We start from the raw sequence: 57,671 nt of genomic DNA on the forward strand, positions 1-57,671 counted from the left end.
TCTCAATTTGTTAAGTCGACTAAACATCAAAAAAACAAGTATTCCTCCAAATCGGAAAAACACTTGTCAGTTCTAACATTAATTATTTTATCCTGGCACTTATTAAGCCGCTTCACCTAGGTGCCGCTTTTTAGGTGCAACTTTAACCGCATTCACGTCTTCATCCTTAAACCCAAACATCCAAGTTAAAGCGAAAGATACAACGATCGTTGCCGCAGATGCAATTAAGAAACCGTAAAAACTAAAGTCCAGTCCCTTCGGATTAACGAAGGATGTGAAACCAATTAGTGACCCCGTAAAGCCCCACATGTTAACGTTCAGTAAGCCGGTTAAGAAACCCCCGACTGCCGCCCCAATACTAGCAGTCACAAAGGCCCGACCATACTTCAAGTTGATCCCGTACATAGCTGGTTCGGTAACACCACAGAAGGCTGAAATCGTTGCTGGCCAGGCAAGTTCTTGGATATTGGCAAGCTTCGACTTTAAGGCAATCGCTAATACCGCACCCCCCTGGGCAACCATCGTTGCTGAAATAATCGCATTCAAGTAACTATGACCCGTTGTTGCAATATCATTGGCAACAATCGGAATAACCGCCCAGTGCAACCCGAAGATCACCAATACTTGATAGAAGCCACCAATGATTAAGCCAGAAATCGCAGGGCTCAAATTGTAGACCCACACAATAATATTTGCCAATCCCGTTGAAAGCACGGTAATAATTGGACCAAGGAATAATAGAATCGCACCGGAAACAATCACAACTTCAAATAATGGCACAAAAATCATTCGTAATACCGTTGGAATCACTCGTTTTAACCATGGTTCCAACTTACTTGCTAACCAGGCCCCCGCAATCATCGGAAAAATTGAATACGTATACGAGGCAACGTGTACCGGCAAGCCAAAGAAGTTTGCGTTGATACCCATTCCTAAAAGCGTACTCGTCGCTTTACCACTGGCCATCGTTACAATAGCTGGATAAGTCAGTACCCCACCGATGATTCCCATGATCACCGGATCTGCCCCTAACTTTTTACCAGCCGTAAAGCCGACGAAGATTGGTAAGAAATAAAATACCGAGTCGCCCATCGCATTAATAATCACGTACGTTGGTGCGGTCGGGCTAACTAACTTGAATGTGGTCAATAACGCAAGAATTCCCTTTAAAATACCAGAGGCTGCTAATAATCCAATGACGGGAATCATTGAACCCGTGATAACACCAATTAAATTACTGATACCCCATTTAACTTTGCCCCACGGCGTCGTTGGCCGCTGAGCTGCTGCGGCAGTCTCAGCAACAGCTTTAGCCGTCTCCGAATCATTTGAAAATTCCGGTCCTATTTGCTTGATGACTGCATCATAGACATCCGTGACAGCGGGACCAATCACAACTTGATATTGGCCACCCGCTTTAGCTACGTCAATGACCCCTTTTAAGTCCCGCACAACGTCATCATTAGCCTTACTTTCATCTTTCAAATAAAAACGTAACCGGGTAATACAGTGAATCAAACTACTAATGTTCTCGACACCACCAACATTAGCCACAATATCCGCGGCCAACTGATCATATTTACCCGCTTTTGGTAATCGATTCTGCCGCTTAGCATTAAATGTGTTAGCGTTCAGACGACCCGTAGCTGTCACGTCACCGGCAGCTTTTGGCCCCGTAACGACATCTAGTGATTCTAATTTATCACTAGTATTGGTTACCGCTAAAATCACCGTAGTTTGTCGATTAGCGGCTTGAACAGCAGCTAAATCCATAGTAGCAATCACATCACCCGCTTGAACATCATCGCCCGCGGCCACTTTGACCGTGAACGGAGCGCCCTTTAAATCGACCGTGTCGATTCCGAGATGCACTAATACTTCCAAATGATCATCAGGCGTTGTGAACCCAATCGCGTGTTTCGTCTCAGCCACCATCGTGACCTGACCACTGACTGGTGCAACAACTTCTCCACTTGAAGGTTGAACGCCAAAGCCCAGTCCCATCATACCGGCTGAAAAAACCGGGTCTTTAACCTTATTTAACACAATAACGTCCCCATTGACCGGCGACAAAATTGTTACTGTTTGTGCCTTTGCCATACCCATTCCTCCATTCTTAACCTAACAACAGTGCAACTGCTTGATAGGGTTGCATCGTCAATTGTGCTGTGACATTAACATCTTGATAATTGGAAAGTAACACCTGTGCACCGACCATTTCTTCCGGAAGTGTCACCGTTGTCGACTTGCCATAGAAATTATTAAGCACTAATAGCTTTTGCTGGTGGTACGTCCGCCAATAGCCGAAGACTTGCGGGTCATCTAAGCGCCACGATTGATAACCACCATCCGCGACGATCGGCATCGTTTTTCTTAGCTTAATGAGCCGTTGATAATAGTCAAAAATCTCGCCACTAGCCAATTCATGGGCCACGTTAATCGTCGCCTGATTAGTCGGTGTCAACCACGGTTTACCAGTAGTGAAACCAGCCTTGGCGCTATCATCCCATTGCATCGGCGTCCGCGAGTTATCGCGCGCCTTAGTCTTAACAATCGTAAACGCATCGTGATGACTGTACCCACTACGAATTAAAGCCCGATAAGCATTTAATGCCTCAATGTCCACGTAATCAGCCATGTTATCATAGTCCGGATCAGTCATACCGAGTTCCTCACCCATATAGATAAACGGTGTCCCACGCAAGAGGTGAATGACCGTCGCCAGCATTTCAGCGGACTTGACACGATAACGACCGGCGTCACCAAAGCGATTCAGCGCTCGTGGCTGATCATGATTATTCCAAAACAAAGCCTGCCAGCCACCACCAGCTGCCATTCCACTGGCCCAACTATCTAATAATTGTTTCAATCGTGGGAAATCGAAGGCCATTCGGGACCACTTCCGTCCATCAACATAATCCGTCTTCAAATGATGGAAATTAAAGACCATCGAGAGTTCGTGATTAGCCGGATTAGTATAACCAACACTGTTCGCAACGGTTGTTGAAGACATCTCCCCCACTGTGACGCTATCTACATCCTGGCCGAAGCTTGCCGCGTTCAATTCCTTTAAATAATCATGAACAACGGGGGTGTCAGTATACAACGTCTTGCTAGGGACCCCCTTAGGTGCGTCCACCAACTTCTCAGCTTTACCGGTAACGTTGATGACATCGAAACGAAAACCCTGCACGCCCTTTTGCCGCCAGAAATTGACAACGGCGGCACACGCTTGTCGTACGGCCGGATTATGCCAATCCAAATCGGCCTGAGTCGGATCATATAAATGTAAATAGTGCAAACCAGTATCACCAAACGGCGCCCAGGCCGGACCACCAAATTTAGATTCCCAATTGGTCGGTAGATTACCATCAGCCTTGGGAGGACGGAGATAGTAAAACTTCTGATACTTCTCATCACCCGCCAAAGCCTTTTGAAACCACTCGTGTTCAGTTGAAGTATGATTAAGAACCATATCCAACATGACTCCAATACCATTTGCTTTCAGCTTTGCAACGAGTTCTTCAAAATCAGCCATCGTGCCAAACATGGGGTCAATATGGTAGTAATCTGCAATATCGTAACCGTTATCATTTTGTGGTGAGACAAAAAACGGATTAAACCAAATCATGTCAATATTCAACTTTTTGAGGTAGTCGATCTTTTCAATAACACCCCGTAAATCACCGACGCCATCGCCATTGCTGTCGTAAAACGACTTCGGATAAATCTGATAAATCACTTGTTCTGATAATTTCATGCGCTATCCCTCTCATGCCACATCTTATTTCTTAGTTCGCCGAGCAAAATCGCGGAAACTAAAGCGATCCGCCCGGTGTCGTGATTCCGTATACTGGAACGCTCGCGCATCCGTGAGGCTCGTCACGCTTCGAACAACTGCCACATAGGCGCCCTTACTAATAGCGAGGTGTTCGCGGTCCTCATCAGTTGCCGGCGCCATCGTAATTTCCTTCGTCGCGTAACCGATCGTCAACCCAAGTTGATTTTCAAAATACGCGTACAGTGAGTCTTCCGCCGCTTGTTTGGGAACTTCCGGAACAACCGATTTCAAAATATAATCCTTATCAATAATCGCTGGTTCGCCATCGATCACTCGGACCCGTTTGATGGCCGTCACTGGCGCTTCCGTCAATTCAATACCAAGTGACGTAAAGTCAGCAACCGGTAACGTGGCATCCGGTTGATAGTCATAAACAATATTTTGCGTCTTAATGTGTAACTTTTCGGCTAACTCTTTATAACTCACAATGCCAGAAACTGGAAATTCATACTGTCGATGCTCAATCACAATGGACCCTTTACCACGAATTTTTTGAATATAGCCATCCTCAGCCAACGTTGCTAACGCCTTGCGTCCAGTCTCACGTGAAATGCCATATAGCTCACAAAGCTGATGTTCACTCGGTAAATAACTCCCAATCGGGTAAACTTCCGCATCAATCTTCTGGAGCAAATCTTGATAAACTAAGGCCGCTTTATTCACGGCAACCACCCCTTTGTTATCGTTTTCATTTACGAATATATACTTGTTTAGACAAGTTGTCAACATTTAAGTAATAACCCAATTAAATTTGTAGATTATACCAGCCGGATCAAGTCTAGACATGTCTAGGGTTCACAAAATTCGAGCTTATATTTCAGTATTCAATAACTGCTTCATAATAAGTGCCAGCACCTATACAGTATTGGTTGAACTAGCAGGATAGTCCGCACCATAATAAAAAATCGACATTCGCAGAGCGCTAACAGCAATCTCCAACCAATGTCGATTCTATATCTGATGAATTTCATTAATATTACTATTTTCGCAATAAATCTTTCGCTTTCATTGTTGCTACTTCTTTTTTCATTGTTCTCTTTCGGTTCGCAAGTGCATCTATCCAGATACCATTCAGCACGGCTTCGCCAACTAACAATACGGTTACTATTGATAATAAAGAAACCTCTTTTGTAAAAGCAATGTAAATAATAAAGCCTAAAAATCCAGCTCCCGGAATCGCACCAAACCACCTTGGTAAGTATCGATCTAACATATAGAGCACTGCAACGACCAACATACCAAGCAGAATTCCTTTAAAATCACTCATGTTGTTCCTCCCTAAAGTCAGTAATAATCTGTTTTGCTACCTCTAACGATAATTTCTCATCGATTACCAATTTCATAACCTTCGTTTCAAACGTATTTCCACCGTTGTCCTCAATAAAGTTAATTTTTTGAATAATCGTGTTTAGCCGCATTCGCACAGTTGGATAACTTACTTGATAAATCTTGGCGAGTTGTTTTAGAGAGCCTGAGGCAATAACCAATTGTTTAACAAATTCCTGATCCTCACGTTCTAAATTCATAAACCAGTCCATAGCATTCCTCTTTTTAATATTATTTATTAAACTTTAACATTATTTATAACAATGTCAATTAAAAGACATATATTTGATAGTTGTTGTAATACTCGGCTATTCAAATAAAGACGAGCACCCTAATCCAAAAGAATTACAGTACTCGCCTTATTTAGAATATTAACGCTACTAGTCTCAGTAGATTTATTAGCTGACCTTTAGTGATTCAACCTAAATGCCTGATTATCACTAGCATCCGCACTTGCTGCTTGTTCTTCAGCCATCAACCGCGCGCGTTCATGTTTGTTATACCAAGGTGAAACAGTGAAAGCCAAGACATCGTTCATCAGATAAACGGAACTATTAATGAACATTGCTAGTGTCGCCGAACCTTGACGGAACGAGATGAACCAGAGAACCATTTGTGCTAAACCAGAGGCAATCCACCAGAAATACTGATTGTTGTAACGGAGGAAACAAATAACGCCAGCCGTTAAACAAATCGCAAAACTAATGGCATCAATCCATGGCCGCGGATCATCGGTCAAGGCACCAATGAGATAGCCCGAAATCGCATAGACAACTAGGGTTGCAACAATTGCAATCACCCATGTCTTACCCGTAAATTTCCGAATTTTCGAAACCATGTTAACGTTCCAATTAGCACTTAGTAGCACCGGAATATCTAGTGTCACAACATAGGCCAATTGTTCTCCGATACTTAAATAGTTCTTAGCTGAAAAACCAACTACGATGAAACAAGCCGCGGAGATGACCCCTAATAACCCATTAACTGACTTAGCTGCATTAATGGCTAACACACAAAGAACCCCCAATGTCGTCCCAATAAATGTTAGAATAGACAATGCTGTGATTGGGGCGCTCACTAACGTCATTACTTGACATCCTAAGCTAAAATAGAATAAATAGTAGTTTTGTTGTGGCCAACCCTTTAGTTGGTGGGATAAAAATTTAAAATAATTACTCAAAATAATGCTCCTCTTTCCGTTTTCAGATGCGGTTGTAGGTGTCTAGTTGGCCAACCAGTCACGTCACACTACTACATGTAGTGTTTCCGTTTAAAACAACACAATATATTGTATCATTATCTTGGCCGATGAACAGAGTAAAATTCCAAATTTATATTGAGTTGTCCACAATCAATCCAACTGCGCCCCGGCAATTTGGTATTTTTGGCATGCTGATTTTTTTATATTTTTTGGGTTTCGGCCCACTGATAGCGTTGTCAATATCAGGTCAAAACAATGCGTTTTGTCGCAATACAATGCTTGCAGTATACTGGAGAGGAACAAACTTTTAGCATCACAATATAATTATTTTTTTGGAGGAACCTCATGATTACGCTTAAATCAGATCGTGAAATCCAAGGGATGCAAGCTGCCGGTAATATTATGGTTGGCTTGTTCCACGCCCTTGAAGATTACATCAAGCCAGGAATTACAACTTGGGATGTTGATCACTTCGCCTACGAATACATCATCGCGCACGATGCCACCCCTGGCGAACTTAACTTTGAAGGTTACAAATACTCAACTTGTGTCAGTGTCAATGACATGATTTGCCACGGTTGTCCTAGCAAGGATATCTTAGTTAAAGACGGTGACTTATTAAAAGTCGACACAGTCATTAATTACCACGGCTACCTCAGTGATTCTTGCCACGCCTTTGTTGCCGGGACCCCTGCACCAGAAGTTAAGAAATTAATGGAAGTAACCCACAAAGCGCTATACCTCGGCATCGACCAAGCCGTTGTCGGCAACCGTATCGGTGATATTGGTTGGGCGATTCAAAACTACGCTGAAAACGAAATGGGTTACGGTGTCGTTCGCGAATACATCGGCCATGGCATTGGACCCACAATGCACGAAAAGCCTGACGTTCCACATTATGGCGAAGCTGGGCACGGCACCCGTCTAAAAGCTGGTATGACCATTACTATTGAACCAATGGTCAACATTGGTGACTGGCGTTCTGGCGAAACTGCCGATGATGGTTGGACAGTTCGCACTTTAGACGGCAGCCTCAGCTGTCAGTACGAACACACCCTCGTTGTCACCAATGACGGTCCTAAGATTTTATCATCATTCGATAATGATTTTGATGCTAAATACTTATGGAATAAGTAATATCATTTTAATTATAATATTAAACAGCACCACCCTAATTCAGTTAGGGTAATGCTGTTTTTATTTTTAGCGGGAATTAATCTATGCTAATTTAATGCGACTATTGGAACAGGCTTAATTCTGATTAGTTTAAAAACCCACTCGTAGCAAACTTTGCTCAGCTTATTGTCAATTTATGACAAGCTAATTCATCACCAATAAAATAATTATTTTAATAATAACGACAAATTAACACCAAAGCTCGTCTCATAACAGCCTTAGCAAATCCCGAGTAACACGTCACACCAAAATTAGTTACTCACTGCTTGACGACCGCAAAGATATCTTGTATAGTTAGTGCCAATTAATCAGAGGAGGATCAGACATGACTCAATTAACAAGTAATGCTTTGAATAACTGTTGTTGTCGAACTGCGCGCTTATTGCGATGTTCGGCCTGTTAAGCATTGACTTTTTGAGGAGTGTCATCCTAAAATCAATGTCCAGCATGGCTGGATATTGTACTGGGCGCGAGGAATTCATTCGAATTCTCGCGCCCTTTTTGTCGTTTTTGGCACCCCACCACATCTATTTGGAGGAATTTATATGCTCATTCAGCACGTACAAGAGCTTATCGGTCACACACCTTTGATGGCATTACCAATCGACGTTCCAAATCACAGTCACATTTATGCCAAGCTCGAAATGTCCAATCCCGGTGGCAGTATCAAAGACCGACTCGGGGCCTATCTGATTCAAGACGGCTTGCAACGAGGCCAAATCAATTCAACAACAACGATTATCGAACCAACTGCTGGTAACACCGGAATCGGTTTAGCCTTAGCAACCCAAACGCATCACTTGCGGACCATCTTGGTAGTCCCAGAAAAGTTCAGTATGGAAAAACAAGTTTTAATGCAAGCATTGGGTGCTGAAATCGTTCATACACCTAGCGAGGAAGGAATCAAAGGCGCCATTCGCAAAGCTGAGGCACTAGCCGCAACGATCTCAAACAGTTACGTCCCCATGCAATTCAAGAATCCTGCGAATCCGGCCGCTTATTACCACACACTGGCACCAGAAATTCTGGCGGACATGCCTGCTCCCATAACTGCCTTCGTTGCCGGCGCCGGTAGTGGCGGAACTTTTGCCGGCGTTGCGGCTTATCTCCAAGCTCAAGATTCAGCAACCCAAGCCGTGGTCGTTGAACCAGAGGGCTCCATTTTAAATGGTGGACCGACCCATCCTCACCGAACTGAGGGCATCGGCGTTGAATTTATCCCACCATTTTTCGATCAGGTGCGCATCGATCAGACGCTGACCATTACTGACGCCGACGCCTTCTCACAAGTGCGACAGTTAGCCCGTCAACACGGCTTGTTAGTCGGTAGTTCTAGCGGCGCTGCCCTTGCCGCTAGTTTACAAATTGCCGCCAAGCTGCCTGCCAACAGTCATATCGTGACCATCTTTCCCGATAGTAGTGAGCGTTATCTGAGTCAAAAAATTTATACGAAATGAGGACTTTAACAATGAAATTCGAAACTCAATTAATTCACGGTGGCATTAGCGAGGACGCAACTACTGGTGCGACTTCTGTACCCATCTACATGGCCTCGACCTTCCGACAAACCAAAATCGGTCAAAATCAATACGAATATTCGCGGACGGGTAATCCAACCCGGACGGCCGTTGAAGCACTAATTGCGACCTTGGAACATGGCACCGCTGGCTTCGCTTTTGCTTCTGGCTCCGCTGCCATCAATACCGTCTTCTCACTATTTTCAACAGGTGATCACATCATTGTAGGCAACGATGTTTACGGTGGCACATTCCGCTTAATTGACGCAGTCTTAAAACACTTCGGCATGACTTTTACGGCTGTTGACACACGTGATTTGACCGCCGTTGAAGCTGCAATTACACCCGCCACTAAGGCAATTTACTTGGAAACGCCAACCAATCCGTTGCTCCGAATTACAGATATTGCCGCCATTGCTACGCTTGCTCAGGCGCATAATTTACTAAGTATCATCGACAACACTTTCGCCTCCCCATACGTTCAAAAACCATTAGATCTAGGTGTTGACATTGTTTTACACAGTGCTTCAAAATATCTCGGTGGTCACAGTGATGTTATCGGTGGCCTAGTTGTCACTAAAACACCAGCGCTTGGTGAAAAAGTCGGCTACTTGCAAAACGCCATCGGTAGCATCTTGGCACCACAGGAAAGCTGGCTGTTACAACGCGGCATGAAAACGTTAGCCCTACGGATGCAAGCACACCTAGCCAACGCTGAAAAAATTTTCACTTATTTAAAAGCGCACCCGGCCGTTGCTAAAATTTACTACCCAGGTGATGTTGACAACCCAGATTACCCAATTGCTAAACAACAAATGAATGGTTTCGGCGCAATGATCTCATTTGAATTACAACCAGGGATGAATCCTCAAACCTTCGTTGAGCATTTACAAGTTATTACACTTGCAGAAAGCCTTGGGGCATTGGAAAGCTTAATTGAAATTCCCGCCTTAATGACCCACGGTGCTATTCCCCGTCCACTTCGCTTACAGAACGGCATCAAAGACGAGTTGATTCGCTTGTCGGTAGGCGTTGAGGCTAGTGACGACTTGTTAGCAGACCTTGAGCGCGGGTTTGCTAGCGTCCAGACCAATTAAGCTGATGTGGCAGACAGCCCGTGCTATCCTAGATCGTGATCCCGCCGCTACCAATTTGTGGACAATTGTTCTAACCTATCCCGGCATCCACGTGCTCGCCTGGTACCGAGTTGCCCACTATTTTGAAACGCACCACTTACCATTAATAGCCGCCTTGCTGAGTCAACATGCTGCACGGCGTACCGGTATTCTGATTCATCCGGCTGCGCAAATTGGTCACCGGGTCTTCTTAGATCATGGCATCGGTACTGTTATTGGTGCAACGGCAGTTATCGAAGACGATGTCACGATTTTACATGGCGTCACTTTGGGCGCGCGCAAAGTCACCCAAACTGGTCGTCGACATCCCTGTATCGGTCACGGTGCTTTCATTGGGGCCCACGCCCAAATCTTGGGTTCTATCACGATTGGCGCCTACAGTAAAATTGGTGCCGGGGCAATTGTTTTAGATAGCGTTCCAGCCCACGTAACTGCAGTCGGCAATCCGGCCCATCTGGTCACAGCGCAGTTACACGCTTATCATGAGGTGGCAAGCAATCGGGCTTGATTCTAAGTCGTTGCTCAAAATAACGAGCTACTTGTCTCGATAATAAAACGGACGTATAAAATCAAAATTGATTTTATACGTCCGTTTTTTGCGTTAACTTAAAGTATATTAATGACTCAAGATTATTTGACAAACTTTGCAGCAAATTCACTAAATTGCTTACCAGCACCGGCTAAAAATGTTTGCGTGCCTTCATTAGTGATGCGCCCATTTTCATCAGCTAACTTATCAGTATTGCCAATGTACAATTCTGGTTGTTGCATTGTTGGCATATCTAAAAAGACCAATGATTGACGTAAAACATGGTGGGCCAAGACGCCAGCAATCCCAGAAATCGATTGTGATGCAACTAAAGCAGGTTTGCCACCCCAAACACTTTGACCCCAAGGACGAGAAGCAACGTCCAAGGCATTCTTCAAGGCCGCTGGGATGCTCCGATTATGTTCGGGCGTTACGAAGATAAAAGCATCTTGGGCTGCAACGGCCTGACGAAATTCCTTGTATTCTACGGGAGAATCGGCATCATAGTCTTGGTTATATAATGGCAACTTAGCGATATTTAGGTACGTTACTTCAGCATCATCTGGTAACCCAGCCACAATGGCATCGGCAACCCCTTTAGAATAAGAATTTTTACGAATAGAACCTACAATTACACCATATTTTGTCATGTCAAACAATCCTTTCAAAACTAAATTATTCGTTTCACTTACTAATAGTAAGTATATCAAGTTGTTGAAAAAGTGCAACCATTTTAGCCTATCAATTTTTAAAATCACTTATCTGATCGATGAAAATCACCGACAAATCAGCATTTACACTTTTTAAAAACATTTTAGTATATGACTAGTTAACGGCAAAAAAGCCATCGGAATGACGCTAATTCCGATGGCCCCGTACTATGCTAACGACTCCTTTCAACACCAGTATGGCTGTAACTTGTTGCAACCTCACATTTGCTCGAAGCTTTGTTCAAAAAACATTATTCATCCAAGAAATCTTGATAATCATTATCAACTTGTTCAACGTACGCCATGGCCCACTTAGCCATAGCTTCATCAAACTTGCCCGAATTACCAACATAGCCCCGAATCATGGCCGCCGTCGGGCTTTGCGCGTGGGCCTTTGCTAGAATCATTGCGCAAGTATTCGCATATGCTTGGAATTGACCCCAATCTAAGGTTGGAATGTCGATAGATTCCTTCATATCCCGAAATTGGCGAACATAGAAACTCTTATTTTTCATTTGGAAATAGCCTAAGAACGCATCCGAGGTCGCTTGTAAAATTCGTTGTGAGCTGACGATTCGTTGCCCTTCCGTTAATTCCATCGCAGCCGTTAAAGCTGGCCGCGACTGACTCCCGACTTTCCGTGTCGGTAGCGCCTCCTTAATTTGTAACACCATGTGACTGCCATCCGTACTTGTCAAAAGCACCAAGTAACATAATGACCCGAAACTGCCAACACCCACACTATGGCGAATGATATCAGTGACTTCATATTGCGACAGTAACAAAGCAACATCGGTCCGAACATTTAATAAATATTCGTGAATTCCTGCTTTCAGTCCTTGATAAGTCTGTCGGTCAATATGAACTGAACGGGGCGCATTATCTTTAAATTGCCGTTCGCCCTGACTATTAGTGACCGTAAACTTACGTACCACTTGTTCTGAATTACGTTTTTGAGCCTTTTTAACTAAGGATGCAATCAGATCGACCGTATCTTCCGGCGCACCACCAAAATTCAAAACAGCTTGAACCTCATTATCACGATAAAAGCGGTCCAGCGTAGTCTGGTCAAACATCCCCTTGAGCGCTTCACGATAACTCGCACTCGCGACTTGCACTAATTTTTCAACTTTCTTAGGTTTAAAATTAGAATCGCGCGCAGCCAGTAGTACACTGACTAATAATCGTCGTAGGTCCCATTCCCACGGGTGAACACCGGCTTCGTCAAAATCATTTAGATCAAACACAAGCCGCCGTTCTGGTGATGCATAGAACCCAAAGTTACCAATGTGGGCGTCGCCACAAACAACGGCCGGAATTTTAGTTGATGCCTGATAGTCTAAGTCATAATCCATTAATTCAACCGATCCACGAAAGAATGCAAAAGCTGAAGCAGCCATCCGCTCACGACGTAATGGCAACAATTCTGGAACCAGCATCTCCCGAACATGCTTCAGATAGTCACTGGCATTTCGTTTCACCGGTGTAAATGTCCCTAACTTTTCAAATGAGGTGACTTGGCGCCGCGCTTTTCCTAGCGCAATTAATTCAGCAACCGTATGATGTTGTCGAATATGAGTTAAATCAAGTGGTGGCATGAGTATCAAATCCTTTTATGGTTTACTAGTTTTATTATAGCGATTTATTCCAATGATATAAAATAATCAAGCAAGTTAAATCAGCGTCTCGCGTCCCAATTATTGACCAGCTGACCTTAATTTACAAGCAATTTTCATGATAAAATAGTGATTCTAGTTGACGTGTCACCTAAAGTCACCTACAATTTAAGTTATAAATGATACCGCTTTCAAAAGCGAGGAGGTCACGTCTTATGGCAAATTCTGAAAAAACATTGGTCCTAGTTAAACCCGATGGTGTCAGTGAAGGACACATTGGTGAGATTATCACCCGGTTAGAACGCAAGGGTTATCAAATTGCCGCCTTAAAGGTTATTAAAGCAACCGCGGAACAACTTCAACAACATTATAGTGAGAAGGTTGGCAAACCTTACTTTAAAGAAATCGAGACCTACATGATGGAAGGCCCACTCGTTGCCATTATCGTGAGTGGTACTGGTGTCGTCAAAGCCGTGCATCGTTTGGCTGGTAGCACCCGACCTGCCGAAGCTCAACCTGGCACTATCCGGGGTGATTTCTCCCATGAATATCCAGATGGTATTTTACGCAATGTTATCCATACCTCAGACAGTCGTGAAAATGCGCATCACGAAATTGCCATTTGGTTTCCTGAATTGGCTGTCAAAGCGCGAAAAGCAGACAGCAAGGTAAAAGCATAGCGCCATTTTTATCATCCAGATAATAAAATTCGCAATTACTGATAAGTGGTTTGAACACCATTATTACCAGTAATTGCGAATTTATATTAACTGGGCTTTAATCTTCATTGCACCACACCAACGTTAGTAAAACTTCCAAAGCTAACCCGTAAACTGGACCAACTAACTGTCACCACGTGCCAAAATTTTCGCACTATTCGTTCTTACTAGTTATGATTAAACCAATCAACCAAATGGTTTGGGGGAATCATTATGAACTTAGTCGTTAGACCATATATACAGCGGTCAAGGGCGGTCAAAGCGGATACGATCAACACCAGTAAATTTTCGATGTTTAATTCATTACGGCGTATCGATGAATGTCTATTCCTAATCAAACATACTGGCACACCAGGATTAACTGATTCGACTGCCACTTTAGGTCTGAATCTAACGCATTTAATGGGGCTAAACGTTATCGTAACCAGTCATGGACGATCCTTCACTATTATTGTTCAAAGTCGCCAGCGTACATTTACTTTAACTGGTTGTATCATTGAGGATACTTTCTATAATATCGTTCATCCATCACAACCAGATTACCTAATCTCACTAAATCGTCAGCTCATTACAAATAGTGATGACTTAATTGAGCAACTCTATAGTCACTATTAGCCAATCAATATCGCACCAATAGGCTAACCACAACTGTCATGGTTAGCCTATTAGTGCGTTTAAATAATGAGTTGAACCACTCTGAGTAACGTTGCAGATGGCTTCGCCGACAGAGTTATTTCTTGCGTCTGAAGTAATGGCTGTATTACCCGCTCGTCATGAGTGTTTGACTCTCCTTGTGCCAGTTGTGTTGAACGATTTGGTATGACTATGACAGTATTATTAGCCGTGCGTTTATACGTGACACTATTGGTTGCATCTTGCAAATCATCACTATAAATCTGAGTCAGCTGATAATCATAGACGGCGCTCGCCGGATCATCTGGCCGAATTCGTTGACCGGCCGCAATCTTACGAATATGTAACGGAGTCGCTTCGTCAATGACCCGGGTTCCCTTAAAATATAACCAAACCTTGGCGGCCTCCACCTTGGTAGCCGAAAAATCACTAAGTTGTGGCTGCTGAATTACCTTACCCCTCCTCGCCGTACCATGATGTATTCGTCTTTGTTGTCTAGTCCGTTGATAGCCCTTTTCTTGCCGATCAATCTGTACTTGTTCCCAGACTAAACAGCCACCCAAGAATATAATTCCAACTCGCAACGCCCAAATCATTTTTTTCAATAATTAGCCTCCACTTGATCATAATTACGCTACTTAATTTAACATGGTCTTAGCAATTGTATTAGCGAAACCAGTAATAATTTAATTATTAATAGGGGCAATAGCATCAATTCGCCATTATTAGTTACCCTTCCCTTTAAACTATTAACGATTTCTAACTTGACAGCTAAACTGATTTATTATAAAAATCACGATTTCAATATCGTGTTTTGCAATGACACTACAAGCATTTTAATTATCACGATATACTTAGTTTAGTATTAGATTTTTAACAAGGAGGTACCTATGAACTTATTGAAGAATCCAATTATTACCGTACCCTATCTACTAGCCATAATTGCCACACTGACGATGCTAGCCAATCGATTTGTGACGGGTGTTATTTCAGTACTGATATGGTTGTTGGGAATCGCGCTGATGTGGTTACATCGCCAGCAGTGGTCACTCCGCTACTTCTACACCCCCGTATTTTTGTACACCTTTCTACTAGAACAATGGTATTTCTCTCCGTCAACGCAGCCGCTGACAGAGACGATGCTCATTAACCTCGCGATTCTCGGCGTTGCCATTTTCAGCGCGTGGGCCGCTTATCAATTACGTCATGACGCTTAAACTGCTAGCCTAAAAAAATAAGCCACTCAAGAATCAGTAACAGATTCTTGAGTGACTTATTCATCACTTCAATAACTACCGTTAGTGGTATCGCCCGTTAAGCAGTCGTCACTTCGGCTAGTTTTTGATCTAAATATTTTTTCAGCGCCGCTTGTGGGTGAAAACCAACCACTTTTTCAGCAGGCTGGCCATTCTTGAATATCACTAGCGCCGGAATACTCATAATCTCAAATTTTTGAGCAATTTCTTGATGTTGGTCAACATCAAGGGAAGCAAATTTCACTTGACCGTCATACAGCTCATCTAACGCTTCAAGTACCGGTTCCTGCATCTTGCAAGGGCCACACCAAGCAGCCCAAAAATCAACCACGGTTAACGCAGTATCGTCAGCAACCGTCGCAAAAGTTGTTTTATCGACTGGTTCGATCATGTCTAATCCTCATTTCCAATTGATTTCCGTTCTATCATAGCATGTTTCCTCTTGAAATTACGATTTATGGGTCTGAATCACGTACATAGGTCACAAAATCTTAGTATATCGGTGTCCCATCAACTGAAAATTCGATATAATAGCGTTATAGAAACGATACAACTTAAAGGAGGAATTTTTGTGTCTACACAAACGATCAGTCCTGAACAGGACTCTGAATTAGTCGCTTCCGTTGCTGCTGAACAACTTGGGATTAAGGCCGTGACATTGCGCAAATATAGTACCATGGTCGAAAAACAACTTAACGATGAAAACCGCTTCCGCCCTGCCGATAACAGTCATCGCTTATATACTGCCGCTGATCTAAAGATTTTTCAGACAGCCATCGAACTCGCCGAACAAGGCACAACATTAGCCACTGCGCTAGGACGGGCGTTTGGTGCCAAAGTCTCGACGCCAAAGCAACCAGTGGCAACAACGGCTCAGTCTGAGAAACCAGCGCCCGCAACTCCCACAAAATCGGCAGTCACTACGACAGCATCTATCGATCCCAGCAAAATGGCGCCAGCTGCCAAGCCAGATGGCCCGACTAATGCTGAACTCTATAAGCAGCAAGAGATGATCATCCGGCGCTTAGATTCACTCAGTGACCGCTTAAACCAAGTCCTTGTCCAACTTGATCAACAAGCCACCCAAGCAGCCAAACCTTGGTGGCATTTCTGGGAAAAGTAGCCATATGCTGGTCAACATACTTGCTCATCAGGCTTACTTTGGTAGCACAACAGTTAGCGTCCAAATTAACGCGTGCTGCCAGTCTTAAAAATAGACTACCTATGCGTTCATAGTTCAACTTAATTCACCCAGCGATGGCCGCTATCAATTTGTTAGGCAAGACGCAAAAGGCGCCCAGAATTAAATTCTGGGCGCCTTTTGCAGCTAATTGCCATGGCGGTTAGCAATTAGTTTTTTATCGAACTACTTTGTTGCAGCTAAGTGCTTTTCGTACGCATCTTTAATTTCATTAACTAAATCTTCATCTTTCAAGTCAGTCGTTTCACGAATAACTTGTTCGATTGGTTCATCCTTCAATAATTGTTGTAACTTAACACTTTCACTATCATTAGGATAGTTGAAGAAGAACATTTCACCAACTGTATCAACTAAGGCGCTGTAATCGCGACCACGTTCCTTCAATTCCCGAATTGGGCGAATGAAACGTTCGTTGAAACCTAATTTCCGAATTGGTGTCCGGCCGACCCGTTCAATATCATCAGAGATATATGGGTTTTCAAACCGACTCAAAATCTTCTTTTGATAAGCATGGTGCACTTCAGGATCAAAGCCCCACTTTTGAATCAACAAGTCGCCGGTTTCACCTAAAACGTGCTTAGCTTGGTCAACAACACTGTCATCCTTGACCGCTTCGCCAATCGTCTTGTAGCCCTTCATGTTACCAGTATAGGCTACGGTGGCATGACCCGTGTTAACGGAGAAGAGTTTCCGTTCAATGTATGGTTCCAAGTCGTCAGCATAATCAACACCCTTTAATTGAATCTTAGGGTTCTTCATCTGGGACTTGTCGATAACCCATTCCTTGAATGGTTCAACTGAAACGAATAATGGATCATCATGCTTTTGAAGCGGCACGATCCGGTCAACAGCAGCATTGGGAAAGCCTGCATTTTGGTCAGCCCAAGCTTGTTCGTCTTCATTTAATGATTCATAAACGGATTGCTTTAATGACTGACTGCCACCAATCATGTTTTCACAAGCAATGATATCAATTGGTGTCGTATTGTTGTTAGCTTGCCGTAACTTTAACCCGTCAGCAATTAATGGCGCGATGAACTTCAAAATCTTAGGTCCAATCGCAGTCGTAACCATATCGGCTTGGGCAATTTCTTCAGCAACCGCCTTAGGATCCTTACCGTTGTTAATCCCTTTAACATCGTGAACTTCAATATGTTCTTGGCCTTCAGCAGCCAATTCAATGGTATAACCATTCCGTTTGTTTAATTCGTCAATCAAAGTATCGTTAACATCAACGAAAGTAATCTTAAACCCGTTGTCAGCCAAGGTTTCGCCAATGAAGCCCCGACCAATATTCCCTGCGCCAAAATGTACGTCTAACATGCTAATCAACTTCCTTTAATAGATTTATGATTTCATCTTCAGATTGAGCGTCCGCTAACTTGGCAACGTTAGCCACGTCGCTGCAGTATATGGCAATCTGAGACAAGAGGTTCAAGTGTTCACCGTTCAACCCAGCGATTCCGAAGATAACCGTTACAGTCTTATCATCGTCGTTATCATCTGGATTACCCCAGCTCACACCCATTGGTACTTGGACCACGGAAATCCCGGTCTTTTTAATATACTTCATGCCATCTTCAGTACCATGGGGGATGGCAATGAAATTACCCATATATACGGAGACATCCTGATTACGAGCCTGCATTGCATCAATGTATTCTGGTTCGACACAACCGCCATCAACCAATAGTTGACCGGCTAAGCGGATGCCTTCTTCTTGCGTAGCCACTTGCTGGTTCAACGCAATCATTTTCTTATCTAAAGCTTCCATTGTTTTCACCTACGCTATTTTGTTAGTTCGTTCAAAAATGCTTTACTAATTAATTGATAAAGTTGCTGGCGATCGCCAGTCATAAACGTCTGCGTATTGGCCTGACTTTCAATGACTAGCGCGCTTAACTTACCCATCAACCGATTTTCAAAATCGCTGATATTGGCGGGTCCGAGCATCAGGACGATTCGTTGCAACCGAATCGATTGGTTATCCATACTCTTAAATGGTAATGGTTGATCAAGTTCGAAAATCGCACAATAAGGTGCTGTGACTTCCTGACTCAACGTGTGCACGAGCGCCAAATTCGTATTCGGAATGCCCACTGGCGCTAGTCCTAAACGGTGTAACAACCGCCCCGCTACCTCTAACGGATCGTGAATCAAATTCGAATCAATATGTCGCGTGATCTTAACTAGCGTCTCGGCCACCGTCTCATCATCATTGCGAATCGGTGTGATGGTAAAGCGGTCCAAAATCTGTTTGGCAATCGTCATCTGCTGATAAACGGTATCGAAATCTAGATTAATCGTGGTGTCCTCATCAACGGGTGAGTCCACTACTTTGGTACTCGGAAAATACTGATGAATATACTCTCGAAGTGCCGTCACTTCATTTTCGAGCAACAGCGGACTAACCACTCGATAATTCAACTTAAAGCCCGGTAAGGTCGTTGTTGACAAAATCATATCAAAATCTTGTAAGTGCACTTGACCGAGATTACCGATACGGGCGACCTCAATGGCAGTGATTTCGGGAACCAGTCGTGCTAATCGTGTCTTTAAGATCCGTGCCGTTGTCATCCCATTAGGACACAACACCAACACTTTCAGTGCTTGATGGCTCAACTGTTGCTCATAGGTACTGGCAAAATGAATCAACAAGTAGGTTAATTCATCCGTTGTAAAATCCTGGTCTTTAAAAACTTGTGCAAAGCCCCGCACCACTGCCGAATATAACTTTGGATACTGTTCACGAACTTCTTGCAACTCAGAGCTCACGGGTACCGGACCCGTAACACCATTGCGTTGCAGCGCAATTTGCATGTGCGCGGTCAAGTTGTTCAACAAGCGGTCATCCGTTCCAAACGACCAATTAAAGTTAGTGGCAACCGCATCGATAAACTGCTTGACCTGATAAGTCAACTGCAAATCATAGTTAGATAGTGACGCATCTTGGTCAATTCGAAACGTCAGTCCCTTGATTTGCTGGGCTAAAAAATCAATTTCCGCACCGGTGACCAAGGTTTTGGTCTCATCTGGCAATTGCGTCATGATAGCCAATGCAATCCGTTGATACTTTAAGAAGTCATCACGGTTAATACCTCGTAAATACGTTACTCGCCGCTGATGTTTTAAGCGCATCACCCCAGTAGTCAACGTGATAATTAACTGCTGTAGCTGTCCATCTGGCACTGATGCAAAGTACTTCTTCTTCAAGCTCCGTACTGCTTGGTAACACGTAATTAATGTCGTAGCGTCCAGCAAATTCAGAAAATACGATTGCTCATCACTGGCTGACACGGCTAGTCCGCGGTTCAACTTACCAATCGTTTTAAAAAACTCATAGTCGTTAATCTCATTATTTAGAATCGTAGCAAATAAATTACGGATACTGCCTTCTGTCCCAGCAATCTGAATTCCCCGCGACTTCAACCGTTCGATTGATAGTTCGTAATCATCAAACGGCGTCGTTAATGCCGTTAAATCATTTGAAATCGTTGCAATACTAACATCAAAGTCAAGTGCCAATTCCTTCAACTTTACAGAATGATCTGTCATTAACAATCGACATGCCAGGGCGTTTTGTCGCGTTTGCGAATCAAATGCCGGTGCAATTCGGCGATCAGCCGACAGCTGATTTTGAAACTGAACAAGTGCCGTTGAGGACCCGTTCAATTGGAAATGATGCTTTTCATTAACGATCTTTAAATCAGCATTGGCTAACACTAATTCTAGGTTGCTAAACTCGCGATAAATTGTTCGGCGACTACTGTTGAGACCGGTTTCAATCTGACTCATTGAAAGGCCGGCGGGATTCGCTAGTAGCAGCTGTAGCAACTCATCTTGACGTTGTGTAAACTTAACCATGATGCCACCTCATACGATAATGGTAATAATATCATTTTATTTCAATGCTGATACCATCTTATCATATTTAGGTGAACTCAATAGATCGTCAGTAATTAATACTTGGACCTGCGTGTAACGGGTCTTCAAGTTTTTAGCTGCTTCTGCACTTGAAACAACTAATAAACTATTATTATCAGCCAATTCGTCAATTCCTAAGTTCTTAACACTCACATGCTTGTTGGCTTTCTTGACCCGATCCTTCATCAAGGACGTTGCCATTGTGGCTGTTCCTAAATGACCATCGTGGTGAACAAAGACAATTTCATCAACAACACTCAAATCTAAGTTAGCTGGTAGGTCGTCGGGTGCAGCCGTCGTTGCTTGTGGTGCTGCGGATGCAGGTGCAGTTTCACTAACTTGATCACGAGCTTTTAAGTTAACCACAACTTGATCATACTTTGGACTGCTCAAGAAGTTGTCAACGGCTAACCGTAAGGCGTGTGGTGCTTTTTGTGCCGCACGATCGGCTAATTCGTTTTGCGTAATCACTAATAAACCAGGTTCGTCTTTCAAATTGCTAATCGCCGTGTTCGTGACAGACATGCTAATGCCGGCCTTCTTGACCTTGTCCCGTAATAAGGAAGCCCCCATTGCAGATGATCCCATTCCGGCATCACAGGCAAAGATAATATGGTCAACATCTTTGTATGAAGCGATTACATCAGCTGGTTCAGCGTCAGTTGCACCGCCGGCTTCAGTATTACCGCTCTTCATGTCGCTCATTTTACCTTGAGCAGCGGCTAAGTCATCACTATCAGTTGACTTATCACGTTTCAAAACAATCGCCGCAACGATAAACGATGCTAAGGTTGCTAATGTTACCCCGATAATTAAACCGATATAGTTAGAAACACTCTTTGGTGACATTAATAGTAACGAAATAATTGAACCAGGTGAAGGCGTTGAACGTAAACCAACGTTTAGTAAACTAAAGGTGGCCGTCCCAGTAACCCCACCAGCGATAACAGCTAGGAACAACGCTGGCTTCATTAATACGTATGGGAAGTAAATTTCATGAATCCCACCAAGAAAATGAATAATAATCGCACTTGGTGCGGAGGCCTTAGCAGTCCCCTTACCGAACAAGGCAAAGGCTAATAATACACCAAGACCTGGACCTGGATCTGGTTCAAGTAAGAACAGAATTGACTTACCCGCACTAGATGCAGCTTGAATCCCAAGTGGTGTCAAAATACCTTGGTTAATCGCGTTATTTAAGAATAAAATCTTGGCCGGTTCAATGAAGACGTTGGCTAATGGTAATAGCTTCATCTTAATGATCCAGTCAACACCGGCAGCCATAGCAGCACTTGCACCAGCAACCAATGGGCCGATTGCAAAGTAACCCAGGATTGCTAGTAACATCCCGATAATCCCAGCGGAGAAGTTGTTAACCAACATTTCAAACCCGCTCTTAATCTTATCAGAAATGGCATCATCCCACTTCTTAATGCACCAACCACCTAAAGGTCCCATAATCATGGCACCGATAAACATTGGAATCGAAGAACCAACAATGACACCCATAGTAGCGATCGCACCAACGACCCCACCACGGTGACCGGCAAACAAAGTCCCACCAGTAAACGCTATCAATAATGGCAATAAATAATGAACCATGGGCTGAATCATCTTAGCTAATCCAGCGTTTGGCCACCAACCACCGGCCATAAAGATGGCGGTAATTAAACCCCAAGCAATGAAGGCACCGATGTTCGGCATAACCATATTACTTAGTGCACTCCCAAATTTTTGAACGCGAGCCTTAACGCCCAGTTTCTTTTTCGCAACAGGAGCGCTTTGGGTTGCATTCGTATTTACATTTTCACTCATCAGGTAAAGCTCCTTCCTTTTTCTTAACAACTTAATCATATCCGCCGTGGTAAGCGGTTTCAAGAACTTCTAGGTAGACCCGTGGCACAGGAAACTGTGCCAGAATTAAACTCAAAGATTCACAAACAAATAAGTTGGCACAAAATTCTACAACGCTGTCAAAACAGTAACAATAGCAATATCGATAAATTGTCCGTATCAGTTATGATTGCATTTTCACAAATGATTTTAATTAATCGACACACTTTATGACCGATATGATTCTCATCAATTTATTATTTTGTCGCTAAAATTCAAGATGCCGTTGAATTTCGCCACCAAGCTCCTATACTTATAGATAACTAAGGAGTGACCTATTAATGAAGAAAGATTCAGATTGTACCGAAATATTGGTTGGGAAAGCTGCTAGCATGGATGGTTCGACCATCGTTGCCCGCAACGAAGATGGCTACGGCCCAATTAATCCGATTAAGTTTATTGTGCACGAAGCCCACGACCAAACTAACGCCAGCTACACTTCCGTAACTACCGGCGTCACCGTTCCGCTGCCTGATCATGCCTACCGCTACACCGCAACCCCCCAAGCCGATCAAAGTGATGGGCAGTACGAGGAAGCTGGGATCAACGAATTAAACGTCGGGATGAGCGCAACTGAAACCACTGCCACCAATGCCCGCGTACTCGGTTACGATCCGCTCGTCCATGATGGCGTAGATGAAGAAGCCATGGTCACCCTCGTTTTACCCTACATTAAAAGTGCTAAGGAAGGTGTCCAACGCTTAGGCGCCCTAATCGAAAAATACGGGACTGGTGAAAGCAACAGTATCGCCTTTAACGATCACGATGATATCTGGTTGTTCGAAACCGCTGGTGGTCACCATTGGGGGGCAGTTCGGATGCCCGAAGACACCTACGCAATTGTTCCCAACCAAACCGTGGTGCAAGAGATGGATCTCAACGATACCGACAATTTCCTAGGTGCCAGTGATTTAGTGGACTTCGTTGAAAAGTATCACCTCAACCCAACACCCGGTCACTTTAATTTCCGTGAAATCTTCGGTACCCAAAGTGAGGCGGATGCTTATTACAACACTCCACGGACATGGTATGGTCAAAAACTATTTAATCCCGAAATCCAACAGAATCCCACTGATCAAAACATGCCGCTATTCCGACAACCAAACAAAAAATTGGCTATTGAAGACGTCCAGTTCTTCTTGTCTTCACACTATAACGGGACGCCTTACGATCCATTTGGCACTTTCGCTTCTGGTAACGCCCGTGAACAAACACGTTACCGGTCTATCGCGATGGATCGCAATCAGTGCTCATCTATTCTGCAAATCCGGAATGACGTACCTGCTAAGCAAGCCGCCATTCAATGGATCGCACTAGGTTTCTTCGCTTACGCCCCATACGTGCCCTTCTTTACCAACATCAATGACACGCCGATTGATTATCGCAATACAACTAGCACGGTCAGCGTTGATAACGTCTACTGGTTATCAAAAACGCTCTCCGTCTTGATTGAACCACACTGGCATGAATTTTCTGAAACGGTCAATGCCTATCGCGACGGTTGTCAATCATATGCCCGTAGCCGGGTTGCCGCAACCGACGCAGCCATTGCCGGCAATCCGACCGATTTCTTGACCAAAGCCAATAGCGAAACCGCCGCCGAAATTTCCAACCGGACCCATGCGTTGTTTGATACTTTGGTTAAGCAAGGGCTGTTGTTATCGAAAACGACTTGGGAAAAAGGACAAAATCTATAAATAAGCCAAAAATGATTCGACTGCTAACTATCCTAGTAGTCGAATCATTTTTTACTTTACATGAGTACTTATTAAAAAGCCGTGCTTCACAACGCAATCGTTATGAAGCACGGCTTTCAAATCATTTTTAGCTTAATTAAAATTAATACTTCTTGCTTAACTTGCTAGCAGCCGCTTCGTCAATGATAACGGTAACGTCTGGATGGTTTTGCAAGATACTTGCTGGTAATTCAGGAGTGTCTGGACCTTCAATCATACCCTTAACCGCATCAGCCTTGTTTTCGCCGAAGGCTTCGAGCAATAAATGCTTGCTCTTCATGATGGAAGCTAAGCCCATTGAGAAAGCTTGCTTAGGAACATCATTTTCGCTGGCGAAGAACCGCGCGTTAGCTTCAATCGTTGATTCAGTTAAATCAACCACGTGCGTCGTAATATCGCGAGGAGTACCTGGTTCGTTAAAACCAATGTGACCATTACGGCCAATCCCTAAGATTTGTAAGTCAATTGGGTGTTCGTCAATCACTTTGTCGTAACGCTTAACTTCAGCTTCTGGATCTGAAGCTAAACCGTTTGGCAAGAATGATTCCTTAAATGGCTTGTCATTGAATAAATGTGTTTGCATGAAGTATTTATAACTTTGGTCGTTGTCTGGTGCAATCCCAACGTATTCATCCAAGTTAACGGATGTGCAGTCACTGAAATCTAAGTCACTATTAACGATTTCTTTGTAAGTTGTAACGGGTGTCGAACCAGTTGCCAACCCAAATACTTTCGCACCATTGTCTAAAGCATTCTTAAATACTTTGTAGCCTTCTTTTCCGCCGGCAGCTTGATCCTTTACTACGATAACTTTCATAATTAACTGACTCCCTCTTTGTTTGGTATAGTCCAATTGTATATTGGTCTAGACTAAAATTCAAGAGGTTTGTCTGAAATATTTCACTTTTATTTTTTGCAATCGTTATCATTGTTAAACTGTCAAGCCAAACTCCTTTAATAAATTAATTGTATTTTTCGATAATTTTGCCTATACTTAACATGTTCGTAACTCCGTGGAACGTGAGAAACTCCACGACTAGCCAAGGCTGCAAAGCCATTGGCTATTTTTTTTGCGCTCATACACCTACGCCAACCATTTATTTGTTCACGTTTCAATCAAACTATCCAATATTTACATTGCAATTGGTAACGGCTAAAATTAACTTTGTACGGAAGATATATATTACATAAAGGGAGGTGTTAACCGCGAATCATGTCAAGCAATACCGGTTAATGGCCGGATTCTCACAAAAAGAACTCGCCAGCAAGACTGGCATCACCCGTCAAACCCTGAGCTTGATTGAAAAGGGCACCTATAACCCATCACTGAAACTCTGCCTCAACCTCTGTCACGCACTCAACCAAACACTCGATACTGTCTTTTGGGTCGAACTCAGTTAGGAGATCCCTACCATGAAAAAGATTCGTGACGAACGTTTAATTTTACAAAATTTCAAGAACATTCGCACCACGTTGTTAATTGAGAATAGTGCTATCTTACTGATTTTATTTTGGCAAGGCTGGCAAAAAAACAATCTTCAGCAGGCCTTTACGTACGACAATCCGTTGTATATTGTCCTGATGATTGCCGTTTTTACCATGATTGTTCTATCTGTTAATGTCAGCACTCCAATGGCAGACAAACCCAAACGGTCATGGCGCTACCTTGGCCTGTGGGCACTCCTCGAATTAATCGGTTTCACCGCCCTATTTTACTTTCTGATTGCGACAAATCAGCCGTTCATTAGTCTGCTTGCTGGCATCGCCCTGACCGCCGTCACTAGCGGTATCATGCTGTATATTAATCACCTGCGTGATTGTGATTAATATCAGCTATCGACTAGCTGGTACCATTCTAATCACATTTGCGGTAAACTATTCCCAGAAATTCAACGGAGACGAGGTTTTTGCTATGGAACCAACTTTTAACAAAATGACTGCGGCCGGCTACCATGCCATCGAACAGGAAATTGAGGACTTAAAGCAACAACGGCCCGAGCGAATCAGAATTCTGGCTGCAGCAGCAGCACTGGGTGATCGTTCTGAAAATGCCGAGTATAGTAGTGCCAAACGAGACTTGGGTCGCTTAGAAAGTCGCCTGCGTTATCTCAACAAGCAGTTGCAGTACGCCCAAATCGTCCAACCGGCTGACAACGATCAACTCGATATCGGTAAATTCGTGACCATTGAATTTCTGGATGATCATGACCAAATCACCTATCAATTAGTGGGGAAACAGGAAGCCAATCTCGAACAACAAAAAATCTCATTCACATCTCCCATCGGTCAAGCGCTCGCTAATCATACTGTTGACGATGTGGTCACTGTGAACGCACCGAACGGGGCTTATCAAGTTAAGGTAATCGCGGTTAAGCGCGCGTAATAAAATAGTTATGCCAATCGATCGGAAGCTTATCTTTATTTTTTTGAATCAAAAATACACTTTCTGAAGCGTATACGTGTTAAAATAAAGGCAGTAAAAAAGCCGGTACGTTAATACCGACTTGAATCAAGGCCCGCTCTAAGAGCAGTTGGCTTTAAATTTAGATAATCAAAGAACAGTCACCCAATACCGGCCAAAGTTTTGGGGTGGCTATTTTTTGTTTCTGGAGTTCCATACCTGATACATCGCTAGTGCGATGCTCAAAATGATTTGCAAGAAAGCAAACCAAACAGGTAGAGTGACCACGGCTGAAAACCTTTCCTAGTGTGGGAAACGTATTTGTCATACTACCACGACCTTTCAAGATGAAAACAGCCAACCGCCCTTAAAACATACCTATAAACACATTTTACCAGATAGTGGCTCACAGCTACACAGTTAGCATTTTGTATGATTAAAAAAGCCAATCGCTACTGCACCATGTATTGCGATTACGCTGATATCACAAACCAATCATCAACAAGCAGTTGTCCATAAAAAGATAGCGACGAGTTATCATCACAACGTCGCTATCTTTTTTCTATATCATTCAAATTAAAATTCCTGGTACACTGCTGGATCTTGATTATTCAAGCGACCATCCGCTTGGTTCAAGCCATTAATTGTTGCCATATCAGCTGCACTGATTTCAAAATCAAACACGTCCATATTACCTGCTTGACGGCTCGGCGTTGACGACTTCGGAATCGGCAAGGTCCCTAACTGTAGTTCCCACCGTAAAATCAACTGACCAACATTTTTATGGTAGTGCGCTGCAATCTCTTTGAGCGTCTCATTTTGAAGCATCTCACTCGCCCGGCCAAGAGGACTCCAATCTTGCGTCAAAATACCGTGTGCTTGATCATAATCCCGTTGTGCCTGCTGGTTAAAGTACGGATGTAATTCGACCTGATTAATGACGGGTAAAACACCCGTTTCTTTGTTTAACCGTTCTAAATGTTCTGGTAAGAAATTCGAGACCCCAATCGAACGAATCAAGCCTAACTTCTGGGCATCAATCAGTGCCTGCCAAGCTTCAACATAATGGTCTTCCTTAGGGTTAGGCCAATGAATCAAATATAAATCATAATAATCCAGGCCAGCTCGATATAATGATTCTTGAATCGTATTGATAGCTTCCGTGTAGGTGTGGTGGCGACCAGGAAGTTTTGATGAAATCAAGAGTTCCGAACGCGGTACTGACGAACGCCGAACCGCTTCACCAACAGCCCCTTCATTTTCATAGTTGAAGGCCGTATCTAATAATCGGTAGCCGCGATCAATCGCTGAGTCGATCACTTGCACACCATGAGCACCATTCAGTTTATATGTTCCAAAGCCAATTTTAGGTACCGTTAAACCATCACGTAACGTATAAGTTTCCAACTTAAGCCACTTCTTTCTTCTAAATTAAACTATCATTGTTAAATTATCGTTAATCTTCTGAACGATCAGCCAAGGCATCACGAATCGCTGCTTCAAATGTTGCCGGCCTTGTCGTTGGGGCGTAGCGTTCGAGCACACGGCCATCACGACCAATCAGGAATTTTGTAAAGTTCCACTTGATTCGACCATGGCCAGCCGCCTGTTTGAGGTAAGTAAATAACGGATCAGCGTCATCACCATTGACCATCACCCGTTTGGTCATGGGGAATGTTACCCCATAGTGCCGTTGACAATAGTCATGGGTCTCATCGTCATCCGCCTTTTCTTGATGAAATTGATTGGATGGCAATCCCAAGACCACTAGGCCCTCCTGCTGATACTTCTGATAAAGTTCTTCTAATCCTTTAAATTGCGGCGCCAAGCCACAGTTGCTAGCCGTATTCACGATTAGCAAGACTTGACCGCGATATTGTGACAAGTCAAGCGACGCACCACTCATCTCAGTTTCTGTAAAATCATACACTGATTCTGCCATCGAGATACCTCCTAAGATTATTAATCAATTAAGTTACTTTACCCATAGTAAACCACAAAATTGTGACTTTTCATCATACTTTGCTCTCATCCTGAGAATATTGATTGCGCTTACCGCTCTTATCCGTTACACTAAACGTATCATTCATAGCAACTGGGGTGCCATCACGGCTGAGATAATACCCATTGAACCTGAATCTGGACAATGCCAGCGCAGGGAGCAATGCTTTTATTTGGGGAACCATCAATTCAGACTTAGCCGCCTGCCACCAATACTCGTGGTAGGCGTTTTTTGTCGCTTAGATGCGTGAATGACAAACTACTTTTGGGAGGATTTAACAATGAAATGGGTTAAATCATGGTACTTGAACGATATTATTTTACTGGCACTAATTGGTATTTTCTTTGGTGCCATCTTTATGGGGACTAATTTTGTTTATAACATTTTAAGTGCGGCCCTGACACCATTTGGTCTAAGCGGTCTGGCTAATGAACTACTACTTGGCTTATGGTGCATGCCCGGCATGTTAGCTGGCTACCTTATTCGACTAAAGGGTTCGGCAACGCTAGGTGAGCTCCTCGCAGCAACCGTCGAAATGTTTTTCGGTGGTCAATGGGGCATCACCACATTGATTTCTGGTGTCGTGCAAGGATTTGGGGCCGAACTAGGTTATATCGTCACTGGCTACAAACACTATGACTGGTTAGGCTTAACGGCTGCGGCCGCAACAACTACTGTGGTCACCTTTGGTTGGGACCTTGCCCGTAATGGTTACTATAAATTACAGCTATGGCTCTTAATCTTATACGTGGTCGTTCGCTTTATTTCGATGTTTGTTTTTGGGGGTCTGCTAACTAAAACCATCACTGACCTACTTGATCGCAGCCATGTTTTAAAATCAACGCACTAATACACTTTATAAAATGGAGGCTTTCTCGAATGGCTAGTATCGTGCTGAATAATTTAACTTACACCTATCCACAGGCGTCGACACCCATTCTGGATCGCGTAACCCTAACACTACCACGGCAAAGTTTCATCCTATTGACGGGGCCATCGGGAACAGGTAAGTCGACGCTCCTAAAGCTGATTGCAGGCTTACTACCCCTGACTCCAGCTCACGGCACCATTACCTTTGATGGTCAGTCATTAACTGCTAGCAACGCTAATCAGCGCACACAACGCGTCGCGATGATGTTTCAGAATCCTAATCAGCAGTTTGCCATGGATACCGTTGAAAATGAACTAATTTTTGCACTTGAGAACTTACAAGTACCTCGTGACCAAATACCGGCCCGCTTACTTAGTGCACTTGACTTTGTCGGTATCCGAAACTTGCAGTCACGACTTTTAAATCATTTATCCGGTGGCGAGAAACAGAAGGTGGCCCTTGCCATCATTGTTGCTATGGACAGCGATGTCATCCTACTTGATGAACCCTTTGCTAGTGTCGATCCTGCCGCACGAGCCGGCTTGTTAGACCGGCTCGTGGAACTACGCAATCAACATGGGAAGACAATCATCTTGGCGGATCATGACCTAACAGGTTACGAACAGCTCGTCGATCAAGTCGTCCAAATCAAGGACCAGCACTTACAGCTCATTGACCGCACCACCTGGTCTGAGTTATTTTCAGCCTTTACTGAGCAGCCACAACGGTCATGGTCAGCACCGCAACGCGTTGAACGCCCTTGTTTTCAACTTGATCACGTCACTTTACAGGCAGGTGATCGCCAACTATTAGTACCGACAACGCGTCAATTGTTAGCACAACACAATACGCTGATCACGGGTCCTAACGGTAGTGGTAAATCCACGTTATTTGAAGCCCTCGTCCGTCTGCATCCCTATACTGGCGAAATTCGTTACGAAGGGACACCTATCGACAAGCTAAAACGCAAACGCTATGCCCGCCACGTCGCCTTGCTTTTTCAGGACGCTGAGACCCAGTTTTTAAACATCACGGTCGCTGAAGAACTGGCTCAAAGTAAACGCTATGCGTATGGCGACTACTTTACCGCGGACCGTATTCAAACGGCCTTAGTGCAACTCAACTTATCCGGTCGTGATGAACAAGTCATCTATACTTTGAGTGAGGGACAGAAAAAGAAACTACAAATTCTGCTCATGTTAATCATGCAGTCACCAGTTCTACTCATGGATGAACCCTTAAAAGGGCTAGATTTGCATTCGATCAATGCCCTGGTCGCGTTATTACAGACCACCCAAGCGGCAACTAAGCAGACGCTGATTATTATTAGTCACCAGTTAACCGGCCTGATGCCATTGATTGACTATCAGCTACACTTTGAAAATCACCATTTAGATTGGGTGGTGCGATCATGAATCCTAGCATGAAATTATTATTACTACTCATCATTGCGCTAGAAATTTCATTCACGACAATTGTAAGTTTGAACGTGGCACTGATTATTCTGGCACTGATTTACCTGCTCGGTCACCGAACTCGGCTTCGAACATTAGGGTGGTTGCTACTCATTCCGTTGCTACCAGCAATTGGACTTTGGAGTACCCAGTACATTAACGGTAGCGGTGACAAGACTTTGATGGCCTGGGTCCTGTTCACACGAATCTATGCGTTTGTTTTTACGGGCGCTACTTTTACGCTCACGACTGACGTCTTACAATTAACCGATTCGCTTGAGCAAAACTGGCATTTACCCGCCAAATTTGCATATGGCGTCCTCGCCGCGTATAACTTGGTACCACGGATTCAGCACGAAGTTCAAGTGATTCGGGCTGCTGGTCTGATGCGTGGGCAGGTCCTGTCCTTCTGGTCGCCACAGCTCTACTTTAAAGCAATTTTGGTCTCTATCAATTGGTCGCAGAACCTTGCCCAGGCCATGCGCTCCCATGGTTTTGTCGAAGATGCACCCCGCACTCACTATCGTCAGATTCCACTGACTAAGTTGGATTGGACCATTGTGATTAGCGGCGTCTTGCTTTTACAAGTCGGCGCCTTCGTCATTCCGTGGCGCTAGTGGTCTCATTCACTGAATAAGCACTAAATTAAAACAGGTTTTCTCAATTATGAGAAAACCTGTTTTTGGGTAATATTCCCCACTTAGGTCGGGACACACTAACAACAAGTTGACCTTAATTCATGCTTTCAGCCGATCAATTTGTTGCCGTAATGCCTGAATAGCAGCTGTAGAAGACGTCGGGTCTGCCATTAATTGATCATACTTGAACTGAAGTACTGCTAAGTCAGCTTCTACCGCTTTAGGCACTTTAACAACTTTGTCAGGATCAACTAATTGGTGCGTCTCGAATTGCAACACCCGAGTAGCAACGGCCTGGCGAAACGGTTCATCATGTGAAACAAAAATTACCGTTCCAGGATAATTTTGTAAGTAATCGGCCAACGCATCCAGCGCGTCCACATCCAAATAATTGGTTGGTTCATCTAACATTAAAACGTTATATTGACCGACTAAAATACGAACTAGCTGTAATTTAACCAGTTCACCACCACTTAACGCCGATACCAGTTGCGGATAAAAGCGTGCTGGCAGGCCCAACGCACCCATGACGTTGCGGATCGTTTGATCCGGTAACTGACTGACTTGCCGCACTGTTTGCCACACTGAATGTTTACCGTCGAGCACTGTCATATCTTGATTGAATACTCCGACTCGTGCCGCCGGAGCCAATCGTAATCCTGACACCCGGCCACCTAACATTGCACGCAGTAATGTGGTCTTACCGCTACCGTTGGGCCCCACGATAGCAACCCGATCATGTGGCCTGATTTGAAAGTCAGCGTGCGTTAACAACGTTTTTCCATATTCAGCCAGTGTGACATTAAGACCAGTCACCACGGTCTTACCTGTAAACGTCGGAAAATCTGTCGCTACCAATTTAAAACCGGAAGTCGTAAAGGGCTTAGCAACTTGTGGTTCCCGTTGTCCTCGGGCGACCATGCGTTTAGCCGTTCGTTCCATTTTTGCTGCTGTTGCTTCTCTAGTCGCTTTCGTCTTGGCACGCTCTACTCGCGACATTCGCCGATTACCTTTCCGAATCCGCTGGGCTTTTTCATTACGTTGGCGTTGGGCTGCTAGTAACTCACGCTGATGGGTGTTTTGGCGCTGATATGTGGCTTCCTGAGTTGCGAGTTGCTGCGCTTTTACCGTCTGATAATATGCGTAATTGCCTGCATATGCGGTGAATTTTTGGTGTTCAACCGCCCAAGTCTGTGTCGTCACAGCATTTAATAATTGCCGATCATGTGAAATCAACAGCAGCAACCCACGAAAACGTTGTAACTGATTAATAAGCCATTGCTGATGTGTTTCATCCAAATTAGATGACGGTTCATCTAGAATTAAAATTGTTGGCCGGGCGCTCAAAGCCTGCCGAATTCTGGTTAGCATAGCTTGACCACCACTTTGGTCAAAAGTCGGTGCGATTTGGGCAACATAGCTGACTGGCTCGTCCACCATAATTTGCCCCGTATAATCACGATCAGTACCCGTCAGTAAATGGGCCAGTGTTGATTTACCAGCACCGTTCCGCCCAACCACGCCGATTTTATCCCCGGCATTGGCGACTAATCGGTCAATTGTAAATAGTGGCCGTCCCGCCATATCTTTTTGAATATTTTTTAAATTAATCATTGTCATTAATAAGCATCCCCTTAGTTGCAGGGACTAATTCATGGCACAAAAAAACGTCCTCAAAATGAGAACGCTGGCAATTGATTCCACCAGCACCCTAATTAATCCCAAAACGGACAGTCCACCCCTATCGCTAGGCATGGCTCTGTTCAGTTACTAGAATTAATTAGTTGCGCATTGGCTGAATACCTCGTGTTTTATAAGTTACTTTGTAGATTAGCATGTTTAATTTCAATTTGCAAGAACCATTGTCTTTTTTTAGCTTTTTCAGTAAACTAAAATTACTTTCAGAAAGCAGGTGTTAGCTTGAAAAAGATCATTGCAATTACCGGCTTCGCAATGCTAGGTGGTGGTCTCCGGGAGGGGCTTAGTTTGCTCGTCACTTGGCCACAACATTTCTGGATAACGTGTCTGATTAATATTGTGGGAGCATTTGTTCTTAGCCTGATTACTAACTTGTTACCAGCGCGGTTACCCGTCTCTGAAGATATTGTCATCGGTATGAGTGTCGGGCTCGTTGGTAGCTTTACTACTTTTTCCACCTTCACTTTTGAAACGCTACAATCGTTTCAAAATGGTCATAGCGTTTTAGCTTTAAGTTATGTCGCTGCTAGCTTAGGGTTGGGTTTGCTAGCGGGGCTAGCTGGAAACTTCCTTAGCACCTATTGGCTACCAAAGGAGGAATTTTAATGTTAGTCCTAGTCGGATTGGCCGGTGCCGGCGCAGCTGTAGGTGCCTTAAGTCGTTACGGCATCATGCGCTTAGCACTACCTCTCAATCGATGGCCGTTACCAATTGCCACGTTATTTATCAATCTAACCGGCGCTTTATTGCTCGGTTGGATTTTAACCAGCTCATTACCGCCCAACTGGCAGATTTTTCTAGGAACTGGGATTATGGGTGGCTATACGACTTTTTCAACAATGATCAACGAACTCGTGTTGCTCGGCCGTAACCACCATCAACGGGTCGCCTGGGAATACTTTGGCTTGAGTCTCGTCGGTGGCCTAGTCATGGTTTATCTCGGAACTTTAATCTAACTCAAAAAACAGGAAGTCTCACAAAACTAACTGAGATTTCCTGTTTTTGTTCAATGACTATTTAGTTCCAACAAGCCGCCTTTACGGCTAGCGTGCCGATGACACTAGTTTTAACCACGCTCATCTTTATCTTTCAAATTACGTGGTAGCATTTCCGAATAATGCAACTCCGGCAATCGCCACGACGATCAGGCCTAACCATAATGCGATTTTAAATAAAAACAACCCAATCACAATCATGAACACCCAACCGATAATTTTAAAACCAATTTTAAAGATAACTTTGAGCAACCATAAACCAATTACTAAAGCAATCAATAAACCGATCATCTATGCGCTCTGCGAAGAGAGCTTCCCTCCTTACAAGTCCCATCATGGGTACCTTGCCAGTTAGTATAGCACGCGCTATGCAGCGGCAGACTGATTGCAGTCGTAAATTAAGAGAAGCTTAATTTTGCAACGCCGCAACTTGTCGCACCATCGCTAATTCTTCGTTAGTTGGGATCAACATCACTTTAATCTTGGAATCTGCGCCACTGATGAGTCCCTCTTGACCCGCTTCATTTAATTTCGGATCCAGGGTCACACCAAAGATGCTCAGTTCATCAACAATTTGCTGGCGCAAGGTCGCATTATGCTCGCCAATCCCGCCCGCAAAAATCAGCGCGTCCACTCGTTTTAATTCTGTTAAATAACTGCCAGCGTACTTAGCAATCCGGTTGACAAAAATTTCAACGGCCAAACGTGCTTGTGAATTAGTCGTTTCCTGTGCGCGAATTTCACGCATATCCGGTGAAATTCCCGAGACACCTAATAGCCCTGATTGATTGTTGAGCATCATCATAATTTCATTTGGATCATCAACATTTAGGACCTTCATGAGAAATGGTAAGATGGCCGGGTCAACATCACCCGCGCGCGTCCCCATTGTGACACCCGTTAATGGCGTAAAGCCCATGGAAGTATCGAAGGCCCGTCCATTTTTAACAGCTGCTAAGGAAGCACCACTGCCCAAATGTAACGTCACAAGATTAACCTCAGCTTTGGGCTTAGCCAATAATTCTGCAGCCCGGCCGGTTAAGTAACCATGGGAAATACCGTGTTCACCGTAACGGCGAATATGGTATTTCTGGGTCAATTCATATGGCAAACTGTAAATTGCATTCATTTCTGGCAAATCGGTAAAGAACTGACTATCGAATACCGCGTACTGTTTAACAGTCGGTAAAGCCTGAGCCATCGTCTCAATACCACGCGCCTCCATCGGATTATGCAATGGGGCAAAGTCGCTAAGCCCCTTGATGGCTTCGAGTACGGTTGGCGTTACTTCAACCGCTTGTTTGAATGTCTCCCCACCCGCAACAACCCGGTGAGCAACTGCCGTAATTTCTGTTAATGAATCAATAATGGCCAATCGTTGTAATTCAGTCAACAACATTTGTGCCGCGTGATTCTGATCTAAGTTATCGACCGTCGTCTCAAATCTTTGATGGTCACCATACTTGATAGTAAAGATCGAACCTGGCATACTGATTCGTTCAACGAGGCCACTAGCAACCACCGTTTCAGCAGGCATGGCAAATAATTGCCATTTTAATGACGAGCTACCCGCGTTAATAATCAATGTTTTTTGCATATCTCAATCAACTCCCATGTAATAGAATACCGAACTTTTCTGAAAATTGCTCAACTTTTTTCAATCTCACTTGTCCAACATCCTAACACTGGTATCAATCATTCGCTGCTAATCAACCGGAACATGTTATTATTAAGACGTTAACTTTTACAGATTAGAGGAACCCAATTAATGACGACCACAACCGATGTCGACCTAGTCCAAACTGGATTAGCGCACTTAATTCACCACACGCGTAAACAAATCGAATCATTAACTAAAGCATTAGACCACCTGCCTGATGCCAGTGACTTGCAAGTAAAGGGCACGTTATTAAAAACATATGCCAGTCAGATTGACGGCCATCATCACTTCGTTGAATTACCTGACTATCAACATCCCGGTCAACAACTCAGTATTAAGCTCGATATAAAAAAAACAATTATGGAAAATGCCGAAGATTATTTTCATCGATATCGCAAGAGCAAACGTGGCCAAGCAACCGTTCAACAAAACTTGACAACGGCCAAAACCGAACTACACCAACAATTAGCGACTCAGGCAGCCTTTGACCCTGATGATTCAGAAGCGGTCGCTGCTCTTAAGCAATCACTGATTGTTGCGGGCGCGATTCATACCCACGTTTTACACTCATCTAAGGCCCCAACCCCCGCCCATCCCCGCCGCTTTTACACGCATGACCACGTACTGGTTGAAGTTGGTAAAAATAGTCATCAAAACGACCACCTAACATTGACGGCTCGTAAGGATTACTACTGGATGCATGCTGGTGGTGAAATTCCGGGCTCACATGTGGTCATTCACAGTAATCACCCGAGTGAGCAAACATTGCAAGAAGCGGCTGTGTTAACGGCCTACTACAGTAAGGGTCGTCAGATGAATCGCGTTCCCGTTGATGTGCTCACCGTTGGCCAGATGCGTAAACCCAAGGGTGCTAAGGCCGGGCTTGTCACCTTTAGTGGCCTTGCACGCACAATCACCGTTGTCCCCGATGCTACTTTAGCCGCTGAATTACGCGACCAGGAGGATATTCACCATGACGCCGATTGAAACTTATATTGCTAGCGCACCACAAGCCTATCAACCGCAATTAATAGCCTTACAGCAAACCATTGCGGCTGTCTTACCAGAAGCAAAAGAACAGTTAAAGTACCAGATGCCGACCTTCTATTGGCACGAAAACGTCATTCACTTTGCGTTATTTAAGCACCATTTTGGCCTGTACCCAACACCAAGTGCCATCGATGCTTTTCATGATCAGTTAATCGATTATAAAACTAGTAAAGGGGCCATCCAATTTCCACTGGATCAGCCCCTACCACTTGAATTGATTACTGCTATTACCGAGTTTCGTCGTCACGAAATCATATCAAAATACGACCTTTAGGATTACCGCTGCCACCAAGACTGTTTAAGAAAATCAATGGCGGTGACGTCACTCAGCGCAATCGGCTTCACAACACCCGCTTCTTGATTCAAAAAAAGCTTACGGTCGTCCACGGCTGCAATCAAGCCACTCGGTTGGTGACCATCACTTAAAGTTAATCGGACCACGCAGTTTAACTCATAAGCTTGCAATAACGACGCTTCAATTGGTTTCAGCTGTTCCATTAGATCACCTCATCGAAATAGTAGCTCCATCATAGCACATTTTTAGAACGTACGTTCGATAAAAACTATTACATTTTGATGACGTTGATATACCGGTTATTTGTAATAATCAGCAATTCCGTGGGCCAACTAATTAAGTTGTTAACTACCGGAGTTACCGAACATTCACTCAGATTGCTTTAAAATCACCCGGATTCAGTTTGTCTTCAGTTAGCGGCAACACAGAATTTATTATCATATTGTTTGCATAATCGAGCTAAAAAAGTAGCACTCAAAGACGTCAGTCACGTTTGACCCATAATTCATCATGAAGCTTAACGGCCACTCACTAGCATTACGAATGCTAGTGAGTGGCCGTTACCATTGCGTTGATGATGCTTACTGCAAAATCGCGGTAATCGCTTTAACTTCATCATCACTAAAGGTTAAATTATTTGTCGCTTCAAGGTTCGCGTGCAAATGATCAATACTGGTCGTACCGATAATGACACTGGTAACGATTTGTGACCGCAGCAACCAAGCTAATGCCATCTGCGCTAAGGTTTGGCCCCGTTGTTGAGCAATTTGATTCAAGTCATTCAACTGCTTGACCACATTAGTCATCCCCTGATCAAATAAATATTTATTTGTCCGATGAATCGGAAAATCAGCCGGAATTTCTTGCAAGTAACGCTGCGTCAATAGCCCTTCAGCTAATGGACCGTATGCCACTAATCCTGCATTATGCTGACCTAAATAATCAATCAAGCCCGTTGTCTGAGCTTGTTGGTTCAGCATATTATATGAATACTGATTAACCGTAAACGGCGTATGCATCTCATTAAAATATTTAATCATCGTCGCCGTCTGCTCTCGGTCATAATTTGAAATTCCCACATACAGCGCCTTGCCTTGTCGTACCAATTGATCAAGTGCTGCGGCTGTTTCACGTAAATCAATATCAGGATCTGGGCGATGTGAATAAAAAATATCCACGTAATCTAAGTGCATCTGTTTGAGACTGCGATCTAGTGAACCAATCAAGGTCTTGCGCGAGCCAAAAGCCCCATATGGTCCCGGCCATGCTGGATATCCAGCTTTAGTCGTAATCACTAATTCATCGCGGTATGGCTTCAAATCTCGTTGCATGATTTGTCCAAAAGTCCGTTCAGCTGATCCCTTCGACGGTCCATAATTATTCGCTAAATCAAAGCTAAAAATACCATGATCAAAAGCATCTAACACCACTTCTCGTGAATTAGCAAATGGTGCTTCATCGCCAAAATTGCGCCATAACCCTAACGAGACCACCGGTAATTGCAACCCAGTCTTTCCTACTCGCCGAATTGGTAGTTCATCATAGCGCGTTGGTGCTGCTGCATATGTCATCATTGCTCACCCCATCTAATTTTTAAATACTATTTATATTATACCGCGCCTGCATTATTGGTACGGATCAAACGCTTATGATTACAAAAAAAGGCAGTCCTCGCCATTGCCAGGACCACCTCACTTAGGAGTTTATATGTGATGTCTGCTGTTGCTGCCTGAATCGATCTCGATTTGAAATAAAGTTCAACAGTATGCGGTTATTCCAAACCACTATCTATTGTAGACCGGAATGTCCAGTTCGTTAAGTCCGACCCGTTAAAATTGTGTTAACCGATTGTAGTACGCTAAGTACTGTCGACTATGGATGGCATCCACCACAATTTTGGTCACACTAGTATTGGCCGGCTCTGGCAGGCTCATCGGATCACTTGGTTTCAAAACGGCTAAGACCATTGCTTTAACGGTAAATCCGTGTGTCACGACAATGATCCGCTCATCTGGATGTGCTTGAGCTGTTGTTGTCAAGAATGCCTGCACCCGTTGTTGTACTTGTGCAAAGGATTCACCATCCGTAGCAACTTCCACATAACTAGGCAAAACATCCTGCAAAAGCGGATCAAAGTATTGCGGGTAAGCCGCTAACAGTCGCGTATTATCCTGTCCATCCCACTGACCGTATGAAATTTCCAATAATCGCTCATCTAGGCTAATCGGTAGCCCCCGACCTTGATTTAAGATTGCAGCCGTCGCCTGAGTACGATCGAGTGGACTACAAATCAGGCGATCCGCAAAACTAATATCAAACGTATCATGTAAATCTTGCGCTTGTTGCTGACCAATGGGATTCAAATGTGTAATCGCCGTATTGATCGTACCTTGTTTTAAATTTTGAGCATTGGCCGTTGTTTGACCATGTCGTACCACGTAAAAGGTTGTCATCGTGCGCCTCCAAGATTAAATTGTTATTAATTATACTGATTGTGTCACAGTTTTTTCTCATTATCCAGCTTGACAAACCACAAAGTGCTTGCTAAATTAGTACCAACGCAATTAACCTACTGGCGCTAATGCCAGTTTAACGAAGGGGAGTCGTACTGATGATTTTATTTAAGCATATCAATCATAATATCAGTTCCTCCTGGTCTACACACCTATCTGTGTTGGCCTAATTTTGCGTATGCAAATCAGCCCGAACACGGATGTTAAACATTCGCTACCGGGTGCAATTGCTTAAACTTGCTATTACTCGTCCTGGTAGTCGAATCTGACTGCGAGGACTTTTTTTATTCCCCTAATTAATCAATTGAAAGCGAGGATCTTATATGTCAATTTATAATTTTTCTGCCGGCCCCGCCGTCTTACCACGGCCAGTCATCGCTCAAATTCAAGCGGAATTGCCATCATTTCAAGATTCCGGCATGAGTATTTTAGAAATATCACACCGCTCTAATTTATTCGAACAAGTCCTACACGATGCTGAACAAGACCTTAGAGATTTGCTGACGATTCCTGACAATTATCACGTACTCTTCTTTCAAGGTGGTGGTACATTACAGTTTACAGCTGCCCCACTAAATCTAGCACGTCATCATCGCATCGGGTTACTTGACAGTGGCCATTGGGCACAACGCGCCGCTGCAGAAGCCGAACGGGTTGGCACAAAGGTCCATGTTTTAGCCAGTGGTGCCGAGACACACTTTAAACAACTACCAATCTTAGCACGACCCGTTGATCAAAATCTTGATTATGTTCATCTGACCACTAATAATACTATCGAAGGGACGATGACGACCGCCTTGCCTAATACGGGGCGCGTCCCACTTGTTGCTGATATGTCATCGAATTTCTTAGGTGAGTCCTACCAAGTAAGTGATTTCGGACTGATCTTTGCCGGTGCCCAGAAGAACCTTGGCCCAGCCGGTCTAACAATTGTGATTGTACGTGATGATCTAATCGGCCACGTTGACAATCTGCCCAGCATGTTGGATTATCAGCTATTTGCAGCGAAAAATTCAATGTTCAACACACCACCGGTTTTCACCATCTACGCGGCAGGACTCGTTCTAAAGTGGCTAAAACAGCAGGGCGGCCTTGATACAATCGTTGCCCGTAACCATGCTAAAGCTGCCTTACTTTACGACTTTTTAGACCAGTCACGACTATTTACTAACCCTGTTAAGACTAGCGATCGATCAACGATGAACGTGCCATTTATCACCGGCAATACCGACCTAGATAATCAAGTTATCCAAGATGCTCAAGAACACGGATTAGTCAATCTGAAAGGCCATCGCTTAGTGGGCGGGATGCGTGCGAGTCTCTATAATGCCATGCCGCTAGCTGGTGTTCAGGCGCTCGTCGACTACCTAGATAATTTTGAAGCCCATCATCGTTAGGAGGAATACGAATGTATCAAATTAAAACATATAATGCTATTGCTCCGGTCGGACTGAATACTTTTACCACTGACTACGCCCTTAATCAATCTGAACATCCTGACGCCTACCTAATTCGCTCGGTCAACCTTCATGATGAATTATTACCCGCGTCGCTCAAGGTAATTGTCCGCGCTGGCGCCGGAGTTAACAATATTCCGATTAAACAGGCAACTGCTAACGGCACCGCTGTTTTTAATACCCCGGGCAGTAATGCTAACGCCGTTAAGGAACTCATTATTGGACTACTCATCATGGCATCGCGTAACTTATTAGCTGCAACAACTTATTCGGCTCAGCATGCCGAAGCTGATATTTCCCAACGAACCGAACACGACAAAACTCAATTTAACGGCATCGAATTAACAGGTAAAACCCTAGCCGTTATTGGATTAGGCCACGTTGGGTCCTTAGTTGCCAATGCGGCACTGAATCTAGGCATGAATGTAATTGGCTACGACCCCTATCTATCAGCGGATGCCGCTTGGAATATTGCGAAGCAAGTTCAGCGCGCTGCAACGTTACCAGATGCGGTCAAAAATGCTGATTTTGTAACAGTTCACGTCCCTAAGAATGCTGACACACACCACCTCATTGATGAAAAGGCGTTAACTGCCATGCGTGCAGGCGTACAATTATTTAATTATTCACGACTTGGTATCGTCGACAATACGGCTGTTATTAGTGCTCTAACCACGAAGCAAGTTGCCCACTACTACACGGACTTTGGTGAAACACAGCTTGCCGAGCACCCAGCTGTAACCGTCACGCCCCACATCGGCGGATCGACCATCGAGGCTGAAATCAACGGCGCTACCCAAGCAGCCCACACAATCATGACCTACTTAGAAACTGGCAACGTTCACGCCGCCATCAATTTACCCGATTTAAACGTGCCGTTTAACGCCGCTTACCGCTTTACGATCATTCATCAAAATGTACCTAACATGGTAAGTCAAATTACAGCCAAATTAGCAACAGCAAATCTCAACATCGCCACTATGGCTAACGCCGCTAAGAACCAGACTGCTTATACCATTATCGATGTGGATGACCTTCAGCAGCTGTCGCAAACCGATCTAATTACTGAATTGAACAAAATTCCAGCAGTTATTCGCGTACGCCTGTTAAAACAAAGTGTGAATTTATGAAGTCTGAACACTTAACTCATTTAACGCCCCAACAACTCGACCAACTCATGTCGATCTGGTTATCAGGTAATCTAACGGCCCACCCCTTTGTGCACGCTGATTACTGGCGCAAACAAGCCCCGTTCGTTCGGGCGGCCTTACAAGAAGCTGAAATCATTATCGGACTGACTGATGATTCCGATGGTCGTATTCTTGGTTTCATTGGCTTACAAGCTGATTACATTGCAGGCCTTTTCATTCGCAAGGATGCCCAGCATCAGGGCATTGGCACGGCGTTGTTAACACTGGTTAAAAACAACCATCAATGCTTGCGGCTGAACGTTTACATTGCTAATCGCCAAGCCGTCGCATTTTATCGCCACAGTGGCTTCCGCGTTCTCAATCAGACCATTGACCAAGCCACTAATCAGCCGGAATATACTATGCAATGGCAACGTTAGTTTGGTTAATTAAGCTATCACAACTCCCTATAGTTGGTGATAGCTTTTTTCACTTAATAATTTTAATGATTAAAAAATAATGTTGTATTTAATATAATTTTAATGTATTCTCATTTGTATATCATAATCATTTGAAGTAGGGGGTACATATTATATGCAATGGAAATCATTTGCAACAATCGCAGCAGTAACCGCAACCACTGGGGTCTTATTAGTGGGTTGCGGGCAATCTTCATCTAGTACGAGTAACGCCGGCAACACTACGGCCAAGATGGCCAAGACTCAAGTTCTCAATTGGTCAGAAAACGGCCAGGACTTAACTACCTTGGACCCATCTCTGGCAACCGACGTGATTAGTGGTACCATGATCAGCAACTCCCAAGAAGGGTTATACCGTTTAGGGAAGAATAGTAAGGTCACACCTGGAATTGCCACCAAGACCACTGTTTCTAGTGATAAAAAAACTTACACATTTACGCTACGCAAAAATGCTAAGTGGAGTAACGGCGACCAAGTGACCGCTAAAGATTTCGTCTATGGTTGGCGGCGAACTGTCAATCCTAAAACTGCCTCGCAGTACGCCTACTTGTATTCCGGCATTAAAAATGCTGATAAGATTGTCAGTGGTAAGGCTAAGGCTAGTACGTTAGGTATCAAGGCCGATGGTAAGTATAAGTTAACCGTAACGCTTGATAAACCAATGCAATACTTTAAATTATTAATGGGCTTCGTCGTATTCTTCCCGCAAAACCAACATGCCGTTGAAAAATACGGGAAGGATTACGGGACTAGTTCTAGCAAAATGGTCTACGATGGTCCGTTCAAGATGACCGGTTGGAAGGGTACCAACTCAACTTGGGCGCTTAAGCGTAATACTAATTATTGGGATAAAAAACACGTTTACTTAACCAAAATTAACGATCAAGTTGTCAAATCAACTACAACTGCTTTCAATCTTTTCCAAAGCAACAAACTTGATATGGCAACCCTCTCTGGACAACAAGTTAAAAATGAAAAAAATAATTCTAAGTTAGTTATCCGTAAATCTTCCCGTTTGAATTATTTGGAATTCAACCAAAAGAAAGTTAAGTTACTTGCTAATAAAAAGATTCGTCAAGCAATGTCGTTGACGCTCAACCGTAAACAATTAGTCAATGATGTTCTAGGTGACGGTTCAGTTACACCTAAAGGTTTTGTCACAACTGGTCTAGCAACTGATCCCACTACTGGTAAAGATTTCGCAACTGAAAACACGGTCAAATCCTCGGTGACCCAAGATACTGCTAAAGCTAAAAAGCTTTGGCAACAAGGCTTGAAAGAAACCGGCAAAAAATCGGTTACTTTGACCTTGACGCATGACGATACTGACCAGATGAAGGCTCTTGCCGAATACGTTCAGGGGCAACTAGAAAAAGAGCTCCCCGGACTGAAAGTTCAAAGTGTCACGGTACCATACAAAACAAGAATTTCTCGAGAAATTGCTGGTAACTTCCAATTGGTCATCTCCGCATGGCAAGCTGATTTTGCCGATCCAATTTCCGATCTCGGTATCATGACGTCAACTAACGACTACAACTTTGGCAAGTGGACCAATAAGACTTATGATCAAGCAATTGATACGGCCAATAGCACGACTAGCACAACCAAACGTTGGCAAGCACTAGCCACTGCCGCTGAAACATTGGGAACTGACCAAGGTGTTGCACCACTTTCACAAAATGTCATTGCTCAGATGGTTAACCCCAAATTGAAAGGACTTGTTTACAATACAGCCGGCATCAACTATAACTTTAAGAGTGCCTATATGGCCAAATAAGTGCTATCGTATAAGCAACTTGCACATTATGTCGGTTAGCCAAATATATCATTAAATTAATTTAACAATGTAAAGGTATCGTAGCAATAGTTACGATACCTTTTTTGACTATTTTCCAAACTAGTTGCTGTTAATTACCTTAATTATTAGAATTCAATCTTTGATTTTAACCTTATTTTAATGTATCCTCGTGACCATTCAAGTTGGGGGGAAGTTTTAATATGAAATGGAAAGTAATATTGACAACTGCGACTACTGCGGCAACAACTGGGCTTTTACTAGCGGCCTGTAGTCAAAGTCAGACTAAAACAGATAATGCTGGCAACTTACACACGGGGATGGCACAAAAACAAGTCTTGAATTGGTCCGAAAATGGTTCCGAGTTAACAACTCTAGATACATCACTAGTCACCGATTCCATTAGTGCCAATATGATCAACAACACGATGGAAGGACTATACCGCATCGGTGCCAACAATAAGATTACACCGGGAATTGCAACACACACGGTCATTTCTAAGGATAAGAAAACCTATACCTTTACACTCCGAAAAAACGCCAAGTGGAGTAATGGCGATCCCGTAACTGCGCAAGACTTTGTCTACAGCTGGCGGCGAACCATCAATCCAAAAACCGCGTCCCAATATGCCTATCTTTATTCCGGTATCAAAAATGCTGACCAAATCACTAATGGCAAAGCCAAAGTGGCTAGTTTAGGTATCAAAGCCGATAGCAAATATAAGCTGACCGTGACGCTTGATAAACCACTAGCCTACTTCAAACTGCTAATGGGCTTCGCGATCTTCTTCCCACAAAACCAACACGCTGTTCAGAAATATGGCAAGGGCTACGGCACAACTGCCACCAAGATGGTCTATGACGGTCCCTTCACCATGCAGGGATGGAAAGGAACAAATACGACTTGGACTTTAAACCGCAATCCTAAATATTGGGACAAGCAACACGTTTACTTAGAAAAGATCAATGACCAAGTCGTTAAATCAACCACGACTGGCTTCAACTTGTTCCAAAGCAATAAACTCGATATGGCAACGTTAAGTGGTGAACAAGTTAAAAATGAGAAGAACAATCCTAAGTTAGTGCTCCGCAAAACATCCAGACTAAACTATTTGGAATTTAATCAGAAAAAGGTTCCCGCGCTAGCCAATGCTAAGTTACGGCAAGCCATGTCTTTGACTATTGACCGACACCAACTCGTCTCGAATGTATTAGCCGATGGTTCAGCAGTACCAAAGGGATTCGTTACTACTGGTCTCGCCACTGATCCAGCTACTAATGAGGACTTTGCAACTGAAAACACTGTTACTGAAGCAGTTGCTCAGAATAACGCTAAAGCCAAGCAATTATGGACTGAAGGACTAAAAGAAGTTGGCAAAAAATCGTTAACCTTAACACTGACACATGATAATATTGATCAAACTAAAGAAATTGCCGAATATGTTCAAGGGCAGCTAGAAAAGGAACTTCCTGGCTTAAAAATCACTGATGTGACCTTGCCATTTAAAAACCGACTAGCCCGTGAAACTTCCGGTGATTTTCAACTAGCCATCTCTGGCTGGCAAGCTGACTTTGCCGATCCTATTTCTGATCTCGGCATTCTCACCTCAACAAATGATTACAATTTCGGCAAGTGGAAAAACACCGACTATGATGCGGCCGTCAAACAGGCTGAACAAGCTACTAACCAAACGGTACGTTGGACTGCATTAGGTAAAGCCGAAAAAATAATCGGTACTGATGAAGGTGTTGCGCCATTAACTCAAGCAACAATTGCACAAATGGTCAATCCTAAGCTAAAAGGCCTGATTTACAATACTTCTGGTACTAACTACAATTTCAAAAATGCTTACATGGCTAAATAAGGTGTCATTATAACTCATAAACGCTCACTAGACGTTGCTAGCGAGCGTTTTTTATATGATTAGCATATAATTTTAGAATATCGAAAATTATGTTTAAATATTGACAAAATTATATAAAAAGTTTTTAATTAAGTTAAATGAAAGCAGTTTCAAATATGACTTAAATATGTAAAGGAAGCGTGACGGCATGAATATTGAGCTTTTCATTGCCCGTCGCAAAGCCCTCGGACTTTCCCAAAAAGCCCTTGCAGACGGCATTTGTACTCAGGCGACACTAAGCAAGTTTGAAAACAACGGCAAGGCTCCCGCGATACGAATTGTTGCTCAGCTTTGTCAGCGACTAAACTTACAATTAGAAGATGTCTTTCCTACTGAACGCGTGGCCGATGCGGCCGTTTTAAAAGTCTTGGAACAAGTTGAATTCGATCTGATTACGACAGAGTATCAAGATGCTGAAGTCCAACTTGAAAAAGTAGCAGATATGCCGCGGCACGACCGTGAAACAAAATTACAATATTGCTACTTAAAAGGTTACGTTGCGGCACTTAATTGCCATCCAATTAGTGATGTCATTTTTAATTTTGACCAAATCATTACCGATTTAGATGAAGCCCACATTACAATCTATACACAATTAGCCTATTGTGGCATCGGGATTGCCTATCAACAGAATAAAGATAACGATAAGGCCCAATATTACTTCGAAAAAGTTCGGCACGCCTTGCCAAACTTACCACTAGAAACGACTGCTAGTGTCTGGCGTGTAATCAATCTGGCTTATTACGCCGGCGCTTTTTATGCCAATATTGGTGACACGCCTCGCAGTCTTCAACTACTTAACTACGGGATCGAAATTTGTGCTCGCTTCCACGTAACTTACTATGCGGCCCGCATTAAATTCTTACAAGCCCAGCTAACCGAAGAGCCCACTGAAATTCACGAGTATTTAAATGATGCAGCTGCCCTTGCCAGAATGAACAATAACCGGCAATTACTTAAGAATATTTCAAGTTATTCAAATTCTCACTAATTTATGGTGAAATAATTGCATTTTGTTAATAAGTCGCCTAAACTGCAAGTATTCAAAGACGAGTTCTTACAACTATTGAGGAGGTCTTGCCCATGTTATTAGCAGGATTATTAGCTGCAGCCGGATTAGCTGCGGTTGCCGGCGTCGTTGTTGGCAACCGAGTGCCTGCTGCTCAACCAGTCAGAATCAAGCATGACCAACGAACATCTCAAAATCGTCGATAAGGTAGCGACACTTATCAATGACATAAATAAAGGCTACTGGAAACCAAACTCCAGTAGCCTTTTTGTTTAATTAAAACGTCGTTGACGAATAACAACTGTTAATCCTAGCAAGAACCAGCCTAAAATCATCAGCCAATTCATTGATTGTTCACTAGTCTGTGGCAATTGTTGTACCGCCTTTCGATTAGTTGCTTTAGCAACTGGTTTAGAAGTTGCTACTAATTGCGTTAGCCGTCCTAACGATTTCGTTGGTTGGGTCATGACGACTAGATTAGATTGCTCAGCTAACTTAGCCGTCTCAGGCTTCGTTGTACCAATCTGATCTAAATCCGTGTCCTTGTCAGTATGGCCCGGTAGCGCCGGTTCACTTGGCTTACTTGGCTCGCTTGGTTCGCTTGGTTCACTCGGTTCACTTAGTTCACTCGGTTCACTTGGCTTACTTGGTTCACTTGGTTCACTTGGTTCGCTTGGTTCGCTTGGTTCGCTCGGCTCACTCGGTTCGCTTGGCTTGCCTGGCTCGCTCGGCTTACTTGGTTCACTCGGTTCACTTGGTTCGCTCGGTTCACTTGGTTCGCTCGGTTCACTTGGTTCACTCGGCTCACTTGGTTCACTCGGTTTACCTGGTTCACTTGGTTCACTTGGTTCACTTGGTTCACTTGGTTCACTTGGTTCACTTGGTTCACTTGGTTCACTTGGTTCGGCCTCGTCGGCAAAAATTAATTGACCTTGATAAGCGCTCTGCTCATTCAACACGATCACTTGCGCCTGCGTATTGATCAAGTAACCATCCGGCGCTTGAATTTCGCTAACCGTATAAGTTCCTTGCGCTAGACCTGTAAGCTGTACTTGACCAGTCGCATCCGTTGTCAACTGAGTAACCAGCGTTTCAGCAGCATTTTTCACGGCAAAAACCGCACCGGCCAACCGATTGGCGCCACTCGAATCTGTCTTGACCACCGTCAATTTTCCGGTTTGGTACGTATTCGTTAACGTCACCGTCTCATCATTAGTTGTTTGACTACTGATATAGCCAGCCATGGCCGTTTCAGTCACCGTATAAGTGTACGCGTTGCCATCAACATCCGTCACATCCAAATCGCTAAAAGTGCCTGTGTAGCCACTTGCTGACGTCAATTGCAAGGTCTGATAAGCTTGACCATTGCGTTGCAACGTCACTTCGATGCTCGGTGTTTGCACACCAGCTGGCACGTCAGCCCAAACTTTGTTAACAGTCAGTGTCGTCTTAGCAATTCGTTGGTCAACCACACTACCTGTGACCACGTTAGCCGTTGCTTGCGCTGCCGATACCGTGAAGACGTGCTTGGTCGTGTCGATCTGGTAGCCACTCGGAGCCGCCGTCTCAACTAGCATGTAGGTCCCAGCCGACAAGTTACCAATGCGTAACTGTCCAGCTGAATCAGTCACCAAATCGGTCCGAAGTACTGTACCCGTGCCATCCTCTAACTGATAAGTGGCACCAGCAACTGACCGGCCGTCACCATCAGTTTTATTAACGACCAAACTGTAACTCTGAATGTCATCGCTAGCGGTTCCGGAACCACCAAATCTAACGGCTGCGTTCGATTGCTCACTCTTTAATTCGCCAGTTGAGCTGCCCTCATTAGGATCAGTGGCATCTCCGGTGACAAGTGCATACGTTACACCCGCATTATTGGTGTACGTGTGTCCTGCTGTCAGGCCAACTTCATAAAACATATTGACCGCTGTATCTAATTGATCAATATTAATTGTCATCTGCTGACCTACAACCGTCACGGTTACTTGTGGTGTTGATACCCCATCAGCGTAGGTAAACAGCTGAGTCGTAAAATCATAAGTCCCCAGTGCCGCGTCTTTAACAAAAGCGCCATCAGTATAATGACCAGTTTCCAACGTCATGGTACCTTCGTGCGTTTGATAAAGACCTAGCTGATCAATAATTGCAACTTGCCGCCACTTCGCACTGTTAATGTTCGCGACAACTTGCCAGATCATTTTGGTGGGATTACCATCGGCATCTAAACTATTACTGTCGGCCCAGCCGACCTTATTAATTCCAGTCGTACTACTTCCAGTGGTTGCGCTAGTCCCAGTGACATAAAACGTTAAGTCTCCTTGACGATTATAACTATCGCTAGTTGCAAAATAATCATTAAAAGTTAGTCTTCCAGATTGGCTACCTGTTTCGGCCGTAAAAGTTCCGACGACCGTTCCATCTGATTTTTGGACATCAATATGCTGAGTACCATTGGTAAAGACGACATTTTCAGGCAAAGTCACCGTTGCCGTACTGCCAGCGGTCACCTTAACGCCATCGGCTATCGACCAATGATACTTTGCGATATAGTTCGCATACAAACTCAATACATCCGTAGCGCTATACGTGACACCGTTATCATCAGTCACCGTTGCGTCGATGGCATCGAGCCCCTGAACCGCAACCGTTGCCTGTTGCACTAAACTGCGAAGACTTACCCGACTCAGCTTGGAAAGCTTCGCTACAAACGCAGTTGTTTGATCCATAGTAGTTGACGTTGCGGCCGAATCTTTTTGGCTGGTCACAACGCCACTGTACATATTGGTCGCTTGTTGCTGATTCTGCGTCGTTGCTTGCTCGTTGTTTGCCTCCACACTAGCCACTTGTTTGGCTACTTGGTTGTTAGCTGCTACCCGGGACGTTGCTGTCGTATCAGTACTGTCCGTTGTTGCTGGGGTAGCTGTCATAACCGAAGTCGTTTGACTAGTCGCCGTGGTGGTTGATGTTTGGGCTGATGACTCAGACGCTGTGACTGCTTTGCTAGTCGCCGTTTCCGTTACAGCATCAGTTGCCGACTCTTTCACACTACTGCTACTGCTACTGCTACTGCTACTGCTACTGCTACTGCTCGTAGTTTGTCGCAACACCACGTGATTAGCAAGGGTACTCGAACCAGAAGTTTGAGTTGTTTCAGTAGTAGTTACGGTAGACGTATCTGCCGCATTCGCCGTTTGGTTTGTTACAACCAACGTCAACATGGCGGCCGTCCCCATTATCCAAGTCTTGAAATCGATTAATCGCATTATATTCCCCCCTTCCTTATATAAGTTGAAACTTTTAAACCGATTACACACCTTAATTATAAACTTCATTTTTCAAATTTGAATACATTTTTGGGCAAACTTATCGCTCACTGATGACAGTTGCACACTAGTAATATTTATCTCAAAAAAGCTGTTTACGTCTATATTATTTTTATTTATGTACGCTTAATTAATTTACTGATATATCAGCATTCAAAAGACACATATCGTAATTAGTATTATAATATTTTATGTAAAAGCTATTTTCCGCTAACTTTAATGAAATCCTGATAGCCGTTAATTAATATATATCGAAATAATTATGATCAGTAAAAATGATGCCATTCGTTTCATTTATAATTTAAACCCATTAACTGCTTTAGTTGCTTTTCAACTAATCATCTCAGGAAGTGGGGCATTTTAGTATTACCGGCAGCGCATAGATTGTTTTTTGATTTATCATCCGATATATAACAGTACCTTAACTGATAAGTATTTTTTATACCCTTATTACTAATAGTTTACGTTAACTTACAGGCCCCTCAAACTGGATAATATTTACTTATCGCTTTAACACTTTAATCTTTATTTTCAACTAAGCAGTGCGACTCTTTTCTGGTGGTTAATCAAGCAACCGACTCGTAGTGATAATTAAAATGATGTGGCAGCCCCTTAACTGATAAAATTATATAATGACTTAAAACCTAATTTACCAGCAACACCATATCTGCACCGATTCGAACTAATTTTCTTATTAATAATCATTATAGTTTAAGCACATTAACTATTTCGCGAATTAATTTTGCGAATTATCCTGACACTATTCGTTATAACAATGGTATCATTAACATGACGTATAATAACCAACTTTAATCAATCAGTCGGAGCCTGCTTACCTGCGACTATTAATTGCGCAACCAACATTAATATTTTATGGAGGCTACATTTTTCATGAACATTAAAGACTTGTATTACTTCCAACGCTTAATCAGTACTCAGAGTTATACGCAAACGGCTGCTGATTTTCACGTTAGCCAACCCACAATCTCCCAAGCAATTAAACGACTAGAACGCCATTTTCAAGTGACATTGTTCTTTCGCCAAGCAAAGACCAAGGCCCTAGTGTTAACGCCTAGTGGGCAGCAATTATTGCTTGCAGCAAATGATATTATCAATAACTGGCAACACGTCAACGAATCAATCAGTCACTTGCGTCAACACACGCTGCGGTTTGGTATCGAACCCTCTGTCAGCGAGCACTATTTACCAGCATTAACCAAGCCGATCATCGAACAAGATCTTCTCAGCAGTGTCCACACTGTTGAAATGGGGGCTAACCAACTTGTCAAACAGGTTTTAGCCGGCCAACTTGACTTAGCCATCAGCGGCAACTTAGATCAGACATTGGATGAACGGCTAGCAGTAACACCATTACGGCCCTTTAAATTCCGTATTCTTGCTAATCCTGAGCATCCCTTAGCAAAGGCTGAACACCCGACTTTTGCAGAAGCGCTAAAATCGCCTTTTGTACTACTTAATGCAACTTACTTAAATAAACTGGTCTTCCGGCAACTTGCTGAACAACTTTCGATTGAACCCCAAGTTCTCTTCGAATCTGATAGTAGCACCTTGATCAAGGGATTAGTTAAGGAGAACCTGGCGCTAGGCTTCATTTCAGACATCACAACTCCCAACGATGGTGAAGAAGATGATCTCGTTGAGATTCCGTTCGACGACGTTCAGGTCCCTAGCGTGCACATCAACTTGATTCGTCGGGCCCACCAATTTCCAATTGGCCTGGTCAAACAGGTTATCGACATTATTGAAAAAACATTTGCGGCTGACAATGCCGAACAAAAATCTTAACCACTAACTTAATCACACATGCGCTCCAATAAAAATACCCAACTTATCTAGAATGATAGGTTGGGTATTTTTATCGGGGCGCATTTTTGGTTAAGTCATCACGATTAAATTCATACGGCCAACTCGCGCTCGTAATCACACAACCGCCATTAAAAATTACATTCACGACTCCAGCAGCGAAGCTAATTGTGACTTAAAACTGGTAAACTTTCGCTTCGTACGCTCGTAATACGTCTTGATGATCTTCATCGTAGTTACTGATCAACAGATGCGCATCAGCGGGTAATTCTGCAAAGTGTCGCGTCTGGGTTGCCGCAGTAAAGTTACAAATCACTAGTAGGTGCTGCGTCCCCATATGCCGCACATAGGCATAAACGGCCGCATCATCAGGTGATAATAGGTGATAAGTTCCCGTCGTTATGACTGGTAAATGGTGCCGGAGCTTAATCAGCCGCTGATAATAGCTCAGAACTGAACCGGGCGTTCGTTGCGCGAGTTGCGCGTTGATCCGCGGATAATTGGCATTAACCGCTAGCCACGGTGTTGCCGTTGAAAACCCAGCATTCTGACTATCATCCCACTGCATCGGTGTACGCGCATTATCCCGCGACATATGGGCGAGATAACCTAACATCTGTTCAGGATGAACGACCTGTTCGTCATCAACAAAGTGATGATACGCATTCAGTGATTCCAAGTCTTGATAGTCGGTTAACTTGGTAAAGTGGGCATTCGTCATGCCTAGCTCCTCACCTTCATAGATGTAGGGTGTCCCTTGAAGAAAGTGCAATAGGGTCGCTAGCATTTTGGCTGAACGTTCCCGATAAGCTGGCCGTTCATCCCCGAATCGTGACACAATTCGCGGTTGGTCATGATTATTCCAGTAGAGGCTGTTCCAAGCAACACCTTGCAAGCCAGTTTGCCACTTAGACAGACTCTGCTTTAACTTAACTAGACGAACAGGTTGATCATTCCATTTACCCAAGGCCGGATCTGGATTACTATCTAAACCCATGTGCTCGAATTCAAACACCATGTCTAGCTCCTGACCTTGTAGACTTGCTAACTGTCTTGCATCGGTAACCGTAGCCCCAGGTGTTTCGCCGACCGTCATCAGTTGATGGCCTGCAAACACTTGCTGATTCATTTCTTGTAAGTATTCATGGAGATGTGGACCATTGGCAATAATTCCACCGATTGCCGCGTATGGTTCCCCAGCTTCTGGTTGCCCGTCTGCAAAGCTATCAGGCTTGGAAATCAAGTTAATGACATCCAAGCGGAAACCGTCCACGCCCTTATTGACCCAGAAATTCATCATGTCATAGACTGCTTGCCGTAGTTGCGGATTATCCCAGTTCAAATCTGGCTGTTCGACCGCAAATGAATGTAAGTAATACTGATCACGGCTGGCAACATATTTCCAAGCAGAGCCACCGAAAAAACCACCCCAGTTGTTAGGTTCATGCCCATCAACAGGATCACGCCAAATATAATAGTCCGCGTACGGATTATCCTTACTTTGCGCACTCGTCGTAAACCACTTATTTTGATCAGATGAATGGTTGACAACAATGTCCATCATGATTTTTAACCCTTTCGCATGGGCCGTTGTTAATAATTGATCAAAATCAGCCATCGTCCCGAATTCTGGATTAATATCGTAATAATCACTAATATCATAGCCATTATCGACACCGGGTGAACGATAAATTGGGTTGAGCCAAATCACATCCGCGCCGAGCTGTTTAATATAATCTAACCGTTGTGTAATTCCTGGCAAGTCACCGATTCCATCACCATTTGAATCCTGAAATGACCGTGGATAAACTTGATAAACAACTGCCGACTGCCACCATTGATTAGCCATATATGATTATCCCCCTAAAAAAGTTTGCTTTAAAAAACTTGTCACGGTTGACCATTAAAGGTACCGCTTACAACACTAACCATTCTACCATTGTCGGTCATTTGAGCGTACCCACTAATCGCTATTTATTTGTTAGCCTAACATGTTTCTAGTCATATCTTAGTTGACGAATCAAGAACGCCATGCTATTATCGCTTATATTCAAATAACGAACGATAATCTTACTTTCAAGTAGCGAATTAACTGTGCGTCAGGAAGTCGGTGGGTGCTGCGAACCGATCAGGTTAATCTCGATGAAATACGGTAGGAGAGGTCCGGGTACGCCCGGCGGATAACAACTAGAGCCGTTAACTGCTAGTGAGTGGAGTCATATTGTGGCTCAAGCTGGGTGGTACCACGGTCTAATCAATCGTCCCTGTTGCATAATAATGCAACAGGGACGATTTTTTATATTCACCCACTATTATCGGCGTACAACCGCTGCTGAAGCAGTCCGTGTCGGGCTATTCACTGCTGGTTTAACGACCTCAAAGGAGTTAATGATTATGCCTAATTCAAAAAAATGGCGTTCAGTTCAGTTACCAGAAGCCCTACTCGTTTTACTCATTATGCTTGCAATTATGGGACTTGGCGTTATTAAGTTCGGCCTGTCACCACAGACCCCCGTTATTCTCGTTATCGCCCTCATCATTTTATGGGCTCGCATTCGCGGTGCCCACTGGGATGACATTCACGGTGGCATCATCGATGGCATTAAAACTGGGATTATTCCTATTTTTATTTTTCTACTTATCGGTGCACTCATCAGTGTTTGGATTGCAGCCGGCATCATTCCCTCAATGATGGTCTTCGGGTTTCACCTAATTTCCGCACAGTGGTTCGTGCCATCTGTTTTCCTCGTTTGTGCGATTATCGGGACTTCAATTGGGAGTGCCTTCACGATCATTTCAACCATCGGAATTGCCCTCTTCGGAATTGGCACTACAATGGGCATCAACCCAGCTTTGATTGCTGGCGCTATCATCTCAGGTGCCATTTTTGGGGATAAGACTTCCCCATTATCAGACTCAACTAATCTTGCCGCTGCTATCGCCGAAGCTGATCTATTCGACCACATTCGCAATCTAATGTGGTCCACAATTCCAGCCTTCGTCGTATCACTTGCACTGTATGCCGTTTTGGGAGCCGGAGCTGCAACGCAAAGCCATTTGGGTAAGATTCAAACGACGTTAACCGTCCTCAACAGTAACTTTGCCATCAGCTGGTGGGCAGCTTTACCACTCGTCGTCACGTTTGCCTGTGCCCTGCTCAAAATTCCGGCCATTGCAACCTTATTAATGAATATCGGACTGGCCATCGTCATGATTTTCATCGAACAACCCCACATCGCCTTAACTAAGATCGCCACGATGATTGAAACCGGATTTGTGGCTAAAACTGGCAACGCTGGCGTGGATGCCTTGCTCTCACGTGGTGGTATCAGTGCTATGATGAGCACGGTCTCCTTGATCCTATTAACTCTATCGTTAGGCGGATTACTGATGAAATTCAATCTCATTCAGACAGCGATGGTGCCGCTAACTAAGCGATTGAAAGGGGCCGGGGCAACTGTTACGGCTGCGATTTTAGCGGGAATCGGCGTCAATATCTTTGTCGGTGAACAATACCTTTCTGTTATCTTACCCGGTAAAGCATTCAAAGCGACCTTTAGTCAGCGGGGTTTAGCTAACTTAGCCCTCAGCCGGGTCCTGGAAGATGGTGGGACCGTCATCAACTACTTGATTCCGTGGGGCGTTGCCGGGGCTTTTGCCGCTAATACACTCGGAGTTTCAACCTTAGCTTACCTGCCATTTTGTTTCTTCAGCTTACTATCACCGGTATTCTCAATTATCAGTGGTTTCACTGGGTGGGGTCTGAAACATCGGCCAGCCAACGAAGCCGTTTAATTTAATCGGTGACCGAACCAATCCCGGAATATAATTGCTACTGCTTGTGATTCGCCCCCACTGCTCGCTACAATTAGATAAGAGCTTGTTTTAGATCAGTCTAACAGCTAATTAATTGATACTTGCATGCTTTATTTTCTAATAAAGCACAGCCTCCATACACTGTATCAACTAACGAGCTTAGACGCGCTAGGAGGGGGATTACAATGCTTGCATACGGCTATCAAAAATTTGGGGGACCTACCGTATTTGAAGAACTTGCACAATCACAACTGTTACCAGCAGCCAATCAGCTATTGATCAATACATTAGCTGTTAACTTAACAGAGGAAGACCGTTTAGAACGACTGGGAACCATCCAGAGCATCGCACTACCAAATATTCCGGGTCACGATGTCGTTGGGCGTATCGTTCAAGTTGGCACTGCTGTCACCGACTTTGACGTTGGAACCATCGTGGCGGCTCACACTAATCATACCTACGCGGAACAAGTTTGTCTGGATAGTGATCTTGCGGTGACCGTCCCAACTGACCTTGATCCGGTTACAGCTGTCAGCCTAGTTACACCAGGTATCATCGCCTACAAGGCAGTGCGTTACTTTGCAGATGTTCAAGCTGATCAGACCGTCATTGTCAAGGGCGCCGGTAGTCCAGTAGGTCTGTTGATTATTCAATTAGCCAAACGATTAGGTGCCCACGTTATCGCGATTGCTAGTGACCGTTATGCCAGTCTGATTGCGACGCTCGGTGTTGATCAATTCGTCGACTATCAACATCAAAATCCAGTCCACGTGTTAGCCGATCGCGGTGATGTCGTGATCAACGTCGCTATCGATGGCGTTGGCGGCAAAGATGACTTAGCAATGGCCAAATTTGATGCGACCATCGCTTCATTCGCCCGTCATTTGCCAGCCACCAGTAAATCAATTCGTTTCCAAGCTATCCAACCGACCGAAGTGAT

At 43.9% G+C, this 57,671-nt stretch carries 54 protein-coding genes and 1 riboswitch (1 of these 55 cut by a window edge); of the genes, 29 read left to right on the forward strand and 25 right to left on the reverse strand.

Annotation, left to right across the window (positions count from 1 at the left end):
- Window positions 1-102: 102 nt before the first annotated feature.
- From RXV91_RS12000 to pnuC, 6 genes are all read right to left on the reverse strand, one after another.
- The gene (locus RXV91_RS12000) at window positions 103-2,100 is read right to left on the reverse strand and encodes a glucose PTS transporter subunit IIA (protein ID WP_316440042.1); all 1,998 of its coding nucleotides are present in this window, start codon (window positions 2,098-2,100) and stop codon (window positions 103-105) included.
- Between the two features lie 16 nt (window positions 2,101-2,116).
- Complete coding sequence (treC, locus tag RXV91_RS12005; RefSeq protein ID WP_316440043.1) at window positions 2,117-3,760, reverse strand: alpha,alpha-phosphotrehalase; 1,644 nt, start codon at window positions 3,758-3,760, stop codon at window positions 2,117-2,119.
- 24 nt (window positions 3,761-3,784) lie between these two features.
- Window positions 3,785-4,504: a trehalose operon repressor gene (gene treR / locus RXV91_RS12010; protein WP_316440044.1), complete on the reverse strand. Its 720-nt coding sequence runs from the start codon at window positions 4,502-4,504 to the stop codon at window positions 3,785-3,787.
- 316 nt (window positions 4,505-4,820) lie between these two features.
- Window positions 4,821-5,108 carry a hypothetical protein gene (locus tag RXV91_RS12015; RefSeq protein ID WP_316440045.1) on the reverse strand — a complete coding sequence of 96 codons (288 nt, stop codon included), beginning with the start codon at window positions 5,106-5,108 and terminating at the stop codon, window positions 4,821-4,823.
- Window positions 5,101-5,379: a DUF2089 family protein gene (locus RXV91_RS12020; protein WP_396426775.1), complete on the reverse strand. Its 279-nt coding sequence runs from the start codon at window positions 5,377-5,379 to the stop codon at window positions 5,101-5,103. Before RXV91_RS12020 ends, RXV91_RS12015 begins: the two co-directional genes overlap by 8 nt.
- A 197-nt stretch (window positions 5,380-5,576) precedes the next feature.
- Entirely contained in the window at window positions 5,577-6,353 is a 777-nt protein-coding gene (gene pnuC, locus RXV91_RS12025; RefSeq protein WP_316440137.1) for a nicotinamide riboside transporter PnuC, read from the reverse strand.
- A gap of 360 nt (window positions 6,354-6,713) precedes the next feature.
- Between pnuC and map the strand changes: the two genes are divergently transcribed.
- The 4 genes from map to epsC all read left to right on the forward strand — a co-directional run bounded on the left by map (window position 6,714) and on the right by epsC (window position 10,705).
- Complete coding sequence (gene map / locus RXV91_RS12030) at window positions 6,714-7,505, forward strand: type I methionyl aminopeptidase (protein ID WP_316440046.1); 792 nt, start codon at window positions 6,714-6,716, stop codon at window positions 7,503-7,505.
- Between the two features lie 584 nt (window positions 7,506-8,089).
- Window positions 8,090-9,001, forward strand: coding sequence for a cysteine synthase family protein (locus RXV91_RS12035; protein WP_316440047.1), 912 nt, complete (start codon window positions 8,090-8,092; stop codon window positions 8,999-9,001).
- An 11-nt stretch (window positions 9,002-9,012) separates the two neighbouring features.
- Window positions 9,013-10,158 carry an aminotransferase class I/II-fold pyridoxal phosphate-dependent enzyme gene (locus tag RXV91_RS12040; protein ID WP_316440048.1) on the forward strand — a complete coding sequence of 382 codons (1,146 nt, stop codon included), beginning with the start codon at window positions 9,013-9,015 and terminating at the stop codon, window positions 10,156-10,158.
- A 4-nt stretch (window positions 10,159-10,162) separates the two neighbouring features.
- Entirely contained in the window at window positions 10,163-10,705 is a 543-nt protein-coding gene (epsC, locus tag RXV91_RS12045; RefSeq protein ID WP_316440049.1) for a serine O-acetyltransferase EpsC, read from the forward strand.
- A gap of 122 nt (window positions 10,706-10,827) precedes the next feature.
- Here epsC and RXV91_RS12050 read toward each other — a convergent pair whose 3' ends face one another.
- Both RXV91_RS12050 and RXV91_RS12055 read right to left on the reverse strand, forming a co-directional pair.
- Window positions 10,828-11,376: an NADPH-dependent FMN reductase gene (locus tag RXV91_RS12050; RefSeq protein WP_316440050.1), complete on the reverse strand. Its 549-nt coding sequence runs from the start codon at window positions 11,374-11,376 to the stop codon at window positions 10,828-10,830.
- A 311-nt stretch (window positions 11,377-11,687) separates the two neighbouring features.
- Window positions 11,688-13,034, reverse strand: a complete 1,347-nt coding sequence (locus tag RXV91_RS12055; RefSeq protein WP_316440052.1) for a DUF2252 domain-containing protein — start codon at window positions 13,032-13,034, stop codon at window positions 11,688-11,690.
- A 233-nt stretch (window positions 13,035-13,267) separates the two neighbouring features.
- Between RXV91_RS12055 and ndk the strand changes: the two genes are divergently transcribed.
- Both ndk and RXV91_RS12065 read left to right on the forward strand, forming a co-directional pair.
- Entirely contained in the window at window positions 13,268-13,732 is a 465-nt protein-coding gene (gene ndk / locus RXV91_RS12060; protein WP_316440053.1) for a nucleoside-diphosphate kinase, read from the forward strand.
- 252 nt (window positions 13,733-13,984) lie between these two features.
- Window positions 13,985-14,386: a hypothetical protein gene (locus tag RXV91_RS12065; RefSeq protein WP_316440054.1), complete on the forward strand. Its 402-nt coding sequence runs from the start codon at window positions 13,985-13,987 to the stop codon at window positions 14,384-14,386.
- A 59-nt stretch (window positions 14,387-14,445) separates the two neighbouring features.
- Here the strand turns inward: RXV91_RS12065 and RXV91_RS12070 are convergent, their stop codons facing one another.
- On the reverse strand, window positions 14,446-15,000 hold the full coding sequence (locus RXV91_RS12070) for a hypothetical protein (RefSeq protein WP_316440138.1): 555 nt from the start codon (window positions 14,998-15,000) through the stop codon (window positions 14,446-14,448).
- Between the two features lie 294 nt (window positions 15,001-15,294).
- On the opposite strand from RXV91_RS12070, the gene RXV91_RS12075 reads away from it, so the two are divergent.
- Window positions 15,295-15,621 carry a hypothetical protein gene (locus RXV91_RS12075; RefSeq protein ID WP_316440055.1) on the forward strand — a complete coding sequence of 109 codons (327 nt, stop codon included), beginning with the start codon at window positions 15,295-15,297 and terminating at the stop codon, window positions 15,619-15,621.
- 97 nt (window positions 15,622-15,718) lie between these two features.
- Here RXV91_RS12075 and trxA read toward each other — a convergent pair whose 3' ends face one another.
- On the reverse strand, window positions 15,719-16,051 hold the full coding sequence (gene trxA / locus RXV91_RS12080; RefSeq protein WP_316440056.1) for a thioredoxin: 333 nt from the start codon (window positions 16,049-16,051) through the stop codon (window positions 15,719-15,721).
- 180 nt (window positions 16,052-16,231) lie between these two features.
- On the opposite strand from trxA, the gene RXV91_RS12085 reads away from it, so the two are divergent.
- Entirely contained in the window at window positions 16,232-16,783 is a 552-nt protein-coding gene (locus RXV91_RS12085; RefSeq protein WP_316440057.1) for a hypothetical protein, read from the forward strand.
- Window positions 16,784-17,026: 243 nt separating this feature from the next.
- Here RXV91_RS12085 and RXV91_RS12090 read toward each other — a convergent pair whose 3' ends face one another.
- From RXV91_RS12090 to RXV91_RS12105, 4 genes are read right to left on the reverse strand one after another with little or no spacing between them, the layout of a single operon-like run.
- Window positions 17,027-18,184 carry a mannitol-1-phosphate 5-dehydrogenase gene (locus RXV91_RS12090; protein ID WP_316440058.1) on the reverse strand — a complete coding sequence of 386 codons (1,158 nt, stop codon included), beginning with the start codon at window positions 18,182-18,184 and terminating at the stop codon, window positions 17,027-17,029.
- Between the two features lies 1 nt (window position 18,185).
- Window positions 18,186-18,635, reverse strand: a complete 450-nt coding sequence (locus tag RXV91_RS12095) for a PTS sugar transporter subunit IIA (protein ID WP_003641824.1) — start codon at window positions 18,633-18,635, stop codon at window positions 18,186-18,188.
- A 14-nt stretch (window positions 18,636-18,649) separates the two neighbouring features.
- Window positions 18,650-20,725: a PRD domain-containing protein gene (locus tag RXV91_RS12100; protein ID WP_316440059.1), complete on the reverse strand. Its 2,076-nt coding sequence runs from the start codon at window positions 20,723-20,725 to the stop codon at window positions 18,650-18,652.
- 36 nt (window positions 20,726-20,761) lie between these two features.
- Complete coding sequence (locus tag RXV91_RS12105) at window positions 20,762-22,600, reverse strand: PTS mannitol-specific transporter subunit IIBC (RefSeq protein ID WP_316440060.1); 1,839 nt, start codon at window positions 22,598-22,600, stop codon at window positions 20,762-20,764.
- A gap of 359 nt (window positions 22,601-22,959) precedes the next feature.
- Between RXV91_RS12105 and RXV91_RS12110 the strand changes: the two genes are divergently transcribed.
- On the forward strand, window positions 22,960-24,375 hold the full coding sequence (locus RXV91_RS12110; RefSeq protein WP_316440061.1) for a C69 family dipeptidase: 1,416 nt from the start codon (window positions 22,960-22,962) through the stop codon (window positions 24,373-24,375).
- Window positions 24,376-24,517: 142 nt separating this feature from the next.
- Here the strand turns inward: RXV91_RS12110 and RXV91_RS12115 are convergent, their stop codons facing one another.
- Window positions 24,518-25,231 carry a glucosamine-6-phosphate deaminase gene (locus RXV91_RS12115; protein WP_316440062.1) on the reverse strand — a complete coding sequence of 238 codons (714 nt, stop codon included), beginning with the start codon at window positions 25,229-25,231 and terminating at the stop codon, window positions 24,518-24,520.
- A 380-nt stretch (window positions 25,232-25,611) separates the two neighbouring features.
- Here RXV91_RS12115 and RXV91_RS12120 point away from each other — a divergent pair, with 380 nt between their 5' ends.
- The 3 genes from RXV91_RS12120 to greA all read left to right on the forward strand — a co-directional run bounded on the left by RXV91_RS12120 (window position 25,612) and on the right by greA (window position 26,797).
- Complete coding sequence (locus tag RXV91_RS12120; RefSeq protein ID WP_316440063.1) at window positions 25,612-25,815, forward strand: helix-turn-helix transcriptional regulator; 204 nt, start codon at window positions 25,612-25,614, stop codon at window positions 25,813-25,815.
- Between the two features lie 12 nt (window positions 25,816-25,827).
- On the forward strand, window positions 25,828-26,241 hold the full coding sequence (locus RXV91_RS12125) for a hypothetical protein (protein ID WP_316440064.1): 414 nt from the start codon (window positions 25,828-25,830) through the stop codon (window positions 26,239-26,241).
- Between the two features lie 85 nt (window positions 26,242-26,326).
- The gene (gene greA / locus RXV91_RS12130) at window positions 26,327-26,797 is read left to right on the forward strand and encodes a transcription elongation factor GreA (RefSeq protein ID WP_011100924.1); all 471 of its coding nucleotides are present in this window, start codon (window positions 26,327-26,329) and stop codon (window positions 26,795-26,797) included.
- Window positions 26,798-27,391: 594 nt separating this feature from the next.
- Here greA and RXV91_RS12135 read toward each other — a convergent pair.
- Together RXV91_RS12135 and RXV91_RS12140 are read right to left on the reverse strand one after the other, a co-directional pair.
- A complete protein-coding gene (locus tag RXV91_RS12135; RefSeq protein WP_316440065.1) occupies window positions 27,392-28,222 on the reverse strand; it encodes an aldo/keto reductase in 831 nt (276 codons plus the stop codon).
- 49 nt (window positions 28,223-28,271) lie between these two features.
- Window positions 28,272-28,757: a glutathione peroxidase gene (locus RXV91_RS12140; protein WP_316440066.1), complete on the reverse strand. Its 486-nt coding sequence runs from the start codon at window positions 28,755-28,757 to the stop codon at window positions 28,272-28,274.
- Between the two features lie 144 nt (window positions 28,758-28,901).
- Window positions 28,902-28,995: riboswitch (TPP riboswitch) on the forward strand.
- Between the two features lie 102 nt (window positions 28,996-29,097).
- Here RXV91_RS12140 and RXV91_RS12145 point away from each other — a divergent pair.
- From RXV91_RS12145 to RXV91_RS12155, 3 genes are read left to right on the forward strand one after another with little or no spacing between them, the layout of a single operon-like run.
- Window positions 29,098-29,667: an ECF transporter S component gene (locus RXV91_RS12145; protein WP_003643692.1), complete on the forward strand. Its 570-nt coding sequence runs from the start codon at window positions 29,098-29,100 to the stop codon at window positions 29,665-29,667.
- 29 nt (window positions 29,668-29,696) lie between these two features.
- Window positions 29,697-31,103, forward strand: coding sequence for an ABC transporter ATP-binding protein (locus RXV91_RS12150; protein WP_316440067.1), 1,407 nt, complete (start codon window positions 29,697-29,699; stop codon window positions 31,101-31,103).
- Entirely contained in the window at window positions 31,100-31,759 is a 660-nt protein-coding gene (locus tag RXV91_RS12155; protein ID WP_003646368.1) for an energy-coupling factor transporter transmembrane protein EcfT, read from the forward strand. Before RXV91_RS12150 ends, RXV91_RS12155 begins: the two co-directional genes overlap by 4 nt.
- Window positions 31,760-31,879: 120 nt before the next feature.
- On the opposite strand, the gene RXV91_RS12160 is transcribed toward RXV91_RS12155, so the two are convergent.
- Window positions 31,880-33,400: an ABC-F family ATP-binding cassette domain-containing protein gene (locus tag RXV91_RS12160; protein WP_316440068.1), complete on the reverse strand. Its 1,521-nt coding sequence runs from the start codon at window positions 33,398-33,400 to the stop codon at window positions 31,880-31,882.
- 300 nt (window positions 33,401-33,700) lie between these two features.
- On the opposite strand from RXV91_RS12160, the gene RXV91_RS12165 reads away from it, so the two are divergent.
- Complete coding sequence (locus RXV91_RS12165; RefSeq protein ID WP_316440069.1) at window positions 33,701-34,084, forward strand: CrcB family protein; 384 nt, start codon at window positions 33,701-33,703, stop codon at window positions 34,082-34,084.
- Window positions 34,084-34,434: a CrcB family protein gene (locus tag RXV91_RS12170; RefSeq protein WP_003641805.1), complete on the forward strand. Its 351-nt coding sequence runs from the start codon at window positions 34,084-34,086 to the stop codon at window positions 34,432-34,434. Before RXV91_RS12165 ends, RXV91_RS12170 begins: the two co-directional genes overlap by 1 nt.
- Before the next feature lie 138 nt (window positions 34,435-34,572).
- On the opposite strand, the gene RXV91_RS12175 is transcribed toward RXV91_RS12170, so the two are convergent.
- Complete coding sequence (locus RXV91_RS12175) at window positions 34,573-34,752, reverse strand: hypothetical protein (RefSeq protein ID WP_015639870.1); 180 nt, start codon at window positions 34,750-34,752, stop codon at window positions 34,573-34,575.
- Window positions 34,753-34,882: 130 nt separating this feature from the next.
- Window positions 34,883-36,070 carry an acetate kinase gene (locus RXV91_RS12180; RefSeq protein ID WP_316440070.1) on the reverse strand — a complete coding sequence of 396 codons (1,188 nt, stop codon included), beginning with the start codon at window positions 36,068-36,070 and terminating at the stop codon, window positions 34,883-34,885.
- 171 nt (window positions 36,071-36,241) lie between these two features.
- Here RXV91_RS12180 and RXV91_RS12185 point away from each other — a divergent pair, with 171 nt between their 5' ends.
- Both RXV91_RS12185 and RXV91_RS12190 read left to right on the forward strand, forming a co-directional pair.
- Window positions 36,242-37,120 carry an NFACT RNA binding domain-containing protein gene (locus RXV91_RS12185; RefSeq protein ID WP_316440071.1) on the forward strand — a complete coding sequence of 293 codons (879 nt, stop codon included), beginning with the start codon at window positions 36,242-36,244 and terminating at the stop codon, window positions 37,118-37,120.
- On the forward strand, window positions 37,107-37,457 hold the full coding sequence (locus tag RXV91_RS12190) for a DUF1801 domain-containing protein (protein WP_316440072.1): 351 nt from the start codon (window positions 37,107-37,109) through the stop codon (window positions 37,455-37,457). Before RXV91_RS12185 ends, RXV91_RS12190 begins: the two co-directional genes overlap by 14 nt.
- Before the next feature lie 2 nt (window positions 37,458-37,459).
- On the opposite strand, the gene RXV91_RS12195 is transcribed toward RXV91_RS12190, so the two are convergent.
- The 3 genes from RXV91_RS12195 to RXV91_RS12205 form a co-directional block, all read right to left on the reverse strand.
- Complete coding sequence (locus RXV91_RS12195) at window positions 37,460-37,681, reverse strand: hypothetical protein (RefSeq protein WP_316440073.1); 222 nt, start codon at window positions 37,679-37,681, stop codon at window positions 37,460-37,462.
- A gap of 378 nt (window positions 37,682-38,059) precedes the next feature.
- Window positions 38,060-39,049, reverse strand: a complete 990-nt coding sequence (locus RXV91_RS12200) for an aldo/keto reductase (protein ID WP_316440139.1) — start codon at window positions 39,047-39,049, stop codon at window positions 38,060-38,062.
- Between the two features lie 258 nt (window positions 39,050-39,307).
- Entirely contained in the window at window positions 39,308-39,931 is a 624-nt protein-coding gene (locus RXV91_RS12205; RefSeq protein WP_021730490.1) for a histidine phosphatase family protein, read from the reverse strand.
- A gap of 383 nt (window positions 39,932-40,314) precedes the next feature.
- Here RXV91_RS12205 and serC point away from each other — a divergent pair, with 383 nt between their 5' ends.
- The 7 genes from serC to RXV91_RS12240 all read left to right on the forward strand — a co-directional run bounded on the left by serC (window position 40,315) and on the right by RXV91_RS12240 (window position 47,971).
- Entirely contained in the window at window positions 40,315-41,388 is a 1,074-nt protein-coding gene (gene serC / locus RXV91_RS12210; protein WP_316440074.1) for a 3-phosphoserine/phosphohydroxythreonine transaminase, read from the forward strand.
- A gap of 11 nt (window positions 41,389-41,399) precedes the next feature.
- Window positions 41,400-42,578 (forward strand): phosphoglycerate dehydrogenase, encoded by a 1,179-nt coding sequence (locus RXV91_RS12215; protein WP_316440075.1) that lies wholly within the window; start codon window positions 41,400-41,402, stop codon window positions 42,576-42,578.
- Window positions 42,575-43,018: a GNAT family N-acetyltransferase gene (locus tag RXV91_RS12220; protein ID WP_316440076.1), complete on the forward strand. Its 444-nt coding sequence runs from the start codon at window positions 42,575-42,577 to the stop codon at window positions 43,016-43,018. Before RXV91_RS12215 ends, RXV91_RS12220 begins: the two co-directional genes overlap by 4 nt.
- 154 nt (window positions 43,019-43,172) lie before the next feature.
- On the forward strand, window positions 43,173-44,834 hold the full coding sequence (locus RXV91_RS12225; protein WP_316440077.1) for a peptide ABC transporter substrate-binding protein: 1,662 nt from the start codon (window positions 43,173-43,175) through the stop codon (window positions 44,832-44,834).
- A gap of 221 nt (window positions 44,835-45,055) precedes the next feature.
- On the forward strand, window positions 45,056-46,717 hold the full coding sequence (locus tag RXV91_RS12230) for a peptide ABC transporter substrate-binding protein (protein WP_316440078.1): 1,662 nt from the start codon (window positions 45,056-45,058) through the stop codon (window positions 46,715-46,717).
- A 187-nt stretch (window positions 46,718-46,904) separates the two neighbouring features.
- On the forward strand, window positions 46,905-47,747 hold the full coding sequence (locus tag RXV91_RS12235; RefSeq protein ID WP_316440079.1) for a helix-turn-helix transcriptional regulator: 843 nt from the start codon (window positions 46,905-46,907) through the stop codon (window positions 47,745-47,747).
- A gap of 92 nt (window positions 47,748-47,839) precedes the next feature.
- Window positions 47,840-47,971, forward strand: coding sequence for a hypothetical protein (locus tag RXV91_RS12240; protein ID WP_021730483.1), 132 nt, complete (start codon window positions 47,840-47,842; stop codon window positions 47,969-47,971).
- A gap of 66 nt (window positions 47,972-48,037) precedes the next feature.
- Here the strand turns inward: RXV91_RS12240 and RXV91_RS12245 are convergent, their stop codons facing one another.
- Window positions 48,038-51,031: a SpaA isopeptide-forming pilin-related protein gene (locus tag RXV91_RS12245; RefSeq protein ID WP_316440080.1), complete on the reverse strand. Its 2,994-nt coding sequence runs from the start codon at window positions 51,029-51,031 to the stop codon at window positions 48,038-48,040.
- A gap of 951 nt (window positions 51,032-51,982) precedes the next feature.
- Between RXV91_RS12245 and RXV91_RS12250 the strand changes: the two genes are divergently transcribed.
- Window positions 51,983-52,897, forward strand: coding sequence for a LysR family transcriptional regulator (locus tag RXV91_RS12250; protein WP_316440081.1), 915 nt, complete (start codon window positions 51,983-51,985; stop codon window positions 52,895-52,897).
- A 193-nt stretch (window positions 52,898-53,090) separates the two neighbouring features.
- Here RXV91_RS12250 and RXV91_RS12255 read toward each other — a convergent pair whose 3' ends face one another.
- Window positions 53,091-54,764 carry an alpha-glucosidase gene (locus RXV91_RS12255; RefSeq protein ID WP_316440082.1) on the reverse strand — a complete coding sequence of 558 codons (1,674 nt, stop codon included), beginning with the start codon at window positions 54,762-54,764 and terminating at the stop codon, window positions 53,091-53,093.
- Between the two features lie 545 nt (window positions 54,765-55,309).
- Here RXV91_RS12255 and nhaC point away from each other — a divergent pair.
- Window positions 55,310-56,710, forward strand: a complete 1,401-nt coding sequence (gene nhaC / locus RXV91_RS12260) for a Na+/H+ antiporter NhaC (RefSeq protein WP_316440083.1) — start codon at window positions 55,310-55,312, stop codon at window positions 56,708-56,710.
- A 206-nt stretch (window positions 56,711-56,916) separates the two neighbouring features.
- Window positions 56,917-57,671 carry the 5' portion of an NADP-dependent oxidoreductase gene (locus tag RXV91_RS12265; RefSeq protein ID WP_316440084.1) on the forward strand. It continues 160 nt past the right edge of the window, so 755 of the gene's 915 nt are visible here — the first part of the coding sequence; its start codon is at window positions 56,917-56,919; the stop codon falls past the right edge of the window.

The organism is Lactiplantibacillus sp. DA1 (assembly GCF_032681335.1).
In the GTDB taxonomy this organism is placed as follows: Bacteria; Bacillota; Bacilli; order Lactobacillales; family Lactobacillaceae; genus Lactiplantibacillus.

Excerpts from the sequence above, each read along its gene's own strand:
- RXV91_RS12090 (WP_316440058.1), bottom strand. The coding sequence starts at position 18,184 with ATGTTAGACGTACATTTTGGCGCAGGGAATATTGGTCGGGGCTTCATT.
- ndk (WP_316440053.1), top strand. The coding sequence starts at position 13,268 with ATGGCAAATTCTGAAAAAACATTGGTCCTAGTTAAACCCGATGGTGTC.
- RXV91_RS12065 (WP_316440054.1), top strand. The coding sequence starts at position 13,985 with ATGAACTTAGTCGTTAGACCATATATACAGCGGTCAAGGGCGGTCAAA.
- RXV91_RS12070 (WP_316440138.1), bottom strand. The coding sequence starts at position 15,000 with ATGATTTGGGCGTTGCGAGTTGGAATTATATTCTTGGGTGGCTGTTTA.
- trxA (WP_316440056.1), bottom strand. The coding sequence starts at position 16,051 with ATGATCGAACCAGTCGATAAAACAACTTTTGCGACGGTTGCTGACGAT.
- RXV91_RS12140 (WP_316440066.1), bottom strand. The coding sequence starts at position 28,757 with ATGGCAGAATCAGTGTATGATTTTACAGAAACTGAGATGAGTGGTGCG.
- RXV91_RS12195 (WP_316440073.1), bottom strand. The coding sequence starts at position 37,681 with ATGGAACAGCTGAAACCAATTGAAGCGTCGTTATTGCAAGCTTATGAG.
- RXV91_RS12075 (WP_316440055.1), top strand. The coding sequence starts at position 15,295 with ATGAACTTATTGAAGAATCCAATTATTACCGTACCCTATCTACTAGCC.
- RXV91_RS12110 (WP_316440061.1), top strand. The coding sequence starts at position 22,960 with ATGAAGAAAGATTCAGATTGTACCGAAATATTGGTTGGGAAAGCTGCT.
- RXV91_RS12185 (WP_316440071.1), top strand. The coding sequence starts at position 36,242 with ATGACGACCACAACCGATGTCGACCTAGTCCAAACTGGATTAGCGCAC.
- RXV91_RS12040 (WP_316440048.1), top strand. The coding sequence starts at position 9,013 with ATGAAATTCGAAACTCAATTAATTCACGGTGGCATTAGCGAGGACGCA.
- RXV91_RS12035 (WP_316440047.1), top strand. The coding sequence starts at position 8,090 with ATGCTCATTCAGCACGTACAAGAGCTTATCGGTCACACACCTTTGATG.
- treC (WP_316440043.1), bottom strand. The coding sequence starts at position 3,760 with ATGAAATTATCAGAACAAGTGATTTATCAGATTTATCCGAAGTCGTTT.
- RXV91_RS12215 (WP_316440075.1), top strand. The coding sequence starts at position 41,400 with ATGTATCAAATTAAAACATATAATGCTATTGCTCCGGTCGGACTGAAT.
- RXV91_RS12190 (WP_316440072.1), top strand. The coding sequence starts at position 37,107 with ATGACGCCGATTGAAACTTATATTGCTAGCGCACCACAAGCCTATCAA.
- RXV91_RS12200 (WP_316440139.1), bottom strand. The coding sequence starts at position 39,049 with ATGACATATGCAGCAGCACCAACGCGCTATGATGAACTACCAATTCGG.
- RXV91_RS12180 (WP_316440070.1), bottom strand. The coding sequence starts at position 36,070 with ATGCAAAAAACATTGATTATTAACGCGGGTAGCTCGTCATTAAAATGG.
- RXV91_RS12230 (WP_316440078.1), top strand. The coding sequence starts at position 45,056 with ATGAAATGGAAAGTAATATTGACAACTGCGACTACTGCGGCAACAACT.
- RXV91_RS12055 (WP_316440052.1), bottom strand. The coding sequence starts at position 13,034 with ATGCCACCACTTGATTTAACTCATATTCGACAACATCATACGGTTGCT.
- RXV91_RS12220 (WP_316440076.1), top strand. The coding sequence starts at position 42,575 with ATGAAGTCTGAACACTTAACTCATTTAACGCCCCAACAACTCGACCAA.
- nhaC (WP_316440083.1), top strand. The coding sequence starts at position 55,310 with ATGCCTAATTCAAAAAAATGGCGTTCAGTTCAGTTACCAGAAGCCCTA.
- RXV91_RS12050 (WP_316440050.1), bottom strand. The coding sequence starts at position 11,376 with ATGACAAAATATGGTGTAATTGTAGGTTCTATTCGTAAAAATTCTTAT.
- RXV91_RS12105 (WP_316440060.1), bottom strand. The coding sequence starts at position 22,600 with ATGAGTGAAAATGTAAATACGAATGCAACCCAAAGCGCTCCTGTTGCG.
- RXV91_RS12150 (WP_316440067.1), top strand. The coding sequence starts at position 29,697 with ATGGCTAGTATCGTGCTGAATAATTTAACTTACACCTATCCACAGGCG.
- RXV91_RS12000 (WP_316440042.1), bottom strand. The coding sequence starts at position 2,100 with ATGGCAAAGGCACAAACAGTAACAATTTTGTCGCCGGTCAATGGGGAC.
- RXV91_RS12205 (WP_021730490.1), bottom strand. The coding sequence starts at position 39,931 with ATGACAACCTTTTACGTGGTACGACATGGTCAAACAACGGCCAATGCT.
- RXV91_RS12125 (WP_316440064.1), top strand. The coding sequence starts at position 25,828 with ATGAAAAAGATTCGTGACGAACGTTTAATTTTACAAAATTTCAAGAAC.
- RXV91_RS12095 (WP_003641824.1), bottom strand. The coding sequence starts at position 18,635 with ATGGAAGCTTTAGATAAGAAAATGATTGCGTTGAACCAGCAAGTGGCT.
- greA (WP_011100924.1), top strand. The coding sequence starts at position 26,327 with ATGGAACCAACTTTTAACAAAATGACTGCGGCCGGCTACCATGCCATC.
- RXV91_RS12235 (WP_316440079.1), top strand. The coding sequence starts at position 46,905 with ATGAATATTGAGCTTTTCATTGCCCGTCGCAAAGCCCTCGGACTTTCC.
- RXV91_RS12155 (WP_003646368.1), top strand. The coding sequence starts at position 31,100 with ATGAATCCTAGCATGAAATTATTATTACTACTCATCATTGCGCTAGAA.
- RXV91_RS12240 (WP_021730483.1), top strand. The coding sequence starts at position 47,840 with ATGTTATTAGCAGGATTATTAGCTGCAGCCGGATTAGCTGCGGTTGCC.
- RXV91_RS12250 (WP_316440081.1), top strand. The coding sequence starts at position 51,983 with ATGAACATTAAAGACTTGTATTACTTCCAACGCTTAATCAGTACTCAG.
- epsC (WP_316440049.1), top strand. The coding sequence starts at position 10,163 with ATGTGGCAGACAGCCCGTGCTATCCTAGATCGTGATCCCGCCGCTACC.
- RXV91_RS12225 (WP_316440077.1), top strand. The coding sequence starts at position 43,173 with ATGCAATGGAAATCATTTGCAACAATCGCAGCAGTAACCGCAACCACT.
- RXV91_RS12015 (WP_316440045.1), bottom strand. The coding sequence starts at position 5,108 with ATGAGTGATTTTAAAGGAATTCTGCTTGGTATGTTGGTCGTTGCAGTG.
- RXV91_RS12170 (WP_003641805.1), top strand. The coding sequence starts at position 34,084 with ATGTTAGTCCTAGTCGGATTGGCCGGTGCCGGCGCAGCTGTAGGTGCC.
- RXV91_RS12100 (WP_316440059.1), bottom strand. The coding sequence starts at position 20,725 with ATGGTTAAGTTTACACAACGTCAAGATGAGTTGCTACAGCTGCTACTA.
- RXV91_RS12245 (WP_316440080.1), bottom strand. The coding sequence starts at position 51,031 with ATGCGATTAATCGATTTCAAGACTTGGATAATGGGGACGGCCGCCATG.
- RXV91_RS12115 (WP_316440062.1), bottom strand. The coding sequence starts at position 25,231 with ATGAAAGTTATCGTAGTAAAGGATCAAGCTGCCGGCGGAAAAGAAGGC.
- serC (WP_316440074.1), top strand. The coding sequence starts at position 40,315 with ATGTCAATTTATAATTTTTCTGCCGGCCCCGCCGTCTTACCACGGCCA.
- RXV91_RS12020 (WP_396426775.1), bottom strand. The coding sequence starts at position 5,379 with ATGGACTGGTTTATGAATTTAGAACGTGAGGATCAGGAATTTGTTAAA.
- RXV91_RS12255 (WP_316440082.1), bottom strand. The coding sequence starts at position 54,764 with ATGGCTAATCAATGGTGGCAGTCGGCAGTTGTTTATCAAGTTTATCCA.
- RXV91_RS12160 (WP_316440068.1), bottom strand. The coding sequence starts at position 33,400 with ATGACAATGATTAATTTAAAAAATATTCAAAAAGATATGGCGGGACGG.
- map (WP_316440046.1), top strand. The coding sequence starts at position 6,714 with ATGATTACGCTTAAATCAGATCGTGAAATCCAAGGGATGCAAGCTGCC.
- RXV91_RS12145 (WP_003643692.1), top strand. The coding sequence starts at position 29,098 with ATGAAATGGGTTAAATCATGGTACTTGAACGATATTATTTTACTGGCA.